Here is a 57,414-nt window from a genome sequence, read left to right on the forward strand (position 1 = left end):
GCCGCTGAAGCTCGACGCGTTGAGGCGCGCGGAGACGTCGGACGGGAGGTACAGGTGCACGTCGCCGCTCATCGTCTCGACGTCGACGCGCGCGCCGGCGTCCGGCTTGCCGCGCAGGTTCACGTCGCCCGAGACGGTGCCCGCGTTGATCTCGCGGTAGCCGCCGTTTTCGGCATCGATGTCGCCTGAGACGGTGTCGAACTTCACCTGGCCGCCGAGGCCGCGTGCGCGGATGTTGCCGGACACGGTTTCGACGTGCGCGCGATCCGCGCTGCCGGTGACGTCGATGTCGCCGCTGACGCTGTCGAGCTCGACTTCCTTGGCGCCGCTGTCGAGGCGCAGCTTGCCGCTGACGCCGTCGACGCGCAGGCTGCGGCCGGCGACGCCGCTGAGGCTCACGTCGGCGCTCACCACTTCGATCTTCATCTCCGCGTTCTTCGGCACGCGGATGTCGAGCACGCTGTCGCCCATGCGCGTGTCCGCGCCCCAGCTGAACCAGCCTTGCTTGTCGGGCGGCTCGACCTTGATGCGCAGGTGGTCGGCGCTGCCTTCGACCGAGAGCTTCTTCGCGCCGTCGCCGAGCGTGCCGGTGATCGCCACTTCCGGCTTGTCCCAGCCGCTGACGGTGACCGTGCCCTTCACGTTCGAGACTTCGATCTGCGCGGTCGGGCTCGCGTCGCGATGTTCGTTGATCGGCGAGTCGGCGCGCGCGTCGCCGAGGGCGAAGGCGACGGCCAGTGCGAGCGTGCTGCAGGCGGCGGCTTTCATGATGGGACTCCTTCGTCAGCCGGCGCGTGCGCCGAAGTGTTCGAGTTTCATGCGGCGTGCGTTGGTGCGGTTGAGCAGGCTGACCAGGAACACCGCGTCCGGGCGTTGTTCGAGGGCCTGTTCGAGTTCGGCGTGGGCGGCATCGAGCACCACCGCGGCGCCGAGCAGGCGCGGATCGCCGCCGGGCGCGCGCGACAGGTCGCGTGCGTCGCGCGGCGACACGCGCACCGGCAGCGGGCTGTCGGTGCCGGCGATGAAGTCGGCCGCGACCTGCTGCTCGTGCAGCGTGTACGCCGTGAATCCGGCGGCGGCCGCGAGCAGCACGCTCGCGGCGGCGGCGAACGGCAACCAGCGACGACGGCGTGCCGCTGCGGGCACCGCGGCCGCGTCGGCGGCGGCGATGCGCGCCGCGATGCCGGGCCACAGGTCCGCCTGCGGCATCCGCGGCGTGTTCATCTGGCGCAGTCCGCGCTGGATCTCGAAATCGTTCATGGGGTATCTCCGAGCATCCCGCGCAACAACCCGCGCGCGCGATGCAATTGCGCCTTCGACGAGCCGACCGCCATGCCGAGTTCGCGGCCGATCTCCTCGTGCTTCCAGCCTTCCACATCATGCAGCACCAATACCGCACGTGCGCGCGGCGGCAGTTTCGCGACCGCCTGTTCGAGGTCGGACCGCTCGCCCGCGCAGAACGGCAGGACCGGTTCGGTCGCGGCCTCGAGCACGTCGCTGTCGACCGCGTCCTCGGGCTCGCGTCCGCGCAGGTCCATCAACGCGACGTTGACCGCGAGCCGGTGCAGCCAGGTCGAGAACGCGCTTTCGTGGCGGAAGCTGGCGAGCTTCTGCCAGGCGCGCACGAACGCTTCCTGGGTGAGTTCCTCCGCGCGCGCCTCGTTCATGCCGCTCAGGCGCCACACGGCACCGTGCACGCGACCCGCGTGGCGGCGGTAGAGCGCCTCGAACGCGCGCATGTCCCCGGCCGCGGCGCGGCGCACCAGCTCGGTATCGGCCGATTCGGTGACCGCTTCGGCTCGGGGCGCATCGCTCATCGACAGGGGCATGGCAAGGCAAGCGTTCATCTTGCCAGCTTGGATGCCGCGGCGGGGCCTAGGGTTTAAGGATTGGCCCGCGAGCGGGGCAATGCGGTGGCCGGGGGCTTCGACCTTGGTCGCGACCGCCATCCACGCGCCGCGGCGCCGGGTATGCTCGCCGGCATGTCGACCGGCCGCAGCCGCGAGGGGTGGCACTGCGACCGGCCGGCGCAGGCGCGCCGCTGTCCATCCGCATCCCCGTGATTCCAGCCAGGAGAGTCTCATGAGTGATCGTGCGTTCGCGCGGCGCGTCGTCGCCGCGATGTCGCTTTGCGCGATGCTGCTGCTCGCGTTCGCCGCGGCGCTGGCGTTCGCCGCGGTCAAGCCCTATCCGGCGTCCATCACCGGCAAGGACATGCCCGTCAGCGGCGGCACGCAGTACGTGCGCACCGGCGGCAAGGGCCCGGCCGTGTTGCTGCTGCACGGCTTCGGCGACACCGGCGACATGTGGCAGCCGCTCGCCGAGGTGCTGCTCAAGGATCATCGCGTGATCATCCCCGACCTGCGTGGCATGGGCCTGTCCTCGCACCCGGAAGGCGGCTACGAGAAGGCCGCGCAGGCGCGCGACCTCGCCGCGATCCTCGACGCGTTGCACGTCGACTCGGTGCAGCTCGTCACGCACGACATCGGCAACATGGTCGGCTACGCGCTCGCCGCGCAGTATCCGCAACGCGTGAGCCGCTGGGTCGTCATGGATGCGCCGCTGCCCGGCCTCGGCACGTGGGAGAAGCAGCTCACCAATCCGAAGGTGTGGCACTTCAACTTCCGCGGCCCCGACGTCGAGCGACTTGTCGCCGGGCGCGAGCGCATCCTGCTCGATCGCTTCTACAACGAACTGTCGGCGAATCCCGCCGGCATCGACGAGCCGACGCGCGTCCACTATGCCCAGCTGTACGCACGCCCCGGCGCGATCCACAACGCACTCGGCGGCCAGTTCGCCGCGTTCGCGACCGACGCCGAAGAGAACAAGGCGTTGTTCGCCAAAGGCGGCAAGCTGCCGATGCCCGTGCTCGCGATCGGTGGCGACCACTCCTACGGCGCGGCGATGAAGCCCGAACTGGAATCCGTGGCCGACCACGTCGACGGCGCGGTCATCGCGAACTCCGGCCACTGGATCATGGAAGAGCAGCCAGCGGAGGCGGTGCCGGTGATCGTCGCGTTCCTCGCGAAGGGCGTGCACGCCGATTGACGACGTGCGAGCGGGCGGTTGGACTCGTCGCTGCGCGGCTGCGTCCCGTCCGCCGACATGAGCATCGCGATGATGCACACGCGCACTCGTGCGCGGCTCGACGATGCGGTGCGTAGGGTGGGACGCAGCGGCGCGGAAGCATCGATCTGTGCGAGGCGCACGACCGCGAGTCCCACCGGATGGGACGGAGCGGGGCGGGTGAGGCGAGGGCGGGATGCACCGCTGCGCGGCTGCGTCCCGGGTCGTGTGTCGAGATCTCGAGTCAGAAGGACTTGCGGAAACCGACCTGGAACCCGCCCGGCAGCCATCCGACGATCAGCGCGTGTTCGCGCTGGCTGGCGTAGTAACCGAAAGCAGCTCCGACGGCGGCGCCCACCAGAACATCGCTTTGCCAATGACCATGCGTCTTCACGCGCGCCACTGCGTCATACACCGGCAGCAACGCGAGCGCGTATACCCCCGGATGATCGCGCCCGTAGGTCAACATGATCGGAGTGACAGCCGCCGTGATCTGCGCCACTTCCCCACTGGGAAAGCTCTGGTGGCCGTGCCCGGTGAAGAACCGGTTCGGATCGTTCGTTTGCGAAGGACGCTCGCGGGAGAACGCGAGTTTCATGGCTTCGGTGGTTGCGACACTCAGCGCCATCGCGTCGACGGATCGCCATAAGGTGTCTCCCAAAGGATCCTCGTCACCGATCCACGAAGCACCACCCAGCACGAGAACGGCCGTGCCGACGGCGAGATCCTGCTGATACGACCGCTTCCATAGACCTGAATCGTCGTATGCGACGACGTGATCGATGCCGAAAGGGGCCGCCGGCACGTGCGAAGGCAGGGACGGTCAACGCGATAGCCACCAGCAACAGCTGCAGACCCATCCATAGTGGCTTGGCGCGCGAGGTGCCCATGCGCGCGCCTTCATCGCTCACCCCATGAAGGGTGAGGGGTGCTCCATTTCGCTGCCGTACCATGGGCGTCCTCCGGTCAGGTATGACGGCAACATGCGTCGTCGCGAGATGACCTGCCTCGACGATGCGGCATCGCGACCGCAACGCGTTTGATCGAAATCAATTGGGCAGGGGAGGACTGGACTGAGGTATGCGAGAACGCAGGACTTCACGACGCACAGAGCGTTCGCTTCGCCATCCCACACCCGCCGTGCTGCGCACGTCGCCCTTCGCCGCATGCGGGAGCGCCGACACCGATTGTCCGCATCCCACCTGACGCAGCAGGTCGCTCTCCGTTCTGCTTGCAACGAGAGATGCTGTTCCTCTCCTACGTGCGCGAGAGAGCTGGGATCAGGGGAAGGTGGAACGCGGAGTGGCGTTCTTGCGCGTCGCGCTTCGCTACCCGCTCATCCGCGTCAGCGGCGCGACCTCTCCCCGCATAGGGGGAGAGGCGACGGACGTGGAACCTCAGCCAGCAGCGACCTTGCGCGCCGGCGCGCCCGCATTCGCGAGCGCGGCGGCCACGCGCCGCTGTTCGGCCTTGAGCTTCTCCGGCGTGCGTGTGCCGAACGACTCGAGGTAGTGGCCGATGTCGGCGACTTCCGAGGCCCAGCCCATCGGGTCGACCGCGAGCAGGGTGTCGAGTGCGCGCTCGTCGATCGCGAGGCCTTCCACGTGCAGGTCGCCTTCGCGCGGCACGTAGCCGATCGGCGTTTCGTGCGCGCCGACCGCGCCCTTGCAGCGGTCGATGATCCACTCGAGCACGCGCAGGTTCTCGCCGTAACCGGGCCAGAGGAACTTGCCGTCGTCGCCCTTGCGGAACCAGTTCACGTGGAAGATCTTCGGCAGCTTCGCGTCCGGCTTGTCGAACGACAGCCAGTGCGCGAAGTAGTCGCCGTAGTTGTAGCCGCAGAACGGCTTCATCGCCATCGAGTCGCGGCGCAACACGCCGACCGCGCCGGTCGCGGCGGCGGTGGTTTCCGAACCCATCGCGGCGCCGATCAGCACGCCGTGCGTCCAGTCGTGCGCCTCGAACACGAGCGGCACGAGCGACGGCCGGCGGCCGCCGAACACGATCGCGGAGATCGGCACGCCGTGCTTGTCCTCCGCGTGCGGCGACCAGCTCGGGCACTGCTTCGCGGAGACGGTGAAGCGCGAGTTCGGATGCGCGGCGGGGCCGTTCTTCGCATCGAACGGGCGACCCTGCCAGTCGGTCGCCGGCGCGCCGTGCGGCAGGCCTTCCCACCACGGCTGGTTGTCGGCGGTGACGGCGACGTTGGTGAAGATCGTGTCGCGCGCGATCGTCTCCATCGCGGTCGGATTGGTCGAGCGGCTCGTGCCCGGCGCGACGCCGAAGTAGCCCGCTTCCGGATTGATCGCGTAGAGGCGTCCGTCCTTGCCCGGGCGCATCCAGCAGATGTCGTCGCCGACCGTCCACACCTTCCAGCCGGCCTTGCGATAGCCTTCCGGCGGAATCAGCATCGCGAGATTGGTCTTGCCGCACGCGGACGGGAACGCCGCGGCGATGTAGTGCGTCTCGCCCTGCGGGTTCTCGATGCCGACGATGAGCATGTGCTCGGCGAGCCAGCCTTCCTGGCGCGCCTGCCATGAACCGATGCGCAGCGCATGGCACTTCTTGCCGAGCAGCGCGTTGCCGCCGTAGCCGGAGCCGTACGACTTGATCGTGAGCTCCTCGGGGAAATGCATGATGTAGCGACGCTCGGGGTCGAGCTCGCCGATCGAGTGCAGGCCTTTGACGAACGTGCCTTCGCGCTCGATGCGTGCGAGCGCCGGCGCGCCCATGCGCGTCATGATGCGCATGTTCGCGACCACGTACGGCGAATCGGTGATCTCGACGCCGCAGCGCGAGATCGGCGAATCGATCGGACCCATGCAGTACGGGATCACGTACATCGTGCGACCCTGCATGCACCCTTCGAACAGCGCGTCGATCTTCGCGTGCGCCGCGGCCGGGTCCATCCAGTGGTTGTTCGGGCCGGCATCGTCCTCGTTCTTCGAGCAGACGAGCGTGAGGTGCTCCACGCGCGCGACGTCGGACGGATGCGAACGGTGCAGGGTGCACCCCGGGTGGGTGTCCTGGTTGAGTTCCATCAGGGTGCCGTCGGCGAGCATCTCGGCGCGCAGCGCGGCCGCCTCGGCATCGGAACCGTCGCACCAGCGGATGCTGTCGGGTCGGGTCAATCGGGCGACGTCGTCGACCCAGTCGTTCAGGGCTTTGAGCTTGCTGGCCATGGTCTCCGGGCGCACGCGCCCGCGTATAAAAGTGTGGAAGGGTCGACGGTAGCCCCGCCCCGGCGCGCATGCAAGGCAGTCCGCCGCATCGCAGCGGACAGCGCAAGTCGCGGAATTGACTCGCAAAGCCTCGCGAGGGTCGCGACGCGTCCACGTGTAAACGTTTCCAGCGTGTCGCGCGGGGCGGGTGGGACAGGGATCGGTCACATGGGGTGGCGGCGTGGTCGCCGCGGTGGGGTGAAGCGCTGCGACAATCGGTCGCAGCGGGGTAGGCATCTTCTCCTCGTGCTTCTCCCATATGCGATCCATGTTTCCCCTCTCCCGCCTGCGGGAGAGGGTAGGGTGAGGGGCTCCTGCCGCGCGCTCCGTTCTTCTTTTCTTCTTGAAGAGCTGCGCGTTGAAGAGCCAGTACGGCTTCTTTCGCGAAGACCGACCCGCGTCCATGCGTGTTCGTCCCGCATCCCTGCGGGCCGGTCACTTTCTCTTGCTTGCCCAAGAGAAAGTAACCAAAGAGAAGGGCACCCCGACAGCGGCGCCCTCCAGGCATCCTGCCTTCCGGGTGCGTGAACGCCGGCCGGGGTTCGCCGACGGCGCTCCTGCGCCGACGGCGAACGCACGCGCATCCATGCGCGTGCCCCTGCGGGCTGATCCGCCCGCCGTTCACCGCCGCTGAAGGGGCCCGGAAGAGCAGCGCGCTCCTGCGCGCAGAAGCAGAAGCCGAAGCCGAAGCCGAAGCCCCCTTCGGTGCGAATACGTTCTCCCGTCGTTATCGATCGAGAGCATCGCGACTTCCGTCGCTCCCACAACAGCGGGCTCGTGCGTGGCCCTTGGGGGTGGCGTTGATTTCTGTGGGAGCGGCGGAAGCCGCGATGCTCTCCGTGATGCTGCAGTGTCCTGCCGCTTTTGCTTCTGCGCGCAGGAGCGCGCTGCTCCTTGCTCCTAACCGGGTCCCCGTGCGGCCCGGCGAGCGGGCGGAGGATAGGCCCGCAGGGGGGCGCGCACGATGCGCGCGCGTTCGTTGCCGGTACACGGACGTACCATCAACGAACCCCGCAGCCCGCTCGCGCAGTCGACGGGCAGGACGCCCGGCGACCGGGTCGCTTGGGGTGCCCTTCTCTTTGGTTACTTTCTCTTGGGCAAGCAAGAGAAAGTAACCGGCCCGCAGGGATGCGGGACGAACACGCAGGGACGCGGGTCGGTCATTGCGGAAGAAGCCATTCCTGCTTCTCAAGGCACAATAAACAACACGACGATGCGCGCTGCGCGCACGAAGCCGACCAACGAAAAGCGAAGCGCCGACTTGCCAGCTACTCGCGCCGCGCCTGCGCCACAGGCGTCGCTTTGCCGGCACCCACGTACCCCGCGAGATGCTCACCCGTCACCGTCGACCGCGCCGCGACGAGTTGCGCCGGCGTGCCTTCGAACACGACGCGGCCACCGTCGTGGCCTGCGCCCGGGCCGAGGTCGATGATCCAGTCGGCGTGCGCCATCACGGCCTGGTGGTGTTCGATCACGAGCACCGACTTGCCCGCGTCGACGAGGCGGTCGAGCAGGCCGAGCAGCTGTTCGACATCGGCGAGGTGCAGGCCGCTGGTTGGTTCGTCGAGCACGTAGATGCCGCCTTTCTCGCCCATGTGCGTGGCGAGCTTGAGGCGCTGCCGTTCACCGCCGGACAAGGTCGTGAGCGGCTGGCCGAGGCTGAGGTAGCCGAGGCCGACGTCGGCGAGGCGTTCGAGGATCGCGTGCGCCGCGGGAAGCTGCGCCTTGCCGGCGCCGAAGAATGCCACCGCTTCGCCCACCGGCATCGCGAGCACTTCGCTGATGTCCTTGCCGCCGAGCTTGTACTTCAGCACCTCGGCCTGGAAACGCTTGCCGTTGCATTCCTCGCAGACGCTCGCGACGCCGGCCATCATCGCCAGGTCGGTGTAGACGACGCCCGCGCCGTTGCAGGTCGGGCACGCGCCTTCGGAGTTCGCGCTGAACAGCGCAGGCTTCACGCCGTTCGTCTTCGCGAACGCGTTGCGGATCGGATCGAGCAGGCCCGTGTACGTCGCCGGGTTGCTGCGGCGCGAGCCGCCGATCGAACCCTGGTCGATCGTGACGACGCCGTCGCGACCGGCGACCGAACCCTGGATCAGCGAGCTCTTGCCCGAGCCTGCGACGCCGGTGACGACGACGAGCACGCCGAGCGGGATGTCGACGTTCACCTTCTTGAGGTTGTGCGTGCTCGCGCCGCGCACCGCGAGCTTGCCGGTCGGTTTGCGCACCGCGGCCTTCAAGGTCGCGCGATCGTCGAGATGGCGACCAGTCACCGTGCCGCTCGCGCGCAGCGCGTCGACGCCGCCTTCGAAGCAGATCGTGCCGCCGCCGGAACCCGCGCCCGGGCCAAGGTCGACGACGTGGTCGGCGATCGCGATGACTTCGGGCTTGTGCTCGACCACGAGCACGGTGTTGCCCTTGTCGCGCAACTGCAGCAGCAGCGCGTTCATGCGCGCGATGTCGTGCGGGTGCAGGCCGATCGTCGGTTCGTCGAACACGTAGGTGACGTCGGTGAGCGAGGAGCCGAGGTGGCGGATCATCTTCACGCGCTGCGCCTCGCCGCCCGACAGCGTGCCCGACGGCCGCTCCAGCGCGAGGTAGCCGAGGCCGATGTCGACGAACGAATCGAGCGTGTGCACGAGCGCGCCGAGCAGCGGCGCGACCGACGGTTCCTTCAGCGTGCGCACCCACGCGGCGAGATCGCTCACCTGCATCGCGCACGCGTCGGCGATGCCGATCTTGCCGATCTTCGAGCTGCGCGCATGCTCGGCGAGGCGCGTGCCCGCGCATTCCGGGCAGGTCTGGAACGTGACCGCGCGCTCGACGAACGCGCGCACGTGCGGCTGCATCGACTCGACGTCCTTGGACAGCATCGACTTCTGGATCTTCGGGATCAGCCCTTCGTAGGTGAGGTTGATGCCGTCGACCTTGATCTTGGTCGGCTCCTTGTAGAGCAGGTCGTGCAGTTCCTTCTTGCTGTACTTTTTGATCGGCTTGGCCGGGTCGAAATAGCCGCAGCCGGTGAAGATGCGGCCGAACCAGCCGTCCATGCTGTAGCCGGGCACGATCAGCGCGCCTTCGGCGAGCGACTTGTCCGCGTCGTAGAGCTGGGCGAGGTCGATGTCGCTGACCGCGCCGCGCCCTTCGCAGCGCGGGCACATGCCGCCGAGGCGGTTGAAGGTTTCCTTCACCGTCTTCGTGCGGTGGCCGCGCTCGACCGTGATCGCGCCCGCGGCGCGCACCGACGGCACGTTGAACGCGAACGCGCTCGGCGGGCCGACGTGCGGCTTGCCGAGGCGACTGAACATGATGCGCAGCATCGCGTTCGCGTCGGTCGCGGTGCCGACGGTCGAACGCGGGTCGCCGCCCATGCGCTCCTGGTCGACCACGATCGCGGGGGTGAGGCCGTCGAGCACGTCGACGTCGGGGCGCGCGAGCGTCGGCATGAAGCCCTGCACGAACGCGCTGTAGGTCTCGTTGATGAGCCGCTGCGACTCGGCCGCGATCGTGCCGAACACGAGCGAACTCTTGCCCGAGCCCGACACGCCCGTGAACACGGTCAGCCGCCGCTTCGGGATCGCGACGCTGACGTCCTTGAGGTTGTTCACGCGCGCGCCGTGCACGCGGATGAGGTCGTGGCGATCCGCGGCGTTCGTCGTGTTCGATGCGGCGGATGCCGGTGTGCGCGTGGATTTGCTCATCGTGGGCTCGGTCCGTGGTCCAGGGGGATCGGGATTTCGTAGGGTGGGACGCAGCGGCACGACGACGCACGTATGCGCGAGCCGCGCCACTGCGAGTCCCACCGGGAGCAACAGCGTGCGTCCGTAATGGCGTCCTAGGAAACGCGGTGGGACTCGCGGTCGGACGTCGGTGCACTCGCGCGCCGTGTCGAGCCGCTGCGTCCCACCCTACATCCGACCTCTCCCGCGAGCGGGAGAGGGGGAACCCGTCACGCGAGCTGCTGGATACGGATCATGTTGCCCGCAGGATCGCGCACCGCGCAGTCGCGCACGCCGTACGGCTGGTCGGTCGGTTCCTGCACGACCTCGACGTCCTTGCCCTGCAACTGCTCGAAGTCGCCGTCGAGGTCCCTGGTCGCGAACAGCACGATGCCGAACGTGCCCTTCGCCATCATCTCGGCGATCGTGCGGCGCTCGTCGTCGGTGACGCCGGGGCTCGCGTCGGGCGGGTACAGCACGATCGAGGTCGCGGGCTGGCCCTTCGGGCCGACCGTGATCCAGCGCTTGCCGCCGTAGCCGACGTCGTTGCGCACCTCGAAGCCGAGCTTGTCGCGGTAGAACGCGAGCGCCGCGTCCGGGTCGTTGTGGGGGAGGAAGCTCGCGTGGATCTGGATGTTCATGGCAGGGCACTCATCGGTGGTGGAGGCCGTGATGCTAGGCGGCTCAGGACACCGGCGCTTCTCGATTCCTGATCGGTCGCGTCACCTGCTTCTCGACGCAGGACGGGATCCCCGGCGCCGCACCCTCGACCTGCTGCGCGCGGTACGCGCTCGGCGGCATGCCGACCAGCTCGGCGAAGCGCGTGCTGAACGTGCCGAGCGAGGCGCAGCCGACCGCGAAGCACGCGTCGGTCACGCTCGCGCCGCCGCGCAGCAGCGCCATCGCGCGCTCGATGCGCCGGGTCATGAGGTAGGAATAGGGCGACTCGCCGTAGGCGAGCTTGAACTGCCGGCTCAGGTGACCCGCCGACATGTGCGCGCCGTGCGCGAGTGCTTCGACGTCGAGCGGCTGCGCGTAGTCGCGATCGATGCGATCGCGCACGCGGCGCAAGCGCGCGAGATCGCGCAGCTGTGTCTCCGGGGCGGTGCGGTGGGTCATCGATGCGAGCGTGCCATGCGCGCGCGGGGTGCTCAAGCGCGGGGAGTGCGCGTTCGCTCCCATGCTTGTGCAGTTCGTAGGGTGGGACGCAGCCGCGCAGCGGCGAGTCCCACCGTCAGCGCGAACGGCACCGGTGGGACTCGCGATGCGGCTTATCGCCACCATCGGGAACGTCGCGCGCTGCGTCCCACCCTACGCGGCTGTTGGCGTTCGTCCGCGAGCGGTCGCTCGGGCGCGAGTGACGTTCCCCTCTCCCGCTTGCGGGAGAGGGCTGGGTGAGGGCAATCGGAGCCTGGCGTCTCGATGGGATTCAGCCGCGAGCATGCACGGTGTCGAGTGGCTCGCGATCGATACGGCTCGCTTCGTTTCCCCTCACCCGCGCCTGCGGCGCGACCTCTCCCGCGCGCGGGAGAGGTGAACCGCCTGCGCGGTCGCTAAAGAACCTGACAGCGCCCCCGACCCCTTCGATGGTCCACTGCACCCGTCGGCACACCGCCGTCGACGCCTCGCGATGACACCGTGCACCGCGCCGCGCTGAATCCATCCATCGAGGACTTGCCATGAACGCCACGCGCACCTCCACGCAGTACGCACAGACCCCGTCCGGCCGCATCGCCTACGTCGAACAGGGCGAAGGCCCGGTCGCGCTGTTCGTGCACGGCGTGCTGCTCAACGGACATCTGTGGCGCCACCAGCTCGCCGGGCTCGCCGACGTGCGTCGCTGCATCGCGCCGGACCTGCTCGCGCACGGCGCGACCGAGATCGACGCCGCGCAGGACGTCTCCGTCACCGCGAACGCGCGCATGCTGCGCGAGTTCCTCGACGCGCTCGGCATCGACACCGTCGACCTCGTCGGCAACGACAGCGGCGGCGGCATCGCGCAGATCTTCGCCGCGACGTATCCCGAGCGCGTGCGCAGCCTCGTGCTCACCGACTGCGACACGCACGACAACTGGCCGCCCGAAGCGTTCAAGCCGTTCCTCGCGATGGCCGCGAGCGGCGGCTTGCGCGGCGCGCTCGACGCGATGCTGGGCGACAAGGCGATCTACCGTGCCGAGTCGGCGCTCGGGCCCGCCTACGAGGACGCGAGCGCGGTCAGCGACGCGACGATCGAAACGTACCTGCGCCCGCACGTGCGCAGCGAGCAACGCACGCGCGACCTCGAGCGCTTCCTCGCCGCGTTCGATCCCGTGCATACCCTGCGCGTCGAACCCGGCCTGCGCACCTTGCGCGCACCGACCTTGATCGCGTGGGGCACCGACGACATCTACTTCGACGTCGCCTGGTCGAAATGGCTCGCCGACACCATCCCCGGCACGCGCCAGCGCATCGAATTCGACGGCGCGCGCATCTTCTTCCCGGAAGAGCGCCCGCAGGCGTTCAACGAGGCGGTGCGTGCGCATTGGCAGGCCGCCTGAACGAAACCCCCGTCACGCATCGCGGCACCGCCTCTCCTGTGGGAGCGGCGGAAGCCGCGATGCTCTTCGACACCCCAGCCTACGCATCGCGGCTGAAGCCGCTCCTACAATGCCCATCATCCTGAAGGAATTCCGATGACCCTCGCATCCACCCCTCGCTCCACCGCCGCCGCCAAGGCGGACACGTTCCACGCACTGCACGTACGCGGCCGCCCGTTCGTCCTGCTCAACGCCTGGGACGCCGGCAGCGCCGCTGCGGTCGCCGCCGGCGGCGCGCCCGCGGTCGCGACCGGCAGCTGGTCGGTCGCCGCCGCGCACGGCGTCGCCGACGGCGAACAGTTGCCGCTCGACCTCGTCATCGACAATGCGCGCCGCATCGCCAGCGCGGTCACCGTGCCGGTCAGCATCGACCTCGAAAGCGGCTACGGCGCCGACCCCGCCGGCGTCGCCGCGACGATCACGCGCGTGATCGCCGCCGGCGCGATCGGCTGCAACCTCGAGGACAGCGAACCCGTCGACGGCTCGCTGCGCGACATCGCCGTGCAGGTCGCGCGCATCCGCGCCGCGCGCGCGGCCGCCGCCGCCGCGCTGCCGCGCTTCTTCATCAACCTGCGCACCGACGTGTTCTTCCGCAAGGGCGTCGCGCACGACGTGGCCGCGGTCGAGCTCGCGCTCGAACGCGCACGCGCGTACGCCGACGCCGGCGTCGACGGCCTGTTCGTTCCCGGCCTCGCCGATCCCGCGCTGATCGAACGCCTCGCGACCGCCTCGCCGCTGCCGCTCAACATCATGGCGACCTCCGCCACCCCGCCGCTCGACGTGCTTGCGCGCTGCGGCGTCGCCCGCGTGAGCCACGGCCCCGGCCCGTACGCGCAGGTGATGCAGGCGCTGCAGGCGCAGGCGCGCGAGGTGTATGCGGCGACGTCCGCGTAGGGCGGGCTCAAGCCCACTGTGCGCAGCGTCGAGGGTTGGAGAACGGTGGGCCAAGGCCCACCCTAGCGTCACGACCGCCCGCCATCGGATATGGAGATGCGCGCGGCATGGCCGCTCTGATAGGGTCCGCACACTCCATGTCCTGCAGGCGGCGATCGCGATGGCGACGGCTCCCGGTGTAGTGACGTATCGCTCCGCGTTCGGCGTGGCGGCCACGCTCGACCGCCTTGCCGATCTCGCGCAGGCGAAGGGCCTCGCGGTGTTCGCGCGCATCGATTTCGCACGCGACGCACGCGCGTCCGGCCTCGAGCTGCGCGAGGAGCAACTGCTGCTCTTCGGCAACCCGAAGGCAGGTACGCCGCTGCTGCAGGTGTCACCCGGCGTCGGCCTCGACCTGCCGCTGAAGGCGCTCGCCTACCAGGACGCGGAGGGCGCGACGTGGATCGCGATCAACGCGCCCTCGTACATCGTCGCGCGTCACCGCGTGCCGGCCGACCTCGAGGCGAACATCGCCGGCGCGATCGCGCTGGTCGAAGCGGCGGCCGGCATCGATCGTGCGCGGAGTACGTCGTGAGCGACCGTTCGCGCATGTGTGCGTCGTTCGCCGGTGGCATCGCCGGCCCCGGCAAGGATGGGCGCGCCGTTGCCGCGTCGCGAAGGATGCCAGCGATCATCGCGAACGCCGGTCTCGTCCGCACTCGGCATGCGCACGCGCGCGGTCGGGCGACGGTTGCGATCGAAGGCACCGATCGCGAGCACTGAATAAGGAGAACCCCATGTCGATGTGGCGACGCTCATCGATGTTCGCCGTGGCGCTGGCCGTCGGTGTCGCCGGCGGACGCTTCGCCGGCGCGGGCGACGACGAGAAGGCGTTCCTCGACGCCAACGCGGCAGCGATGGACGCGATGATGGCCGGCATGGCGATCCAGCCGAGCGGCGACGTCGACGCGGACTTCGCCGCGATGATGATCCCGCACCACGAAGGCGCGATCGCGATGGCGAAGGCGGAATTGCAGTACGGCACGAACGAACGGCTCCGGCGCATCGCGCAGGAAATCATCGTGGAGCAGCAGCAGGAAATCGCCGCGATGCGCCTCGCGCTCGCATCGGCGCCGGCGAAGACCGCGGCCGCCACCCCGCCAGGAGGAACGCCATGATCCGCACGTGCATCACCACGATCGTCGCCTTGTCGTGCGCAGGCTCGGCCTGGGCCGGCCAGGCGCCGCTGGCATCGTCGGCGAAGGATGTCACCGTCAGTGCGCACGACCGCGTCTACGCGGCCGAGCAGTTCTCCAACACGGTGTCGGTCATCGACCCGAGCACGAACCGGACGCTCGGCGCGATCCGGCTCGGCGATCCCGCGCCGGGCAACCTGAGTCCGTTGTATCGCGGTCAGCTGCTCGTGCACGGGATGGGCTTCTCGCCCGACGCGAAGACGCTCGCGGTCGTCTCGATCGGCAGCAATTCGGTGACCTTCATCGACACCGCCAGCAACGCCGTCAAGCACACCACCTACGTCGGCCGCTCGCCGCACGAAGTGTTCTTCACGCCGGACGGTACGGAAGCGTGGGTCACGGTGCGCGGCGAGGACTACATCAGCGTGATCGATCCGGCGACATTCGAGGAGCGCCGGCGCATCACGGTACCGAACGGTCCCGGCATGCAGATCTTCTCGCCCGACGGCAAGTACGGCTACGTGTGCTCGTCGTTCACGCCCGAAACGGTCGTCGTCGAGGTGAAGTCGCACGCGATCGTCGGTCGCGTGAAGCAGGAGAGTCCGTTCTGCCCCGATCTCGCGGCGACGCCCGACGGCAAGCAGGTGTGGTTCACGCTCAAGGACGTCGGCAAGGTGCAGGTGTTCGACGCACGACCGCCGTTCGCGCCGCTCCGCACGATCGACACCGGGCCGATCACCAACCACGTCAACTTCGCCGTGACGCCGAAAGGTTCGTTCGCGTACGTGACCATCGGCGGCCTGAACCAGATCAAGGTGTTCAGGACCGACGACTTCTCGCAGGTCGCGACGATCGCGGTCGGTGCATTGCCGCACGGTATCTGGCCGTCCGGCGACGGCACGCGCATGTACGTCGGCCTCGAGAACGCGGACGCGGTCGCCGCGATCGACACCGCGACCCAGGCCGTCGTCGCGACGATTCCCGCGGGCCAGGCGGCCCAGGCGCTCGTCTACGTGCCGAACGCGGTGCCGGACGGCGACGGCCTGCAGAACCTCGTGCCGCCGAAGAGCATCGCGTCGGGTGTACACATCGCGCTGTCCGCGCCGGGCGAAAAGACCGCGACGACCTCGGTCGCGCTGTTCGACCAGGGCCTGATCCAGGTGCTGCAGGCCGCGGTCACGGGGCTCAAGCCGAAGCAGCCGTACACGCTCGCGCTCAGCACGCAGCGCGAACGCGCCGACGCCCTGCAACCGCTCGCGCACTTCACGACCAACCCCGCGGGTGCGGCCGTCGTCAACATGCTCGGCCCGATCCGCCAGGTCGTGAAGGCGGACGCGGCGCCGTCGCGCCGTTACCTCGTGATCGTCGCGGGCGACGCGGCGAGTGCGGGCGAGCTCGTGCAGATCCAGCAGGCCGATCGCTGACGCCAGTTGCACCGATCGCGGCGCGGTGTGTCGAAGGTGGAGCGGCGGCACGCGCCTTGCGCGTACCTGTGAAGCCGAAGAGCATCGCGGCTTCCGCCGCTCCCACAGAAAGCGTGCACGCGCATGCGGCTGTCGTGGGAGCGGCGGGAGCCGCGATGCTCTCCCTCCCCATCGATGCAACCATGCGATGTGAGAGCATGCACCGATGAGTGCCTTCCGCATCGACCCGCTCCTGCGCACCGACACCGTCGTCGTCTGGGACACCGTCTGCGACGGCAGCGGCGACCATGCGAGCGACGCGCCGTGGCGCGCGGCGCCGCACCTCGTGTTTCCGTACCGCGGCCTGTGGGTGCGCCACGACGGCGACGAACTCGCGGTCGCCGAAGCAGGGCAGGTGCTGCTGTCGAACGCGCACGTCGACTACCGCACGCACCATCCCGTGCAGGGCGGCGACGCGAGCCTCGTCGTGCAGGTCGAGGAAACGATGCTGCGCGAACTCGCGCCGCTCGCGCTGATGCGCGATGCCGAGGCGTTCGCGTTCGCCGAGCAGCGCCTGCGCCTCGACGCGCGCGCGTCCGCGCTCGTCGCGATGCTGCGCCACTCGTTGCGCGAGGCGATCGCCGAACCGCTCGAAGCGGAAAGCCTCGCGCTCACCCTCGTCACGCGCTCGCTCGGGCCGCGCACCGCGCACGTCGCCGGCTCCACCGCCGGCCGCCAGCGCCTCGCCGACCGCACCAAGCTCGTGCTCGCGAGCGACCTGTCGCGGCGCTGGACGCTCGCCGAGATCGCCGCGGAGATCGGCGTCTCGCCCGTGTACCTCACGCAGGTGTTCCAGCAGGTCGAAGGCCTGCCGCTGTACCGCTACCAGCTGCGCCTGCGCCTCGCGCGCGCCCTCGATCGCATCGGCGACGTCGACGACCTCGCGCGCCTCGGCCTCGAACTCGGCTTCTCCAGCCACAGCCATTTCAGCGCCGCGTTCCAGCAGGCCTATGGGCGATCACCGTCGGAATTCCGCGAAGCGGTGATCGCGCGCAGGCAGCGCAAGGACTGATCCGCGACGTAGGGGGCCTGGCCCACCGCAGTGCATTTCCGCACGTTGCGCAGGGCGAGTTGCTGCGCATTCACCTCTCCCGCGAGCGGGAGAGGTCGCGCCGCAGGCGCGGGTGAGGGGAATCGGAGCGAGGCTTCGACGCGCGTGCAATGCTGCGCTCCGCATTCCCTCACCCCAACCCTCTCCCGCAAGCGGGAGAGGGGGAATACGCGGGCGGGTTTGCGCCCGGCGTCACGCGCGAACTGCGTAGGGAGGACCCTGGCCCACCGCTGTGCATTCCGCACGCCGTGCATTTGCGCACGTTGCGCAGGGCGGGCTGCTGCGCATTCACCTCTCCCGCGAGCGGGAGAGGTCGCGCCGCAGGCGCGGGTGAGGGGAATCGGAGCGAGGGCTTCGACGCGCGTGCAATGCTGCGCTCCGCATTCCCTCACCCCAACCCTCTCCCGCACGCGGGAGAGGGGAAATGCCCGGCGCGGGTCGCGCCCGGCGTTGCGCGCGAACTACGTAGGGAGGGCCCTGGCCCACCGCTGTGCATTTGCGCACGCCGTGCATTTGCGCACGTTGCGCAGGGCGGGCTGCTGCGCATTCACCTCTCCCGCGAGCGGGAGAGGTCGCGCCGTAGGCGCGGGTGAGGGGAAACGGAGCGAGGGCATCGACGCGCGTGCAATGCCGCGCTCCGCATTCCCTCACCCCGACCCTCTCCCGCAAGCGGGAAAGGGGACCACCTGGCGCGCGCAGGTTTGCGCAAGACGCGATCACCTTTTCGCTCGCGGGGCAACGCGCTGCGGGCGCCCGGTCGCTAAAGATTCCGACAGCACCCCGCCGCGGATCGGCGCACACTTCACCCCTCATCCACACCACCATCGGAGCCTGCCATGACCCAGAAGACCTGCGCCGCCTGCGACTGCCCGCTCGACGACACCGCGATCAACGTGAAGCTCGGCGGGCGCACCGTCGAGGTGTGCTGCGAGGAGTGCGCGACCAAGCTCAAGGAAGCCTACGTCTCGGCGTCGACGAAGGAGTGAGTTCGGCGGAATCCGTAGCCTCGTCGCGCGATCGCATCGGGATCGCGCGATGGGCTCGCGGCTCCGTGTCGAACACGGTTCGCCGATGCGCGCATTCGTCCCGTGCGGCGTGGCGTGTTCGCCGAGCCTCCGCGCTCAGCGCGCGGCGGCCGGCGGGGGCTCCTCGAGCATCGTCGCCGACGGTACGAAGAACAGCGTCCCCGTGACCGCTGTGCTGAAGTCGAGCAGGCGATCGTAGTTGCCGGGCGGGCGGCCGACGAACATGTTGACGAGCATCTGCTCGATGCGTGCGGGCGAGCGCGCGTAGCCGCAGAAGTAGGTGCCGTGCTCGCGCTTCGCCGCGTCGCCGAACGGCATGTTGTCGCGCACGATCTTCAGCTCCTCGCCGTCCTCCTCGATCGTGGTCAGCGCGCTGTGCGCGTAGCTCGGCTTGGTCGCGTCGTCCATCTCGATGTCGGACAGCTTGCTGCGGCCGATGAAGCCCTCCTGCTGCTCGACCGGCACGCGGTTCCAGCGCTCGACGTCGTGCAGGTACTTCTGCACGATCACGTAGCTGCCTCCGGCGAACGCGGCGTCCTCGTCGCCGATGAGCGTCGCGTCGAGCGCTTCCTGCGCGACCGGGTTCTCGGTGCCGTCGACGAAACCGAGCAGGTCGCGGCTGTCGTAGTAGCGGAAGCCGTGCACCTCGTCGGCCGCGGCGACCGCGTCGCCGAGGCGCTGCATGAGCTGCGTCGCGAGTTCGAAGCACGCGTCCATCGCCGACGCGCGGATGTGGAACAGGAGGTCGCCCGGGGTCGACGGCGCGTGGTGCTGGCCGCGCACTTCGCGGAACGGATGCAGACCCGCGGGCCGCGGACCGGCGAACAGGCGATCCCACACCTCCGAACCGACGCCGACCACGCACGACAACGCACCTTCGGGGTTGCGGAAACCGACCGCGCGCACGAGCCCGGCGACGTCGCCGAAGAGTTCGCGCACGCGATCGAGGTGCGCGGGCGCGCGATCGAGCGTGACGACGAGGAAGATCGCCGAGCGGGTCAGCGGCGCGACGACCGCTTGCGGGACGGGTGCGGACACGGGAGCTCCTGGGATGGGGTATCGCTCACTACGCGCTGGGCGCTGCGGGGGTCTTCGCGATGCGCAGCACCGCGCTGTTCATCATCACGTTGTTCGGCACGACGAGGTCATTGCCGTCGGCGTCGACGAGCACGGTGAACGCGAGCGAGATGAGCTTCACCTTCGCCGGGATCACGCCGACCGGGCTGTACAGGCGCACCTCGTCGCCGACGCGCAGCGCGTGCGACATGACCAGCGACAGGCCCGCGATGAGGTTGCCGAGCGTGTCCTGCGCGGCGAGCCCGACCACGATCGACAGCACGCTCGCGCCCGCGAGCAGCGCGGTGCCGACCGCGCGCAGCGCCGGGATCATGTGCGCGAACAGCACGAGGCCGAACAGGTAGACGAGCCATTGCACGAGCGTGCTCGCGAAGCGCAGCGCGGTGACATCGGTGAGGCGCTCGCCGATGCGGCGCGTCGCACGCCGCACGAGCACGTTGACGAGCGCGGCGAGCGCGAACACGAGCACGCCGAGCGCCGCCGCACCGGCGATCGAATCGCGCTCCAGCAGCCGCGTGGCGGCGATGAGGTGATCCATGGCGCGTCGGTTCCGTCGCGGGAAAGGCGGCGTCGTGCCGGTTGTCGTGGCGGCATCATAGCGACGGGTATTCGCGCACGGTAGGCGTGCGGCAGGAGCGCAGCGCGTGCGCGACCCCGCACCCCCTCTCCCGCTTGCGGGAGAGGGTTGGGGTGAGGGCGATCGGAGCGAGGCATGCCGTGCAGAAGCGCTCCACCGCGATCGTGGTCGCGACATGCGGCTCGCGTGGCGCACCGGAGAGGTGAAATTGCCGCTCGCGGCGCGCATACGCGAGCGCCGAGATGTCCCCCTCTCCCGCAAGCGAAAGATGTTCCCCCTCTCCCGCTTGCGGGAGAGGGCTGGGGTGAGGGCCATCGGAGCGAGGCATGGCGCCTGAAAGCGTCCTCCGTCGCGATCGTCGTCGCGCCGCCTGACTCGTGCGATGCATCGCTTCGGGTCCCGCCGTGCGATGCATCGCTCCGGGTTTCCCTCACCCGCGCCTGCGGCGCGACCTCTCCCGCAGGCGGGAGAGGTGAAATCAGGCGGTGACGCGCGTACGCGAACGCGAGATGTCCCCCTCTACCGCAAACGAAAGATGTTCCCCCTCTCCCGCTTGCGGGAGAGGGCCGGGGGGAGGGCCATCGGAGCGAAGCACCGCGCGCAAACGACGCATGCGGCCATCGGTCGCATGGCGTGGACGCGCCGCCGCCGTCGCGCTATACCGGCAACGCTGGATCGCGAAGGAGACCGCACCGGTGGCCAACCCCTACACCGTCCTCGGCGTCGAGCCGGGCGCGAGCGCGGCAGACATCACCAAGGCCTACCGCCGCCTCGCGCGCAAGCTGCATCCGGACCTTAACCCCGGCGACAAGGCCGCCGAGGAGCGGTTCAAGGATGTCGCCAACGCGTATCGCCTGCTCAACGACGCGGACAAGCGCCGCCGCTTCGACGCCGGCGAGATCGACGAGAGCGGCGCCGAGCGGCCGCAGCAGCGCTACTACCGCGACTACGCGGGCTCGCAGCAGGCCGACGGCTACGGCAACGACGACGGTTACGCGGATTTCGCCGAAGGTGACGACGTCTTCGCGGACCTGCTGCGTCGCGCGCGCCAGGCGCGCGCGAGCCAGCCCGGTCACGACCTCCGCTACCGCCTGCCGGTTTCCCTCGCCGATGCGATCAGCGGCGCGAAGCGTCGCCTCGAACTGCCGTCCGGCGACACGCTCGACGTGACGATCCCGCCCGGCATCGTCGACGGCCAGATCCTGCGCCTCAAGGGCAAGGGCGAACCCGGCGGCAGCGCGAAAGCGCCCGCGGGCGACGCACTGATCGAACTCGAGGTACTCGACGACCCGCGCTTCACGCGCGAAGGCGACGACCTCACCTACGAGCTGCCCGTGTCCCTGCGCGAAGCCGTGCTCGGCGAACGCGTGCGCGTGCCGACGCCGACCGGCGAAGTGACGATGACCGTGCCGCCCGATTCCAACAGCGGCACGAAGCTGCGCCTCAAGGGCCACGGCGCACCGCGTCGCGGCGGCGGGCGCGGCGACCAGTTCGTGCGACTCAAAATCGTGTTCCCGCGCGGCGACGCCGCGCTGCGCGAATTCGTCTCGACCTGGGATGCCGGCAAGGCGTTCAACCCGCGCGAGGAGTCCGCCCGATGATGATCGACCTCGAACAATTCCTCGCCGAGTCCGGCATCGACGGCGTCGTGCTCGAGCGCTGGTATGCGCGAGAATGGATCGTCGCGGGACGCGGCGTGCTCGCGCCGGGGGACGCGTCGGCGCGGAGCACGGCGTCAGCGAGCGGCGCCGCGTCGGCAAGTGGCGCCGCGCGTGTCGCATCGGGAAGCGGCGTCACGCGTGCCGCATCGGCAAGCGGCGCCTCGCGTGCGGCATCAGGAAGCAACGACGCGCATGCCGCGGATGATGCCGCGGCACGCATCGGCGAACCGCGCAGCGAAATCTCCGACATCGACGCGGCCCGCGCCGTGTTCATCCGCGACCTGCAAGGCGACTTCGGCGTCAACGACGAAGGCATCGACCTCGTGCTCCACCTCGTCGACCAGGTGCACGGTCTGCGTCGCGCGCTCGCGGTGTTGCGCGACGAGTTCGGCGCGTCGCGCGGTTGAGTGACCCTTGCGGCGTGACGCGCAAGCGCGCCGACTTCGTGCGAGCCCTGTAGGAGCGGCGGAAGCCGCGATGCTTCCCGCCGATCACCTCTCCCGCTCGCGGGAGAGGTCGCGCCGCAGGCGCGGGTGAGGGAAACCCGGAGCGCAGCGCTCCGACGAAAAACGCCCACGTGCCAGAGGAACCCACGCGCCTTCGTGCGCATACCAGCGGGAGCGGGTTCAGCCGCGAAGCACGCTCCTGGCGCCCTCAGCCGCGATGCGCTTCACCGTCACCTCTCCCGCTCGCGGGAGAGGTCGCGCCGCAGGCGCGGGTGAGGGAAACCCGGAGCGCCGCGCCCGACGACGTATGCAACATTCCTACCGCCGCCGCGATGCGCCTCCCAGCCCCATCCATGCGCCTCCAACCCGCACCGATCCCGCTCCAAGTCGCACGCATGCGCCTCCCGATGCGCACTCTTGCGACTCCGAGCGCCATCGTTGCGACTTCGCGCGGCACCGGAGCGACTCGGAACGGCATCGCTGCGACTTCGACCCGCACCGTTGCGACCCCAAACCGCACGCGTGCCGCTTCAACCCGCACCTCTGCGACTCCCGACCCGCAACGTTGCCGCTCCAACCCGCACCGGTCCCCCTCGAAGTCGCACGCATGCCGCCCGAACCCGCATCGCTGCCGCTCGAACCCGCACCGCTGCGCCTCCAAACGGCACCGCAGGCGCGCCGACCCCCACGCACGCCGCCGCAACCCGCATCACCGCACCCACGCGTGCGGCACATTCCCCAAATCCCGGGCATGAAAAAAGCCGCATCGCTGCGGCTTCAGTTTCCACACCGGTAACGCCCCGCGCTACGCGGCTTGCGCCTCCGTCGATCGCGCCTTCTTGGCGAAGCGCGACCCGAGCGACGCACGCAGACCCTCCAGGCTCTGGTTGCGACCCGACACCTTGAGCAGAGCATACCCCTGCAGCGCCGTCGACATGATGTCGCTACCCAGCGCCACCTCCGTATCCGAAGCCCGCGCCGACAACCGCGCCAGGCGCTGCAGGCGCGGACGCAGCGCATCCAAGGTCGCAAGATCCAGCTCCGCCTCCGGCAAGCCGAGACCCGGATTCACCACCTGCGGGTTCTGCCCCAGCAGCGACAACGTCTGCCGGCAAAACGCCTCGGACTTGTCGCCCATCCGCGGCACCGTGCGACGCTGCTGCGGACTCAGCGACACCATCCCCGCGAGGTTGCTTTCCAGCGCCGCCAGCGCCGCATCCACGGCGGCGATCTGGTCGGAGGTGAGGTTCATCGAAACGAGGTTCTGCGTCATAGCTACTCTCTCCCAGTTCCAAGGGTGATCCCGTCCAGGCCCCGATGGCTCGGGCGGGGTGCCTTGCGGCACGGGAGGGATTGGAACAGGGGGTGATCTCAAATCCTGCGACGTAACGCGAACATGGTCAGCCGAGGTCCGAATCTTCCTTGACCGTGGGGTCCTGCAGCCATCGATCGATCAGCTGCCAAGATATCCCCGCGCGATCGTTCAGAACGGAAATCGTGTCCGTCATTGTCAGCTTTTCCCAATCCTTGGGGTTCGTGACCAGATCGGCGTAGTGGCCCAGTACTTCGATCTTCCGAAAATGCCGGAACCAGGCGCCAATCGCCGCTTCGGGCTCCCTGACGTAATTATACTCGCCCACAACCCGCACGAGCGCGGTCGGATGGTGATGGGCAATGATCAGAACGATGTCGCCGATGGCCATCTCGTGCGCAAAGTCCCAGTAGTCCCTTTGGTCCTGCGGGATGCTCTCGCGGCTGACGTCCGTGAGGTCGCCCGGTGGATTCTCGAAGTCGAGCCCGATGTAACCCAGCCCGAGGGACAACATCGCATGTTTCACCGATCGAGCACTGTCCGCTGGGTGAAGCTGCATTCGCCAATATCTCATCGCTCCCTCCCGCTCATTGGCCGTGTGTGCCTACTTCGACGAACTGGTTCAGTCTGTCGGCGACTCGCTTGCGACGCTCGCGAAGAAACTCTCTGTATGAGGAGATCCTCAGCAGATCATGGTCGGTCGGGATGCATTGGGCGTCGAATGCGCTCTGCCCTGCGTTCTGCACGAAGGCTTGCAAGTATTGATCGGGTGACTTGTCGCTGATCTGTCGGTTCGTCTTTCCGGAGATGAACGACAGATTGGCGATGTCATCCGCGTCACGCGCACTGTAGTCCGCTGCCTTGAGCACGGCTTTCGGAAATATGTGATGGAACTGCAGTCGATGGCTGGTCCCCCAATGATCCAGCGAGATGCGGAGATTCGATCGCCAGTCCTTGGCTCCAGCATCGTTGAAGGCGAGGAACATCGTCTTGAAGATGGCGCTGCGTTGATTGCGACCTTCCAGTTCCTCGGGCGTCACATCGAGGCGGCCGACCTGAAGACGCAGTCGCTCGATCATCTCGGACACGCCGCCCTTCTGGCGAAGCGAAGCGAGATCCTGATCCAGCAGTGTTTCGCTGGAGCCGCGCGAGAAACGGCCCTTCAGATTCGACACTAACGTCCAGAAGCGGAGCTTGGCTGCTTCTTCGGGCGTGAGGTTGTAGTCCCGCTTGGCGCCGAAGAAGGCGAGGGCGATGAGGATGAAGGGCGACGACAACAGCGCTGGGCTGGTGATACCCACATTGCTGCGAATGAAGTTCAATGCGAACTCCATACCTCGGACGCTGTCGATCCACGCGGCCTGCAGGGTCGCTAGTGACAGCCCCGCTACGGTCTGGAATCGCGACTGACCTGTGGCGAATGCCACGAGATTCTTCAGGTGGATGCCAAGGTCGAGATCGAAGCCTTTGTCGGCACACGCCTTCTGAAAGGCAAGGAACGTCGCCAAAGAGTTGCGCCACTTGGCAGTAATCTGTGCCAAGGCCAAGTCCGAGCTTCTCAGCTTCGCTCCGAGAGAATTGACACGAACGAATATCTCGGTGACCTCGTCATAGCCGAGCGTCCGCTCGAGCACGTCCATTCGATAGACATACCGACGTACGCCACGAAGGCGGGCCAAGCGAGCGCTGTACTTCTCAAGCCTCGGGTCATCCATGCTGCTGACGCCGGCGGCCTTGAGCAGCGCCGTATCGCCTTGGCTCTTGAACACGTCGGAAACGCGCACCCAGTTCGGCAGAAGCTCCAGCTTCTTGGTCGCAACGACGAAAGCTCGCTTGTTCAGACGAGCCATCAGTTCATCCTCGCTGGCATCCTCCTCGCCTTGCTCGGGCGCATCGTCGTCGATGTCCGCCTCTTCGTCGACTTCCGTCACGAAGGCCAGTTCGTCCGGGTGCTCCAGATTGAAGAGAAGATCGATGGGCTTCTTGCGGTGGCGCACCTTTACGGGTTCGCCGCGAATCACGGCTGACAGGGAGGTGAGTCGTTGTTGGCCATCGAGAAGTAACCGAGTCGTCTGATATGGACTCGCTTGCTGAGAGACGCCGAATTCGCGCAATGGCACAGCTTCATCGGTTTCCCATAGCAGAATCGCGCCGGAGGGATATCCGCGATAGAGCGAGTCGATGAGATCTCGGACGCGAGTCGATTGCCACACGTATTGACGCTGCATTTCGGGCAGGCGCAACTCGCCGCGTTCGATCATTCCCACGAGCTCTTCGACCGTAGCTTCTGCTTTCGCCATTCTTCTCTCCCCTGATGCGACGTATCGGTTGCCTAAGCCGCGCGTTCGTTGATGCCGGAAAGGATGGCGACGATGGCGTCGGCATCACCATCAGCGAATGCGCCGTCCAGCCCCTCATGATGGACTGTAGTGAACGGGGGCTCGTACAGTTGGCCCGCTTCCATCGTTCCGTGCCGCGTCAGGCGCTCGATGATCATTTCGACGAACCGGATCTGGCGGCTGGTGTATCGGTTCTTGTCGAGGAACTGGCCGAAGGCTTCCTTCGCCGCTCCCCTGTCGAGACCGACCAACGATCGGATGAAGCGCGCCAGCGGCTGACCGGACCCGAAGCACTGTTCGAACCGTTCGCGGCTTTCGACCGGCTCGGATTCGTATACGAAGCGCTCCAGTTCGCGCAGGTCGGTCGGCGTCAGCGGGCGGTTGTGTCGCAGCTTGGCTATGGCGATGTGGTGCTCGTTGGCACGGATGAAGGCCTCGACCTTGCGCCGGTACTGCGCCAGGTTGATGCCCGTGCTGAAGTCGAGCAACTGCACCTCGGTGGAGGAGCCAATCTCATCCCTGAGGACGGAATAGACGGGTGCAAAGGACCTGCGCTCGATGAACTGGATCAGCCCGCGAAGCTTGCGGCGCGCCGATTCGATCATCGGCAAGGTGATGTCTTTCCAGAACGCCTCGGTCTGAAGCTCCGCGATCAGCGGAAGTTGCGCCTTGATCGCCGGGATGGTTTCGTGGGCTTCCAGGCCGGCGGCCAGTTCGATGACCTTGTCGCGGTAGGTCATGAAGTCGCGCGTGGCCTTGACCAGTGCAAGCTGCAGGTTCAGGCAAATGAGATCGAACAGCTTGGCCGTGATGTGCTCGGGATCCTGCTGACTCGGCAGCCCGGCGACATGATCCCTGAGCTCCACGAACGCCGTCTCGTCGAGTGAATTCCATTGCTTCCTGTCGGCAAAGCGGACGACGTGCTCGCGTTCGGTGCGCACGATGAAGTTGTCGAGATGCATCGCCGACACTTCCGCGTGCAGTTGCGCGATGAGGTCTCCCCGCAGGCCTTCGGCGCGGGTGTAGCCGGCGCCCTTCTCGGACGTGCCATCTTTGCGGTCGCCGCGCGACGGTCGGAGCAGGGCCAGCAGCTCCAATCGTCGCTTGAACAACCGTTTGCCCAACGGTTCGCTGAGGGGCGACACCGCGCCAGCCGGGTTCTCGTTGAAGTATTCAAAGTTGCCGCAGAAGTCGAAGATGTAGAACTCTTTCTTGTCCTCACCCGGGCCGAACAGGTCCGGGCACAGGCGCGTGCCTCGCCCGATCATCTGCAGAAACTTGACCTTCGAGCGCACGGACTTGAAGAAGACCAGGTTCACCACTTCGGGAACGTCGATGCCGGTGTCCAGCATGTCCACCGAGATCGCGATCTGCGGCAGCCTGGCCACCACGCTGAAATCGTCGATCAGGGTCTGTCCGTACTTCACCGCGTGGGTGATGACGCGGGCGAATTCGCCCTTCAGGTGCGGATAGTGATGATCGAAACGCCGGGCGATGAACTCGGCGTGCTTCTGGTTGACCGCGAAGATGATGGTCTTGCCCAGCTTGTCGCCGCCTTCGACCTTCAGCCCGTGCCCCATCAGGTGCTGGAGCATCAGGTCGACGGTGCTCTCGTTGAACAGCTGTTTGTTGACCTCGGAGGCGTGCACCTCGTCGGGCGGCTCGCCGCCCTCGTCGCGGTCGCCCCAGTCCAGCGATTCCCAGTGCTCCTGTTCTTCCGGCGGCAGGTCGTCATACCTGATGCCCTCGCGCACGAACTTGATCGGCACCGAATGCGCCCTCGGGGGCACCAGGTGACCGTCGGCCACGGCCTCGTCCAGCCCATAGGCATCGGTGGGCACGCCGGTTTCCAGGCCGAACAGGTGGTAAGTGTCGCGGTCCACCTCGTCGCGCGGGGTGGCGGTCAGCCCGACCAGGTAGCTGTCGAAGTAGCGGAAGATCGCGCCGTACTTCTGATACACGCTGCGATGCGCTTCGTCGATGATGATGAGGTCGAAGTGGCCGACACCGTTCCTGCGGCGTGCGCCCTCCATCTCCTCGATCAGGCCCATCATCGTCGGGTAGGTGGACAGGTACACGCGGCCCTGTCCGTCCTTGTCCGCAACCAGGTTGACCGGGCTGGAGTCCGGTAGATGCGCCTTGAAAGCGTTGGTCGCTTGTTTCACCAGTGCTACGCGATCGGCGAGGAACAGCACGCGCTTGACCCAGTTGGCGCGCATCAGCAGTTCGACCAGCGCGATCGACATGCGGGTCTTGCCGGTGCCGGTGGCCATGGTCAGCAGGCCGGCGCGGCGGCCCTGCGCCAATGACTCGGCCATCGCACGAATGGCGCGGTGCTGGTAGGCGCGCTCCACGATCGCATTGTTGATCTTCAGCGCGCGCGGGTCCGTCTGCAGCTGGCGGCGCTGGATCGCGAGTTCCAATTCCTCACGGCTGTAGAAGCCCTGCACCTCGCGCGGCGGCGCGCGGCGGTCGTCCCACAGCCAGGTCTTGTGGCCGTTGGTGCAGAAGATCAGCGGCCGCTGGCCCTTCATCTTTTCCAGGCAATCGGCGTAGAGCTTCGCCTGCTGCCGACCCACGTCCGGGTCGCTGAAGCTGCGCTTGGCCTCGACCACCGCCAACGGCTTGCCGTCCGCGCCCCACAGCACGTAGTCGACGAAGCCCTCGCCCGGTCCGTTGGGCATGCCGGTGACTGGCACCTCGATGGCCGCGTTCTCGCCGATGACCCAGCCGGCCTCGCGCAGCAGTACGTCGATGTAGAAACGACGGGTGTCGGCCTCGTCGTAGTCATGCGTGTCAGGCACGACGATGTTGGCGGCCTTGGCCTGCGCGAGTTCGGCGCGTAATGCCGCCAGCTGTGCGTTGACCTGCGCCAGCGCAGCCTCGCGGTCCGCCAGCGTGGCATTGGCCTCGGCGATGGACGCCTCGCGCGCCTCGATCTTGGCATGCTGCGCCTCGATCTCATGGCGGAACTTGGTTTCCTGCTTCTTCAACTCGTCGCGCGTGAAGCCGACCGCCTCATCTGCGCGCACGAGATGTGGCACGCGTTTGTCGTTCCACTCGGCGCTGAGGCTCTTGGGATCGCTGGCGCGGGTGTAGGTGCGCGCCAGCCAGAACAGCACGTGGAACAGCTCGCGCACCAGCCGCAAGGCGTCCCCGCTGCCGATGCGCTGGTTGGAATGCACCGCCTGGTTGCCCAGCTTCTGGATCAGCCGCGCCTTCTGTTGGATATGCGGCGGCAGTAGGCGCTCGAACGCGGGCTGGGTCAGGAGCACACCCAGGCCGGTGTCGTACGGCATCCGCAGGTCGCGGTCGTTCTCGTACAGCCAGTGCACCGCCTGCTCCAGCGCATGGCGGGTGCGCATGCAGCAGGCACGTGGATCGGAATGGACCAGTTGCTCCGCACCTTTCGCCGGCTCGTAGAGCGGTTTGAATTCGGATTGGAGGAACTGGAAGTTGCTCATAGTGTCGTCACTCCTTTCCACCCCAATAGACGGCACCAGAATCGAAGTTATCCCTGAGATAAGGCGTAAATCCGGTCAGCACGACAGACAACGCAATCAAATCCTTCATGCCTATCGATCTAAGTGCCCCCTTCGGACTCCCAGCATGCCTGATACCAGGGTAATCCGAAGCGAACCCGTATAGATTAGAAAGTGAGTTGCGCAAAGCACTGTGCGGCCAACTCTTAAGCTCCCCGCAAATTGCACCCAATTGCCTACTCCGAACGCCCGCACAGGTAGCACCAAACGCCTCCAATAAGTTCATTTGCTTCTGAATGATTGTTTTAATGCGCCCATCCGAGGTGTCATCGCGCAGATCGCGCAATGCCTCATCGAACTCATTGAGCAGCGAAGACAAATGATCGTCACCTTCAGATGCTTTCTGAATATCACTTGCGAGCGCGGAAAAGATCCCAGGAAGCGTGGGGCAGAGCACGCAAGGGGCACGTAACTTATAGCGAAGGCTGTACTTTTCAATAAACTTGGTCAGCAGCAGCACATAAAACTCAGCAATCGCCTCACCAGCCAAGTCACCGACAATGAAGTGTGCCTCCTCAAAGAACTCCACGAGCCGACGCTCAGACGCCAAGTCTGTTGGAGCTATCGCCTTGAAAGCCTCACGGCTCTGATCCTGATCGTCGACGATATCCGCCAACTGTTCGAGCGTAGGCGCTACTAGTAGGGCTTCAGAAAGTTGGCGGTAAAGCTCACAGAAGATGTCGACTGGAATCCCTTCGCTCGAGATTAGCGGCTCCCATATCGACGCCCACGATTCAGGCCATACAGCGATCAATTCGCCGCGCATGACTGTCCCTCGGAGATAAAGAACTTCTGCTGGAGAGATAAAAACAGTTGCTCTAGTTGGGCTTCCTGCCTAGCGGAAGCATTGCATTGCCGCGCAATTGCTGCGGCCATACGACCAAATGCTTCCTGATCGCCCTTCGCTGGAGCCATGATTGCCAGCTTCTCAAACTTTCCCTTGTTCAATATTGGAAGGGTTGTGGATGCACCTTGATGAGCGATTTCGTCACCCAAGAAACGCATTGCATGGTAGCCGTACACCGGGTCAACTTGATCGTGCCACGTGACGGAATTTATCTGCTGGTTGAATGCGCTCTCCCTCGTCACGAGCCCCATCTTTCCGATTGTTGCGCCGATGCAGCATACGAGAGTGCTTCCGGCCGCTGCGATTCGGCTCAAGAGTGCGCCATCCGAGGTCACAGTCCGCCGGGATTCCGCGACCACTCCACCAAGATCTCCAGGCGTAACAAAGGGTATCGGACCGTCGAATACGCCGGCTGCAGAAGAAGGCGGAGTTCCACCCGTCTGAACCTTTGCCAATTCGCTCAGCGGCTTTTGTGGCCATCCTTTGGGATTTCTAGCTGGGTCACCAAACATCTCGACAAATACGGATTGCAGCAACTCATCGAGTTTGGCGATGACCTCGCGGCGCTTGGCGCGCAGCGCGTCGGCACTGTCAAGAATTGCCGCAATATGGCGCTGCCCTTGCACGGGAGGCATTGGTACCTGGATCTCGCGGAAATCGTCCTTTGTCAAAACCCTTCGACGGCTGACCGCGCCGCGCATGCGCGCTTGGTATGCGCTGATCGCTTGAGGCGAACGCAAATATCGCTCTAGATAACTGATATCAACTCGATCCGGATCCAGTATGCGCCAAACATCGTATGCCGGACTTACTGCGGCCCCTGGGTACCTCCTCTGGAATCCCAGGACCCCCTCATCAATCGGAAATCCAACGACCAACTCATTGAAGGCGACGTACTTGTATCCAGATATCTCGCTACTTGCGATTCTCTTCTTGAATCGCTCCGCCTGATCTATCAATCCATCACGCATTGTGATCGACATGATTGGGATGTCGCGCGCGCCAACTTTTTCACGCCCAGAAAGCTCGATGAGCTCCCCGAGCCGTACGGTCGGGACACTCATCGCAGCATCCCCTGCAACTCCTCCACACCCTGCATGATCTCGGCTTCGAGTACCTTCAGCGCTGCCAAGATCTTCTGCGGCGGGTCGTACTGCGTCGCCACATGCACTGCCTGCTTGTAGCGGTTGATCGACAGGTCGTAGTCGTTGCCGGCAATCTCGGCCTTGGGCACCAGGAAGCTCTGCTCGGTGCGGACGCGGTCCGCTTCCTTGCCGCGATGCTGCCAGCGCTGTCGGATGTCCGGAAGGTTGTTGTGCTCGTGCTTGGTCGCGTCCAGCGGGTTGCGCTTGTCGTCTAGCGAGTAGCCGTCGGCCTGCATGTCGTAGAACCAGACCTGGTCTGTGCCGCCGGAGTTGGTCTTAGTAACAGCAGGATGGCGGTGGACACGCCGGCATAAGGGCGGAACACGCCTGAGGGCATTGAGACGATGCCGTCTAGTTTGTGCTCCTCCACCAGCATACGGCGCAGGGTTTTGTGCGCGGTGCTGGAGCCGAACAGCACGCCGTCGGGCACGATCACCGCGGCGCGGCCGCCGGGCTTGAGCAGACGCAGGAACAGGGCCAGGAACAGCAGCTCGGTCTTCCTGGTCTTGACCATCTGCTGCAGGTCCTTGGCTGTGCTCTCGTAGTCCAGCGAACCGGCGAACGGCGGATTGGCGAGAATCAGGCTGAACTGCCCTTCCACTCCGGCATGGCTCTGGCTCAGCGAGTCGCGGTTCTCAATGGCCGGGTTCTCCACGCCGTGCAGCAGCATGTTCATCGAGCCCACGCGCAGCATGGTGCTGTCGAAATCGAAGCCGTGGAAGGTGTCGTGGTTGAAGCGCTTCGCCGCCTTCTTGTCGGCGTAGATCTCCTGCTGGTGGTGCTGGTGCAGGTACTCGCTGGCGGCGACGAGGAAGCCGGCGGTGCCGCAGGCCGGATCGCAGATGGTGTCGGACGGCTTGGGCGCCATCATCTCGACCATCAGCTTGATGATGTGGCGCGGGGTGCGGAACTGGCCGTTCTGCCCGGCAGAGGCGATCTTGCCGAGCATGTACTCGTACAGGTCGCCCTTGGTGTCGCGGTCCTCCATCGGTATGGCGTCGAGCATGTCCACCACCTTGGCCAGCAGCGCCGGCGTGGGGATGGTGAAGCGCGCGTCCTTCATGTGACCGGCGTACGTGGATTCGTCCTTGCCGAGATCCTTGATGAAGGGGAAGACCTTGTTGGCCACCACGTCGTACATGGCGGCTGCGTCTCCCATCTGCTTGAAGACGTGCCAGCGCAGCTTCTGCTGCTTGCTGTTGAAGATCGGATTTTCGATGGGTTTCCCGGTGCGGGCGGCCTTCTTCTCCTCGCGAGTCTGGATCTCGTCAAGGCGCTTGATGAAAAGCAAGTAGGTCATCTGCTCGATGACTTCCATCGGGTTGGAGATGCCGCCGCTCCAGAAGGCGTTCCAGATGGCGTCGACCTGGCTCTTGATGCTGCCTGTAATCACGATTCGTCCGTCGTTCGCTGAGCGATGCATGATGATATCGGCGAGGCTCCGGCTTTGCGAAGGCGGCCCTCGCGGGCGGCGCTGCAGCGCACCAGGCGTGACGTGGCGGGTATGCGCTACGCTCGGGGAACATCTCCAGCGTGCATTCGACACATGCATGGTCGCTATGTCGTAGAAGGACCCGAAGGCGCGTTCGAGCCCGGATCTCGTGGGCGTGTGCTGGCCAATCTTCGGCGAATCGTGCGCGTGCGCGACATGCAGCGAGCCGAGTCCGATGCGCTGCTGGCCCTGATGGATGCCTTGATCGAAGAGGTCAGCGAGGCGCAGCGGTTCACGACGCCGGACCTATGCCGATGGCATCGCCAATGGTTGGCGCCGATCTATGGTTGGGCGGGAGCGTATCGCGAAGTCAACATGGCCAAGGCGGGCTTTCCGTTCGCAGCAGCGAACCGCATTTCGGATCTGATGGCCGGGTTTGAGTGGGATGTTCTTCGTGTCCACACGCCGTGCCGCGATATGGACACGGATCGACTGGTGACAGCACTCGCGATGACGCACGCGGAGTTCATCTTGATCCATCCCTTTCGAGAAGGAAATGGCCGCTTGGCGCGTGTCATGAACACGCTGATGGGGCTGCAGGCCGGTTTGCCCGCGCTGGACTATGGCGGCATTCGCGGTGTCGCGAAGCGTCGCTACATCGCCGCCATTCACGCGGCCATGGACAGAGACTACGAGCCGCTCGAGGCCGTATTCCGATCCGTGATCAAGCGGACTTTGAAGGGCGTGAGCGCTTGACCGGCTTGGAGGTCCCGACCTGTGTTCTAGCCGGGAACTTAGTGCCCTTGAAAGGCGCGCGGATGCCTTCGATCGCAGACGATGTCGAAACCGTCACGAAGACCGCGTTCTTTCGCTTCGTGGGCGTCGAGAGGTACTTGTTGCTGCGAGAAAGGCTGGTCATGGAACGATGCTAGCAGAACGCTGCAACGTATGTAGGATTGAGTGCGGACAACATCAAGATGGTTCCCGCTTGCGCTGGAATGACGGCGGGCGGGTGTTGCACGCAGTGTAGGTGCTGCGCATTTGGGTGGTGCGGAGCGCGAGGTACCGGCGATACGCGTGTCGTGCGAGTGCGCGGTGCTTCAGCGCGGCACCAGCGTCTCGATGAAATCGCGGATATACGCCTCGAACTCCTCATGACTCATCCGCGGCTGCCCAATTCTGGACAGCTGCACGAACCCCACGTACGCCGAGTACGCCAACCGCGCCCGATTCGCCGCATGCGTCGGATCAAACCCCGCATGCCGGAACGCTTCCGTCAGGAATGCAATGCGCCGCGCTGAAACACGTTCGACGACCGGCCCGATCAGCGGCTGGTCCAGCGCGCGGAACAACGCCGCGAGCACCGCATGCGAGGGGCGCTTGTGGCTGACCTGGCGCACGAGTTCGCGCAGGCGTTCGCGCGGGTCGGCGATCGCGCCGGTGGGGACGAGGACGTCCTGCTCGTCTTCGCGTTCCCAGCGGTCCAGCGCGGCCTGGATGAGGGCTTCGCGGGTGGTGAAGTGCCAGTAGAAGCTGCCCTTGGTGACGCCGAGGCGGCGAGCGAGGGGTTCGACCGCGACGGCGGCGAGGCCGCTTTCGGCGAGCGTCTCGAGGGCGGCGTGTTCCCAGTCGGCCGCGGAGAGGCGGGGCTTGGATTCGGCTTTCGCGGCGGCGTCCGTGTTCATCGGTTCAGTGTGCCTGAGGCTCGGTGCAATGAGAACCGCGTCACGGGTAGCGGCGATATGATTTCCCGGCATTTCAAGCGCGTATCCATTCCATACGCATGCGTATTGACTGGCCTCGGAGGCGACCCCATACTGGCTCGTACAGGAACCCTGAACATGTTCAGGGGCCGCGCGCCAGTACGGCGCGTTCGCAACCCCGGGCACGGCCCGTGATGCGAAGCCGCGAACGGCCCGTGCCGCGCGCGGCGAACACGCCCCGATCCGGGCGTGTCGAATCGAAGGTGGCCTCGCGCCATCGCTTCTTCGCCAGGAGTTCGTCGTGACTGCATTCCTTCCGTTCCTCGCCGCACTCGTCGTGTCGCTGTACGCGGCTTTCGCGCGCGTGCGCCTGTTGCCGTGGTCGATCGCGACCGCAGTGGCGATCGTCGGTGTCGGCGTCCTCGCCGGGTCATCGGCGCTCGCGATCGCGGTGCCGCTGGTGTTGCTCGCGCTCGTCGCGGTGCCGCTCAACCTCGTCGGCTTCCGTCGCCGCAAGCTCAGCGCGCCGGCGCTCGCGGCATTCCAGAAGGTGACGCCGCAGTTGTCGCCGACCGAGCAGATCGCGCTCGACGCGGGCACGGTCGGGTTCGAAGGCGAACTCTTCAGCGGCAAGCCGGACTGGAAGCAGCTCCTGAAGCAGCCGAAGCCGGAACTCTCGGTGGAAGAACAGGCGTTCCTCGACGGCCCGGTCGAGGAACTCTGCGCGATGGTCAACGACTGGCAGATCACGCACGAACTCGCGGACCTGCCGCCGGAGATCTGGGACTTCCTCAAGAAGAAGAAATTCTTCGGCATGATCATCCCGAAGGAATACGGCGGCCTCGACTTCTCCGCGCTCGCGCAGTCCGCGGTGCTGCAGAAGCTCATGGGCATCTCCGGCTCCTTGTCCTCGACGGTCGGCGTGCCGAACTCGCTCGGCCCGGGCGAGCTCCTCATGCACTACGGCACGCAGGAGCAGCGCGACTACTACCTGCCGCGCCTCGCCGACGGCCGCGAGATCCCGTGCTTCGCGCTCACCGGCCCGTACGCGGGTTCGGATGCGACGTCGATCCCCGACTACGGCATCGTCTGCAAGGGCGAGTGGAACGGCGCGAACGTGCTCGGCGTGCGGCTCACGTTCGACAAGCGCTACATCACGCTCGCGCCGATCGCGACCTTGTTCGGCCTCGCGTTCCGCATGCACGATCCGGATCACCTGCTCGGCGACGTCGAGGACATCGGCATCACGCTCGCGCTGCTGCCGCACGACACCAAGGGTCTCGAGTTCGGTCGTCGCCATTTCCCGCTCAACGCGGCGTTCCAGAACGGCCCGGTGCGCGGCAAGGACGTGTTCGTGCCGCTGTCGCAGCTGATCGGCGGCGAGGCGATGGCGGGGCAGGGCTGGCGCATGCTGGTCGAATGCCTGTCGATCGGCCGCGGCATCACCTTGCCGTCGAACGCGGCGGGTGCGGTGAAGGCGGGCGTGATCGCGTCCGGCGCGTACGCGCGCATCCGCAAGCAGTTCGGCATCGCGATCGGTCGCTTCGAAGGCATCGAGGAAGCGCTCGCGCGCATCGCGGGGCATTCCTACCAGATCAGCGCGCTGTCCAAGGCGAGCGCGGCCGCGGTCGATCGCGGCGAGAAGCCCGCAGTGCCGTCGGCGATCGCGAAGTACCACGCGACCGAACTCGGTCGCGAGGTCGCCAAGGACATCATGGACATCCACGGCGGCAAGGGCGTGCAGCTGGGGCCGAGCAACTACGCCGGCCGCGGCTGGCAGACCTCGCCGATCGCGATCACGGTGGAAGGCGCGAACATCATGACGCGCAGCCTCATGATCTTCGGCCAGGGCGCGATCCGCTGCCATCCGTACGTGCTGCGCGAGATGGAAGCGCTGAAGATCTCCGACTACCGCGAGAAGCTGAAGGCGTTCGACGCGGCGCTGTGGGGCCATGTCGGCTTCGCGATCTCCAACGCGGTGCGCAGCTTCGTGCTCGGCGTCACGTTCGGCAAGATCGGCCGCGTGCCGGGCGATGCGTACACGAAGCGCTACTTCCGCAAGCTCAATCGCTACGCGGCGGCGCTCGCGCTGGTCGCGGACACCTCGATGCTCGTGCTCGGCGGCAAGCTCAAGTTCAAGGAGAAGCTGTCGGCGCGCCTCGGCGACGTGCTGTCGAACCTCTACATCGCGAGCGCGATGCTCAAGCGCTACGAGGACCAGGAGCGCCCGGTCACGGACCAACCGTTGCTCGCGTGGGCGTTCCACGACTGCGTCTACCGCATGCAGGGCGCGCTCGACGGCGTGCTGCGCAACTTCCCGGTGCGGCCGGTCGCATGGGTGCTGCGCGCGCTCGTGTTCCCGTTCGGTCGCCGCGAGGAGGCGCCGTCGGACCGCCTCGGCCACCGCGTCGCGGCGATCCTCTGTGCGCCGGGCGAAGCGCGCGATCGCCTCGCCGAGTGGGTCTACCTCACGCCGAACGCGAACAACCCGGTCGGCCGCATGAACGCGCTGCTGCCCGATGTGATCGCGGCCGAGCCGGTCGAGCGCAAGTTCCTCAAGGCCGCGAAGGCGGGCGAACTCGCCGGCTACGACTGGGACAGCCAGCTCGCCGACGCGGAAGCGAAGGGCGTCATCGACGCGGCCGAACGCGCGCTGCTCGCGCGCGTGCGCGCGGCGACGTTCGAGTTCATCTCGGTCGACGACTTCGACCCGGCGGAACTCGCGGCCGGCAAGCGCACGAAGCCGTCGTCGCTGCGCTCGGTGGCCTGACAGGCTCGACACATCGCCCCTGTGGGAGCGGCGGAAGCCGCGATGCTTGTTCGAGCATTCAAGAGCATCGCGGCTTCCGCCGCTCCCACAGGGATCCATCGGGGGCGCCGGGGTGAGGCGCGAATCGCGCACTCGATGAGGAGACGCGGATGAGTTCCCAAGCGCTGAACCTGTTCCGCCGCCACGGCCGCTCCGCGTGGGGTCGCTGGCTCGTCTCGCGCGCGATCTGCTGGCGCGCGCCGTACTTCGCGTCGATCGCGCCGACGATCGAAGTGCTCGAGCCCTGGCGCTGCGTCGTGCGCATCCGTGACCGGCGCCGCGTGCACAACCACATCGGCACGGTGCATGCGATCGCGCTGTGCAACATGGCCGAACTCGCCGGCGGCCTCGCGACGGACGCGACGATCCCCGACGCGATGCGCTGGATCCCGAAGGGGATGAGCGTGCGCTACCTCAAGAAGGCGAAAGGCCCGATGACCGCGACCGCGCGCGTGCCGGCGATCGCGGCGGCGGCGAGTGGCAGCGAAGTGCACGTCACGGTCGAGGTGCAGGACGCGGGCGGCGAGGCGGTGTTCGACGCCGACATCACGATGTGGATCTCGCCGCGCAAGACGCAGTGACGCGCAGCATCGTCCGTAGGAGCGCACCCTGTGCGCGACAGGCGTCGCGACGCTGCGAGGGCGCGTTATCGCAAGCGGCTTGGGGGAGACCTTGGACGCGCGCGGTCGCGCACAGGGTGCGCTCCTACGGTTGTCACGTCGCTTCGTGACACATCGTCGCAGCGTGGGATACTTGCCGCGCGGCAATCCGCCGCGCCAGGGGCGCATTGCATGGACCCATTCCTCCAGGCCGCGATCGACGAAGCGAAGGCGGGCCTTGCCGAAGGCGGCATCCCGATCGGTTCGGTGATCGTGCACGAGGGACGCATCATCGGCCGCGGCCACAACCGCCGCGTGCAGAAGGGCAGCGCGATCCTGCACGGCGAGATGGACGCGCTCGAGAACGCGGGGCGCCATCCGGCCAAGGTGTACCGCGAGAGCGTGATCTACACGACGCTGTCGCCGTGCCCGATGTGCAGCGGCGCGATCGCGCTGTACGGCATCCCGCGCGTGGTCGTCGGCGAGAACCGCTCGTTCATGGGCGAGGAAGCGTGGCTGACGAGCCGCGGCGTCGCGATCGAGGTCGTCGACGATGCGACCTGCGTCGCGCTCATGCACGACTTCATGCGCGACAAGCCGGAGCTGTGGAACGAGGATATCGGCGTCTGATGCCGGGAGGCTGTGCGACAGCCTCGAACGAGCGTGAAGCTACCCGCGCAACGCCTGCGCATGGTGGCGCAGGTGGTCTTCGACGAAGCTCTGGATGAACCAGTAGCTGTGGTCGTAGCCGGCGCGGCGGCGCAGGTCGAGCGCCTGGCCGGTCGAGCGGCAGGCGCGTTCGAGGAATTCGGGGCGCAGTTGCACGTCCAGGAATTTGTCCGCGTCGCCCTGGTCGACGAGCAGGGTGCCGGGGAAGCGTGCGCCGTCTTCGATCAGTGCGGTCGCGTCGTACGCGCGCCACGCGTCGCGATCGTCGCCGAGGTAGCGCGGGAACGCCTTCTGTCCCCACGGCACCTGGATCGGCGCGGCGATCGGCGCGAACGCGGACACCGAGCGGTAGCGCGACGGGTTCTTCAGCGCGATCGTGAGCGCGCCGTGGCCGCCCATCGAATGGCCGAAGATCGACGCACGCGTCGTGTCGAGCGCAGGGAACCGTGCCGCGAGCAGCGCGGGGAGTTCGTCGACGACGTAGCCTTGCATGCGGAAGCGCGACGCGAACGCGGGCGTGGTCGCATCGAGGTAGAAGCCGGCGCCTTCGCCGAATTCCCAGTCGCCGGTCGCGCCGTCGATGCCGGTGTCGCGCGGGCTCGTGTCGGGCGTGACGAGTGCGATGCCGAGTTCGGCGGCGACGCGCTGCGCGCCGGCCTTGATCGCGAACGTCTCCTCGGTGCAGGTGAGTCCGGCTAGGTAGTACAGCACGGGCGCCTTCGCGCCCGGCGCGAGCGGCGGCAGGTAGACGCCGAAGCGCATCGCGCCGGCGGTCGTCGCGGAGGCGTGGCGGTAGAAGCCTTGGGTGCCGCCGAAGCAGCGTTGTTCGGACAGTGTTTCGAGGGACATGAGGCGATCGTTCGCGGGCGATCCGCCATCCTCGGCCATGTCGGCGCGCTCACGCAAGGCCGGTCGCGACGCGCCGACGCGTGCGGCTATCATTGCGCGCTTCCGCCCGAGAGCCGTGCCGCATGCCCTACACCCCGATCGTCGCGACCCTCGGCTACGTGCTCTCGCCGGATCGCCGTCGCGTGCTCATGATCCATCGCAACACGCGCCCGGGCGACCATCACCTCGGCAAGTACAACGGCCTCGGCGGCAAGCTCGATCCGCACGAGGACGTGCTCGCGGGCATGCGTCGCGAGATCCGCGAGGAAGCGGGCATCGAATGCACGGCGCTCGAGCTGCGCGGCACGATCAGCTGGCCCGGCTTCGGCAAGCACGGCGAGGACTGGCTCGGCTTCCTCTTCCTCGTCACCGCGTTCGAAGGCACGCCGCTGCCGGCGAACCCCGAGGGCACGCTCGAATGGGTCGACGTCGACCAGCTCGACACGCTGCCGATGTGGGAAGGCGACCGCCACTTCCTGCCGCTCGTGTTCGACGGCGATCCGCGCCCGTTCCACGGCGTGATGCCGTACGAGGGCGGGCGCATGCTGTCGTGGAGCTGTTCGCGCGTGTAGCGGCGACTCACGCGCGTGGCGATGCGTCCTTGCGCGCAGCCCCTGCATCGAGTAGCCGCGCGGTCTGCCAGCCGATCGAGGCCGAACTCGCCGCGGCGACGACGGTGAGCAGCGCGAGCATCGGCGAGGTCGCGCCGAGCAGGCGCAGGCCGTTGAGGCCGCCGTTGACGACGACGTCGCCGAAGCGCCAGACCGAGGTGTCGATGAAGTTCTTGGTCTTGTAGCGCGTCTCGGCGTCGACCTGCGTGTAGAGCGAGTCGGACGCGGGCTTGAAGATGCCGTACGCGCTCGCGCGCGTGACCACCGCGACGACCGCGATCCATGCGCCGCCGAACAGCGCGAACAGCGCGAGCATGATCGCCTTGACGATGCCGTCGAGCGCGAGCGCGGCGGACGGGCCGACACGCATCATCAGGATGCGCGTCGCACTGAGCTGGAACGCCGCCTGCAGCACGTTGACCCACAGGTCGATGTTCGCGGAGAAATTGATGCGCGCCTCGCGCGTCGTGTTGACGACGCCGTTGTAGTCGATGAGGAACGCGTAGATGACCGTGCCGACCGCGTCGCCGAGCAGCATGAGCAGGGCCATGCGCCGCATCAGCGGCGACTTCAGCGTTTCGATCGCGCCGCCGAGGAAGCTGCCGCCGATGATGCGTTCGTCGCGATGCTCGTCGCCGACCACCGGATGCGCCTTCGACCAGCGCGCGAGCGCGAACACGCAGCCGATCGCGAGGCCGAGCAGCAGCGAGGAGACGACGAGCAGGCCCGGCACGCCGGTGATGTCGTTGAGCACCTTGGTGAGCACGGGCCCCGCGATCGCACCGGCGGCGCCGCCGAGCGCGATGACCGGGAACAGCCGGTGCGCCTGTTCGGCGTCGAACAGGTCGGCCATGAAGCTCCAGAACACCGCGACGACGAACAGGTTGAACACGCTGACCCAGACGAAGAACACCGAGCCGAGCACGCGCGGGCCGATCGTGTCCTGCAGCTGGAACAGCGGGATGAACGCGATCATGCCGAGGATGAAGAACGCGTAGACGACCGGCACGAACACGCGCCGTGGATAGCGCGCGACGAGCGCGCCGTACAGCGGCGTCAGCGAGATCGTGCCGATGAACGTCGACAGGTAGAACAGCGGCAGCGCGGTCGAGCCGACCGCCGCGGAGAGCTGGTCGCGCACCGGGCGCAGCACGTAGTAGGCCGCGAGCACGCAGAAGAAGTAGGCGAACGCGACCGCGACGGCGAACCATTCGTGCTGCTGGATGGCGGGGCGTTTCGGCAAGCGGGATTCCTCGCGGACGCGCAAGCCTAGCACGCACGCATGGATCGCTCGTGCATCGCGCGACTCGCCGCGCTGGTGTGGAGGAGAGCATCGCGCCTTCCGGCGCTCCCACAAAAGCAGCGGCGTGATCGCGATGAGCACTCCTCAGCGCGATGAGCACTCCTCGCCACAGCACGGCGGCGCGCGCGCGACGGGCGCGCCTCCTGTGGGAGCGGCGGGAGCCGCGATGCTCTTTGCGCGGCCGCGAGGTTACGCGAGCACCTCGACCGGATCGCCGACGCGCACGACGCCGTGGCCGCGCGGGATGAGGTTCTGGCCGAAGGTGACGCCGTCGGGCGAGCGGCGATAGGTGGTGAGCGTGCGCAGCGGTTCGCCGGCGGGGTCGCGTTCGCCGCGGTCGAAATCGACGGTCGTGAACACGCAGCGCGTGCACGCCTTCGCGACCTCGAACTCGACCTCGCCGACGCGGATGCGCTTCCAGCCGTCCTCCGCGTGCGGCGCGGTGCCGGCGACGACGAGGTTCGGGCGGAAGCGCAGCATCGGCACCGGGCGTGCGAGCTTCGCGTTGAGGTGGTCGAGCGCGGCCTGCGAGATGAGCAGCAGCGGGAAGCCGTCGGCGAAGCTCACGAGGTCGTCGTCGGTGCCGTAGCGGCCCTCGTACTTCGCCTTGAGCTTGCGCGTGCAGGCGTCGTCCATGTGCACGAGGCGCAGCGGCTGGCCGAGGAATTCGCCGAGCCAGGCGTGCGCGGCGGCGTCGGCGAGCAGCGGCGTGACGTCGGCGCCCCAGACCGCGGTGGCGACGCGCTCGCCGTCGCGCGGCGCGGCGACGCGCAGGGTCGGCATGCCGGGGGCGTCGAGCCGCAGCGCATCGCCGTCGGGACGTGCCGCGACGAGCGTGAGCCGCGCGAGCTGGCGGCCGGTGACGAACACGCCGTTGGCGTCGACGACCATCCAGCGGCGATCGCCGGCGAGGCCGCGCGCTTCGACGCTCGCCGAGTCGACGCGCAGCGGCGCGCCGGATTTGAGCGGGAACAGGTGCAGGGCGGAGAGGGTCGCATCCATCGGGCCATTGTGCCTCACGGCGTCGCAAGGATCGCCTTCCCTTCTCCCGCTTGCGGGAGAAGGTGCCGAAGGCGGATGAGGGAACACCGTGCGAGGCTTTCGCAGGCCTCCCTCGCCCGCGCCTGCGGCGCGACCTCTCCCGCAAGGCGGGAGAGGTGAAATCGAGGGCCACGCGAGGATCGGGGTCCCTGCGCCGGCTTCTGGAGTAATGGCTCTAGCGCCTCCGCATACGCTCGGTCGATGACCTCGAGCTACGACTACGTGATCGTCGGCGCGGGCTCCGCTGGCTGCGTGCTCGCGAACCGCCTCAGCGCGAATCCCGCGAACCGCGTGCTGCTGCTCGAAGCCGGCGGACGCGACTGGCACCCGTTCATCCACATGCCCGCCGGCCTCGCCAAGCTCGTCGGCAAGAAGGGCGTTAACTGGGACTATGACACCGAGGCGGAGCCGAACCTCGGCGGGCGGCGCCTGTGGTGGCCGCGCGGCAAGGTGCTCGGCGGCTCGAGTTCGATCAACGCGATGTGCTACACGCGCGGCGCGCCCGGCGACTACGACGCGTGGGCGCTCGCGAGCGGCGATCCGCGCTGGGCGTGGTCGCAGGTGCTGCCGGTGTTCAAGCGCAGCGAAGGCAACGTGCGCGGCGCGGACGCGTGGCACGGCGCGGACGGCGAACTCACGGTGTCGCCGCTACGCCATCACAACGTGCTGTCGCAGGCGTTCATCGACGCCGCGGTCGACGCCGGCCACGCGCGCAACGACGACTTCAACGCGGACACCCAGGACGGTTTCGGCTACTACGCGGTGACCCAGCGCGACGGCGCGCGCTGTTCGACCGCGGTCGCGTTCCTGCGTCCGGCGCTCGCGCGCGCCAATCTCGAGGTGCGCACGCGCGCACTGGCGACGCGCGTCGTGCTCGAAGGCGGCCGCGCGGTCGGCGTCGCCTACCGCCATCGCGGCAAGGCCGAACGCGCGGAAGGCGGCTGCGTGATCCTCGCCGGCGGCGCGATCAATTCACCGCAGCTGCTCATGCTGTCGGGCATCGGCCCGGCCGACCATCTGCGCGAGCACGGCGTCGCGGTCGCGCTCGATCGCGCCGGCGTCGGCGCGAACCTGCAGGACCACCTGGACATCTGCACGCTCGTGCGCTCCACGCGCGCGGTCACCTACGACAAGACCAACGACGTCGCGGTCGCGCTGCGCTTCCTGCTCAAGCGCGACGGCATCGGCAGCTCGAACATCGCCGAGGCGGGCGGCTTCGTGCGCTCGCGCCTGGCGCCCGACTCGCGCTGCGACATCCAGTTCCACTTCGTGCCTGCACTGCTCGACGACCACGGCCGCCACCGCCTCGACGGCTACGGCTACACCGTGCACGCGTGCCACCTGCGGCCGAAGAGCCGCGGTGCGATCCGCCTGCGTTCGGCCGACCCGGCCGCGCCCGCGGCGATCCACCCGAACTACCTCGGCGACGGGGATGGTTTCGACTTGCGCATGATGGTCGAAGGCGCGCGGCTGTCGCGCGAGATCCTCGCGCAGGACGCGTTCGCCGCGTATCGCGGCGAAGAGATCTTCCCCGGCGCGGACGCGAAGAGCGACGCCGACCTCGCCGCGTTCGTGCGCCGCAAGGCCGAGACGATCTACCACCCGGTCGGTACCTGCCGCATGGGCAAGGACGACGCGTCCGTGGTCGACGCGGAACTGCGCGTGCGCGGCGTCGAGGGCTTGCGCGTGGTCGACGCCTCGATCATGCCGACGCTCGTCGGCGGCAACACGAACGCACCGACCGTGATGATCGCCGAGCGCGCGGCCGACCTGCTGCTCGTACGCTGATCGCTCCCGCCGAGTCCGCGTCGCGCGATCGGTCGAGCGCCGCCGAGGCCTCCTCGCCATCGCCCGACCGGCGTAGACTCCGCGTTTCGGGCGGATGCCCGGTTCCGCGGGAGGGCGGATGAACGCGACGGTGATCGACGACGGCGTGGGCCCGGCGCCCGCGGTGGGACAGGCTGTGCCGCGCACGACCGACCACCGCTTCGAGTTCAGCGGCGATGCGCGCGAGTACTTCCGCATCTGGATCGTCAACCTCGCGCTCGGCATCGTCACGCTCGGCATCTATTCAGCCTGGGCGAAGGTGCGCACGCAGCGCTACTTCTACGCGAACACGCGCGTCGCGGGCGCGCCGTTCGACTACCAGGCGCAGCCGCTCGCGATCCTCAAGGGCCGCCTGATCGCGCTCGTGCTGTTCGGCGGCTACGCGCTCGCGGGGCAGTTCGACGTGCGCGTGCAGCTCGCGCTCGCGCTGCTCATCGCACTGCTCGCGCCGTGGCTGGTGGTGCGCGGTGCCGCGTTCCGCGCGCGCTATTCGGCCTGGCGCGGCATCAACTTCCGCTTCGTGCCCGACTACAAGCAGGCCTACATCCGCTACCTCGCGTTGTACCTGTTCGTGCCGTTCACGCTCGGCCTGCTGTATCCGTTCGTGAAGGCGAAGCAGAAGGCGTTCCTGGTCGAGCAGCATCGCTACGGCGGCGTGCCGTTCCGCTTCACCGCGACGCCGGGCGATTTCTATCCGTCCTATCTCGCCGCGTTCGCCTGCGGCTTCATCTGGTCGATGCTGTTGTCGTTCGTGATGGTCGGCGCCATCGGCAGGCACGTGTCCGTCGACGGGACGCCGCCGCCGATGCTCGTCTACGGGTTCCCGTTGCTGATGTACGCGGGCTATTTCGTGATCTTCGCGTTCCTCAACGCGTCGATCTCCAACCTCGTCTACAACGCGGTCCGCCTCGACAACCACCGCTTGCACTCGACCCTGCGCGGTTCGAAGCTGCTGTGGATCTATGCCAGCAATACGCTCGCGATCCTCGCCAGCATCGGCATGCTGATTCCGTGGGCGATGATCCGCCTCGCGCGCTACCGCGCCGAGTGCCTGACCCTGCTGCAGGCCGGCGATCTCGACGCGTTCGTCGCCACCGCGCAGACCGACGTCGACGCGACCGGCGCCGAGATGGACAGCGTGTTCGACATCGACATCGGCCTGTGAACGCGCGCCGCGCGCTCTACTTCGACGGGCGCAGCAGCCGCGCGCACGCGGTCGAGGCCGCGATCGACGGCGGCGAACTCGCCCTGCACGGTGACGGCGTCGCGCGTCGCGAGCCGCTGTCGGCCCTGCGCATCACGGCGCGGCTCGGCCGCACGCCGCGCACGATCGCCTTCGCCGACGGCGCGCAACTCGTGCTCGACGACGCCGACGATCTCGATGCGGCGTTCGCGAGTGCCGATCGCGTGCAGTCGTGGGTCGACCGCATCGAGCGGCGCTGGCGCAGCGTCGCGCTCGCCCCGGCGATCAGCGTGGCCACGGGCGTGCTGTTGCTGCAGTTCGGCGTGCCGTGGGGGGCCGAGCGCATCGCGCGGCGCATGCCGGCCACGGTCGAAGCGGGCCTCGGCCGCAGCGTGCTCGACCAGCTCGACCGCTGGGCGTTCGAGCCGAGCACGCTGCCTCAGGCACGCCGCGACGCGCTCGCGCAGCGCTTCGCCGACCTGCTCGAACCGGGCGAGGACGCGTCGGTGCGGATCGCGTTCCGCCATGCGCCGAAGATCGGCGCGAACGCGTTCGCGTTGCCGGGAGGCACGATCGTCTTCACCGACCAGCTCGTCGCGCTGGTCGGCGACGAGCGCGAGTTCCTCGCCGTCGCCGCGCACGAACTCGGCCACGAGCGGCATCGGCACACGCTGCGCCAGGCGCTGCAGGGCTCCGCGGTCGCGGTGCTCGCCGCGTTGTTCGCGGGTGACGTGAGTTCGGCGGGTTCGGTCGTCGTCGCGGTGCCGACGTTCCTGCTCGACGGCCACTACTCGCGCGCGTTCGAGAGCGAAGCGGACGAGGCGGCGTTCGCCACGCTCGTCGCGCACGGCATCTCGCCGCGCTGGTTCGCGACGATCATGCGCAAGCTCGAGGCCGAGGCGTCGGACACGACGGAGCTTCCGTATCTGTCCTCGCATCCGCCGACGGCAGGGCGCATCGCGCGCGCGGAGCGCCTCGCCGACGGCTTCGAAGCGGCACTGCCGGCGCAGCACGCGGCGGTGCATTGACCGTGATCGCGTCCTTGATGCCGATGCGGCATTGGATCGCGCCGGATATCGTGGGAGCGGCGGAAGCCGCGATGCTTTCGAGGATCGAAGCTGAAGCATCGCGGCTTCCGCCGCTCCCACAGTGTCGTCGTCGTGCGATCAGCCGACCGCGCTGGTCAGTTCCGGCACGAGCTTGAACAGGTCGCCGACGAGGCCGTAGTCGGCGATCTCGAAGATCGGCGCCTCGGCATCCTTGTTGATCGCGACGATCGTGCCCGCGTCCTTGATGCCGGTGAGGTGCTGGATCGCGCCGGAGATGCCGATCGCGACGTACAGCTCGGGCGCGATGATCTTGCCGGTCTGGCCGACCTGCAGGTCGCTCGGCACGTAGCCGGCGTCGACCGCCGCGCGCGACGCGCCGACCGCGGCGCCGAGCTTGTCGGCGAGCGCGTAGATGATCTTGAACGCGTCGGACGAACCGAGCGCGCGGCCGCCGGAGACGACGCGCGCGGCGCTCTGCAGGTCCGGGCGATCGCTCTTGCCCTGCGCGAGGCCGACGAAGCGCGTGTGGCTCGGCAGCGCGACGTCGAGCGCGAGCGCTTCGACCGGCGCCGCATTCGCGCCGCTCGCCGCAGCCGCGTACGAAGCCGTGCGCACGGTGCCGACGAGCACGCTGCCGGCCGGTGCTTCGACCGTGACGATCGCGTTGCCGGCGTAGATCGGGCGCTTGAACGTGTGCGTGCCTTCGACCGTGGAGATGTCCGACACCTGCGCGACGCCGAGCAGCGCGGCGACGCGCGGCAGCACGTCCTTGCCGAACGTCGTCGACGGCGCGAGCACGTGCGTGTAGCCGGCCTTCGCGGCCGCGGCGACCTGCGGCGCGACGACGGCGGCGAGCGCGTGCGCGTTCTCGGCGCGCGCGACGGTGAGCACCTTGGTGACGCCGTCGAGCTTCGCCGCTTCCGCCGCGATCGCGGCGGGATCGGCGGCGAGCACGAGCACGTCGATCGCGGCGGCCTGTATGTCCTTCGCGCAGGTGACGCAACGCGCGGTGCTCGGGTTCAGCTTGCCGTCGAGGTGTTCGGCGACGATGAGGATCTTGCTCATGGCGGTTACCGTCCGATCGATCAATTTACCTCTCCCGCTTGCGGGAGAGGTCGCGCCGCAGGCGCGGGTGAGGGGAAACTTGCGAAGCGTCGCGAGGGCATCCCCTCGGCGCTCCGCGCCACCTGCTCCCGCGAGCGGGAGAAGGGAACAGCATCACACCAGGCCCTTGGCCTTCAGCGCGGACACGAGTTCCGCGACGTCCTTGACCATCACGCCCTTGCTGCGCTTCGCCGGTGGGGCGTAGTGCGTGGTCTTGAGGTGATCGCCCGATTCGACGCCGAGGCTCGCGAACTCGATCGTCTCGATCGGCTTCGCCTTCGCCTTCATGATGTCGGGCAGCTTGATGAAACGCGGCTCGTTGAGGCGCAGGTCGGTGGTGATCACGGCCGGCAGGTCGACCTCGATCGTCTCGAGGCCGGCGTCGACTTCGCGCGTCACCTTCGCCGCGTTGCCTTCGACCTCGACCTTCGAGGCGAACGTCGCCTGCGGGCGGTCCCACAGCGCGGCGAGCATCTGGCCGGTCTGGTTGCAGTCGTCGTCGATCGCCTGCTTGCCGAGCAGCACGATCTGCGGCTGCTCCTTCTCGACGAGCTTGAGCAGCGCACGCGCGGCGGTGAGCGGCTGGATCGCCTCGCCGGTGACGACGTGGATCGCGCGGTTCGCGCCCATCGCGAGGCCGTTGCGGATGTGCGCCTGCGCATCGGCCGGACCGATCGTCGCGACGATCACTTCGGTCGCGATGCCCTTCTCGCGCAGGCGCAGCGCTTCCTCGAGCGCGATGTCGTCGAACGGGTTGGCCGACAGCTTGACGCCGTCGGTGACCACGCCGGAACCGTCGGGCTTGACCTGGATGCGCACGTTGTAGTCGACGACGCGCTTGTAACCGACCAGGATCTTCATCGGGTGTCGAACCTCGCTGGGAAGCCGCGCGGCGCGAAGCCGGCGCAAAGAGGCGCGATTTTAGCGGAAAGCGGGGCGGCGCGGGCTGCGGCGGCGCGCCGCGGCGGAGAATGGCGTCGCCGGCGGGTTTTCCACAGGCGGCGTGGACAGGCCTGTGGACAACCCGTGGGCGGCACTGCGGACACGCCCGTGCCATGCGGCTGTCAAGTGGATTGGACAGATAGCGACCATGCGCGACCGTCGCGACGTGTCGTCGCGGCGCTGCCCGCGCGTCGCGTGGAGAGGCGTGCGCAGCGACGGGTTTTCCACAGCACGCGTGGATGGCCCTGTGGACAAGCTCTGGATCGAGATGCGGAAACGACGCGCTGATGCGGCTGTCAAGCAGGGGTGCGCAAACCTTGACCAGTGCGGCTCGATTCGCGCGCGCCGACCCCGCGCGACCCGCGCTCGCGTAGAGAGAGTGCCTGCCTGCCGGAGACGCGACGATGAAACGGTATTGCCTGCCCTGCGCGCTCGTGCTCGCGACGGCGTTCGCCGGATCGTTCGCGCACGCCGTCGACGTCGCCAAGGTGCCCGTGCGTGTCGACGACGGCGCGGCGCGCATCGACGCGCCACCGCGCGTCGCGCGCAAGGGCATGACCTGGGGCGTCGGCGTGCGCGTGTCGGCCGATCCGGGCATCGTGTTCGTGAGCTGCCACGGGCGACCGGCGATCGGCGGGCACGGCTGCGACGCGTACCAGGGTGACACGGCGTGCAGCGCGAAGCGTCCGGTGCTTTGCGTCGAGGTCGACGGCCGCGCGCGCCCGGATGGCATCGCGACGCCGCCATCGGGCGGCGTCATGCACGCGGGCTTCTACTCGGGCTGGGCGCACGGGCGCGTCGCGCTGACGCGCGCGGTGCGCGGCGATGCGTTCGCGCGGCGTTCGGACGCGGACGCGTACTGCGCAGCGCGACTCGGCGCGGGCTGGCGCGTCGCCGAGCACCACGACGGCGTCGACGAACAGGGTGGCCACGGCGGCTGGGGCTTCGTCGCCGAAGGACGCATCGCATCGCGCTCGCGCTTCTGGGTCGCCATCGACGACACCGGAGCGAACTGCTGGGACCCGAGGCGTTAGCGCCGCGCGCGCGCGATCACCGCAGCGGCGAAGCGAGCGGCCGAGCCGGCCGCGTGCGCGAAGAACAGCGACGGCTCGGCGAGCTCGAGTTCGAGCAGGCGGGGCGAGCCGTCGGTGTCGTGGATGAGGTCGACGCGCGCGTAGAGCAACGGCGCTTCGAACGGAATGGCCGCGAGCACGGCCGCGGCGAGTGCGCGTTCGGCATCGTCGGGCGTGCGCGCGCGGATGTCCTCGGCGGCGAACAGCGCGTCGGTCGGGCCGTCGCCGCGACGCAGCAGCGGCCCCTTGCGGATCGCGTGGCTGTAGGCGCCGTCGACATGGATGAGCGCGGTTTCGCCGTGCTCGTCGACACGCGCGAGGTAGGGCTGCAACAGCACGCTGCGGCGCGCGTCGAGCAGGCGCGCGACGTGCGCGACCGCGGCGTCGCGCCGCTCGCGCGCGTGGCGCTGCGCGTCGCGCGAGCCGGCGCCGACGCTCGGCTTGACCACGAACTCGGCCGCGTCGGTGCGCGCGAGGAACGCGTCGAGCGCAGTGGCCGCGTCCGCGCCGGGTTCGACGAACGTGCTCGGCACGATCGCGACGCCTGCACGCTCGAGATCGGCGAGGTAGTGCTTGTCGGTGTTCCAGCGCAGCACGTCGAGCGGGTTGCACAGGCGCGTGCACGCGGCGACGCGCGCGGCCCAGGCGAGGAACTCGGGCAGGCGTTCGGCGTAGTCCCAGGTCGAGCGCAGCAGGGCGAGGTCGAAACGCGCCCAGTCGACCGCGGCGTCGTCCCAGTCGACGATCGCGACGTCGGCGCCGGCCGCGCGCAGCGCCTCGCGCAGCGGCGCGAGGTCCTCGTCGAGCGGGCGCGCGGCAGCGACGGAGACGAGGGCGATCAGCGGGGCGGTCATCGGGCGGTCCGGCGGCGGCAAAGCGGCGAGCCTAGCCGATCCGCGTCGCGCTGCGCAGCGGCGTGCCGGCGGCACCGCCGCGTGCGACCATGACCGGGCGCCAGGGGGCGCTCAGGGGAGGGGCGCCGCAACGCGGCGCCGTGCGCATGCGGCTACGACTCACGTTCAACCTCATCCTCGTCGCGGTCTTCGTGATCGGCATCCTCGTCGCGGGCTGGCATTACCACGCGCAACTGCAGCGCGACGCGATGGACGAGGTGCGGCACAACTCGCAGGTGCTGATGGAAACGGCGCTGGCGATCCGCAGCTACACGACCGACCAGATCAAGCCGCACCTCGATCCGCTCAATGCCGAGCGCTTCCTGCCGCAGACGGTGCCCGCGTTCGCCGCGACCGAAACGCTGCATCGCCTCGGCGACCGCTATCCCGGCTACGTCTACAAGGAATCGGTGCTCAACCCGACCAATCCGCGCGATCGCGCGAACGAATGGGAACGTTCGCTGATCGAGCAGTTCCGCGCCGACGCCGGCCTCGGCGAGCTCAGCGGCATCCACGGCGAGGGCGTCGAGCAGTCGATGTACGTCGCGCGCCCGATCACGATCAGGCAGGCCGCGTGCCTGAAGTGCCACAGCACGCCGGACGCGGCGCCGGCGACGATGCGCGCGGTGTACGGCGACGCGAACGGCTTCGGCTGGAAGCAGGACGAGACGGTCGGCATGCAGCTCGTGCGGGTGCCGGTGCTGTATCCGCTCGAGAAGGCGCGGCGCGCGTTCAACACCTTCATGCTGTCGCTCGCCGCCGTGTTCGCGCTCATGTTCGCCGGCCTCAACCTCGCGCTCGAGCGACTCGTGATCGTGCCGATGGCGCGGGTGAACCGTCGCCTCGAGGAACTCGCGACGAAGGACTTCCTCACCGACCTCGTCAATCGCCGGCGCTTCTTCGAGCGGCTCGAGGCGGACATGGCCGAGGCGCGCATCAAGCACCTCGGCCTGTCGGTGGTCATCTTCGACCTCGACTTCTTCAAGCGCATCAACGACACGTTCGGCCACGACAGCGGCGACTCGGTGCTGCGCCACACCGCGCTGCGCGTTCGCGAGCTGCTGCGCAGTTCCGACTGCGCGGCGCGCTTCGGCGGCGAGGAGTTCATCCTCCTGCTGCGCGAGACGCGCATCGACGCGGCGATGGCGATCGCCGAGGCCGTGCGCGGCAAGATCGCGGGCGCGCCGTACGAGGTCGTCGGCGCGGTCAGCGCGAGCTTCGGCGTCGCCGAGTGGAATCATCGCGAGGACGCACGCGAGCTGATCAACCGCGCCGACAAGGCGCTCTACCAGGCCAAGCAGGACGGTCGCAATCGCGTCGTGCGCGCGCCCGAAGCGTGATCGCGGCGCGCGTCGCGCGCCTCAGTCCAAGCCGTCGGCGAAGATGAGGTCGACCACGACCTCGACCGCGCCGATGTCGCAGCCCGCGCCCTGCGGGCGCGCGAAGCCGCGCTGATCGAACGCTTGCGTGCAGTCCTGCGGCGCGATCGCGTCGATCGCTGCGCTGCCTGCGCCCGGCAGCATCGTCGGCGTCGTGCCGCCGTTGTCCTGCAGCGGGCCGAGCGCGTCGCTCGCGCTCGAGATCAGGTTGCCGCTGCCGGTCCACGCGACGCTCGCGGCGATGTCGCCGCCGGCGGGCGCCGTGTTGCCCGATACGATCGAGTGGTCGATGGTCGCGCTGGCGCCGTCGCCGCCGCCGATGCCGCCGTTGGCGATGTCGGAATGGTTGAGCGACAGCGTCGCATAGTCGAGCTGGAGCGTCGCGCCGGTCGCGAGGAAGATGCCGCCGCCGTCGCGGTAGCAGTGGTTGCCCGCGATCGTGCTGTTGGACGCGGTGAGGGTGCCGTTCAAGCGCACGCCGCCGCCCGTGTAGCGCGCGGCGTTGCCGGCGACGGTGCTGCCGGTCAGCGTGATCGTGCCGGTGGCGCCGTGGATGCCGCCGCCGTCGTAGTAGGCCTCGTTGGCGGACACGACGCTGCGCCTCACCGTGGTGATGCCGTTCGACTGGATGCCGGCGCCGAGCTTGGCGGCGTTGCCGCTGATCGTGCTGTCGACGACGTCGAGCGTGCCGTCGGCGCGGATGCCGCCGCCGCCGCCGACCGGCCAGACCGAATTGTTGCTGATCGTGCTCGCCGCGATCGTCACGTGGCCGGAATGCGAGTAGAGCCCGCCGCCGGCATAGGCGGTGTTCGCGTCGAGGGTGGCGTGCGTGAGCGTGACCGCACCGGTCGACGACGCGATGCCGCCACCGACGTTGTCCGCCTGGCTGAGACTGACCGTACCGTCGACGAGCATGAGGTCCGCCGCGACCATGCAGATGCCGCCGCCGTCGGCGCGACCGTCGCAGAGGCCGGCACGGGCGAAGCCGTTGCGGATCGTGAGCCCGTGCAAGGCGAGCGAACCGCCCGCGGGCGCGATGTCGCGAAGGATGCCGAACGTGGCGACGGCGCTGCCCGGTCGCTCAATCACGACGCCGTCGGCGAACTGGTTCGCGCCGTTGCCGCGCCATTCGCTGCCGTCGATCACCAGGTGCGCGGCGCTGACGACGAGCGTGCCGCCGACGTTGCCGCTCGCGTCCGCCGAGTCGGCCAGCATGATCGTGCCGGGCGTCGGCGCGCCGCTGATCGCCGACGCGGCGAACGTGATCGTGTCGCCACTGCCGAATGCAGCGCCCGAGTTCACGCAGTCGCCTTCGAGCGCCGCGGTGTTCATCGAGAGGATCGCCTGGCGCAGCGTGCAGGTGTTCGCGGCCGCGGGATTCGAGTCGTCCGGCGACGTGACGTCGATCGTCGCGGCGATTGCGGGCAGGGCGGTGAACCCGCCGATCAGCCCGGCGGCGACGAGCGCGCGCAGCAGGGGCGTGCGGTGTCCAAGCGCGACGACCGTCGCGGCGGCGAAATCGGATCCGTTGGGCAGCATCATGTCCTCGGCGATGGAGTCGGCGGGCAGGAGCGTGAGACCACGTGGCCGCGGCAGCAACGTCGCCCGTGTACCTCTTACGCGCTCCGGCATCGAAAACCCGAAGCATCGCCGGCGACCGCGCTACCATCGCGCGTCGTCCACGCGGAATCCGTTCATGCCCCGTCCCGCCGTCCTCGTCGTCCTCGCGGCCGTCATGCTCACGGGCACCGCGCGCGCGTTCGCGCAGAACCCCGATCCGCTCGACATCCGCGCGTGCACCGCGATCGGCAACGACGCGCAACGCCTCGCCTGCTACGACCGCGCGACGCACCGCGACGATCGCGAGGCGCAGCGCGCGGCCGACGCGCGCATGCGCGGCAGCGGCGTGTTCGCGCAGCCGGGCACGAACGCGGCGACGGATGTCGCCGCCGGGGAATCGTCGTCGCGCGCGTCGTCGCAGCTCGATCGCCGCTGGGAGCTCGACCCGGCGAGCAAGCTCGGCACGTTCAACTTGCGCAGTTACCGGCCCGTCTACGTGATGCCGTTCTTCGCCACGAGCAAGCTCAACACGCAGCCGCAAAGCCCGAACCCGGACAACAGCGTCGGCGAGCGCGCGCACCTCGACAACATCGAGGCGAAATTCCAGCTGAGCCTGAAGACGAAGGTGCTGCAGGACGTGCTCGGCAACGGCGACCTCTGGGTCGGCTACACGCAGTCGTCGCGCTGGCAGGTCTACAACAAGGACGAGTCGCGGCCGTTCCGCGAGACCGACTACGAACCCGAGGCGTTGCTCGTGTTCGGCACGAACTACCAGGCCTTCGGCTGGAACGCGCGCCTGTTCGACGTCGGCATCAACCACCAGTCGAACGGTCGCAGCGATCCGTACTCGCGCAGCTGGAACCGCATCGTCGCCGACATCGGCCTCGAGCGCGGCGACTGGACCATCGTGTTGCGGCCGTGGTGGCGCATCCCCGAATCGCGTGGCGACGACAACAACCGCGACATCGGCGACTATGTCGGGCGCGGCGAAGTGCAGCTCGTGCGCAACTGGAACAGCCAGACGTTCGGCCTCACCCTGCGCCACTCGCTGCGCGGCGGCGACGCCAACCACGGCTCGGCGCGCTTCAGCTGGAGCGTGCCGCTCGCGGGCAGCCTGCGCGGTTACGTCGAAGTATTCCACGGCTACGGCGAGAGCCTGATCGACTACAACCACGAGGCGACCTACGTCGGCGTCGGCCTCTCGCTGCTCGACTGGTACTGATCGGCGACACTTGCGCGGCGCGTGCTCCGTGCGCGCGCGAGCGACATGTAAAGAGGCTCGCGTGCGCGCTCGCAGCAACCGGAGCGAATGGGAATTGTGCCTATAATGCGGCGGTGCGACGGCGGGCCTGCGGCCCGCTGCCGTGCCACTGGGGCATGGTTTCTACAGGGGACAATCATGGATCACCGGAACACGGCTTCGAGCCGCGTGCGCCTTGTTGCGTGCGTCGCGGTGCTTTCGTTGTGGGCGACGGCAGCGACATCGGCGACCGACGGCGCCGGCGGATTCGCGATCACGCAGAGCCTCGTGTCGAACGGCGGCGGTTTCATGCACGACACCTGCTATCGCCTGCTCTCGGCGGTCGGCCAGCCCGTGCTTGGCACGCTGCGCAACAGCGAGTTCGTCCTTTCGTCCGGTTTCCTCGCCGACTCGGCGTCGACCGACGACAAACTCTTCCGCTCCGGATTCGAAAACAGCACGGGGATCTGCAAATGACCACTTTCCGATCGAATGCGCTTCGTGCCCTCGTTCCCGCGATCGCACTCGCGCTCGCACAACCGGTGTTCGCGGCGCCGCAACTGCCCGACTTCAACTACCAGGGCCGGCTCGAACAGAACGGCTATCCCGCCAACGGCAACTATGCGCTGACGTTCTCGCTGTGGGATGCGGCGACCGGCGGCAACCAGATCGGCACGACCATCAGCGAACCGTCGTGGCCGGTCGTCAACGGCGTGTTCTCGATCAACCTCGCGTTCACGGGCGCGTTCGCGGGCCAGCAGAGCTGGCTCGAAGTCAGCGTCAACGGCGCGACGCTCGGGCGCCAGCCGATCACGACGGCGCCGGTCGCGCAGTTCGCGCTGACCGGCAATGTCGGTCCCGCGGGCCCGACCGGCCCCGCGGGTGCGCAGGGCGCGACCGGCCCGGCCGGTGCGCAAGGCGCGACGGGTGCGACGGGTGCGGCAGGGCCGATCGGCGCGACGGGTCCGCAAGGCGCGACCGGCAACGCCGGACCGACCGGCGCGCAAGGTGCGACCGGTGCGCAAGGTGCGACCGGTCCGGAAGGCCCGGTCGGTGCGACCGGCAGCACGGGACCGATTGGCCCGATCGGCATTCCGGGCCCGCCGGGACCGGTGGGTGCGACGGGAGCGCAAGGCGCGACGGGTGACATCGGTGCGACGGGTCCGCAGGGCGCGACCGGTGCGACCGGTGCGCAAGGCATCGCGGGTCCCGCGGGACCGACCGGTCCGCAGGGCGTGCAAGGCATCGTCGGTCCGCCGGGCGCGCAGGGCGTCGCGGGTCCGACCGGCGCGCAGGGCGCGACCGGTCCGCAAGGCGCAACGGGCAATGCGGGCGCGACAGGTTCCACGGGTGCGACGGGTGCCACCGGGGCACCCGGCGCGACGGGTCCCGCGGGTCCCGCGGGACCGACCGGACCGGCGGGCAGCGGCAAGTACGCGGTCCGCATCAACGGCACATTGAGCACCGGGCTCGCACGGCCGTTGTATCCGGTCAACCTCGCCGGCTACAGCGGCGCGGTCGCGCTGATCTCGCCGCAGGGCTACATCGTGCAGATCGACGCCGGCGGCACGATCGGCGGATCGGGCACCGCCACCTACGCGAGTACCGATTGCAGCGGCCCGGCCCTTGTCGTCAACAGCACGGTCAGTCCGGGCGGCGTGGTTTCGCTCGGGCAGTTGAACAAGCTCTACTACGTGCCGCGCACGGGTGCGACGGTATTGACCGACCCCACGCCAGGAAGCCGCTCGAACACGGCGAACACCTGCGCGTCGTACACGACGCAGATCATCGGCACCGTCTATTCGGCGCCGCTCAACGTACCGGCCACGACCGGCATCGATCCCGTGGTCGAACCGGTCACGGTGACGATCGACTACGTGCCCTGAGCCACGCGGTCCGCGGCGCCGTTGCGCGCCGCGGACGCGGCAGTGAACCCACGCGGCGACGCTGGCGACGTCGCCGCGCCGTCGAAGCCGTTCGCGAAGATCGCGTCGGCATCGCCGATTTCGACCGCACCCGCGTCGCAGGCGGCACCGCCGTCGCCGTCGCCATCCTGTGGACGCGCGACGCCGCGCTGGTCGCTCGCGCTGCACGCGGCCGCGCCGTGGTCGATCGCGTTCGCGCCGGGCCGGTGGGTGCGCGTGAATCCGCCGTTGTCGGCGAGCGCGCCGAGGCCGGGATCGACGTCGAGCTGATCGTCCGGCTGCGCGTCGAAATGACAGCGCGTGCTGTCGCCGATGATGTTGCCGCCGCCGATCGAACGCGCGCTCGCGCAGTCGTCGGCGATCCAGCCGGGGCCGTTGCCGGACAGGATCGTGTTCGTGAGCTCGGTCAGGCCGAAGCCGCCGTGCACGTCGTGGATGCCGCCGACGTTGGCGATCGAGCCGGATGCGTGGTTGCCGGTGATCGTCGAGTCGACGATCACGAGGCGCGTGCCGCCGTCGTTGAGGATCGCGCCCGGATCGCCCGCGTTGCCGCTGATCGTGACGTTCTCGAGCCGCACCACGTCGCCCTGGTTGAGGTGCAGCGCGCCGGAGAAGCGCGCAGCGTTGTTCGCGACGAGCGTGCGGCGCAGGGTCACCGGTGCGAAGCCGTCGACGGTGAGCGCGCCGCCGTAGTCGGCGCGGTTGTCGCTGATCTCGCTGTCCTCGAGCACGAGGCAGCTGTCGGCACCGTCGGTCGCGATGCCGCCCGCGAACGCCGAGCCCGAACCGATCGGCGCGGGATCGGTATTGCCGATGACGCGCACGTGATGGCCGACGAGGCAGCCCGTGTTGTCGATGCCGGCGGCGCCGAAGAACGCCGTGAGGTGGTTGTCGCGCACGTCGACGTGCGCGAGCTCGACGTTCGCGCCGGTGCCGACGCGCAATCCGGCGCCGTGCTTCGTCGCCGGCGGCTGCGAGCCTGGGCCAAGCGCGCCGTTGCGCAGGGTGAGTCCTTCGACGCGCACGTGGCGGGCGCTCGCGGCGGGGC

Annotated in this window: 48 protein-coding genes and 1 pseudogene (2 of these 49 only partly in view); 23 read left to right on the plus strand and 26 right to left on the minus strand. The window is 68.2% G+C overall.

The genetic code is table 11. The annotated features are described in order from the left end of the window. The 3 genes in view from FHW12_RS19975 to FHW12_RS19985 are tightly spaced (at most 15 nt apart) and all read right to left on the minus strand, a layout consistent with a single transcriptional unit that may run on beyond the window. A protein-coding gene (locus tag FHW12_RS19975; protein ID WP_182532831.1) for a DUF4097 family beta strand repeat-containing protein crosses the window boundary here: on the minus strand, positions 1-768 show its 5' portion. Its footprint begins 138 nt before the window's first position; 768 of the gene's 906 nt are visible here — the first part of the coding sequence; it begins with the start codon at positions 766-768; its stop codon lies beyond the left edge, outside the window. 15 nt (positions 769-783) lie between these two features. Beyond that, complete coding sequence (locus FHW12_RS19980) at positions 784-1,260, minus strand: hypothetical protein (RefSeq protein ID WP_182532832.1); 477 nt, start codon at positions 1,258-1,260, stop codon at positions 784-786. Continuing rightward, positions 1,257-1,817 (minus strand): RNA polymerase sigma factor, encoded by a 561-nt coding sequence (locus tag FHW12_RS19985; protein ID WP_182532959.1) that lies wholly within the window; start codon positions 1,815-1,817, stop codon positions 1,257-1,259. The genes FHW12_RS19980 and FHW12_RS19985 overlap by 4 nt, the downstream gene beginning before the upstream one ends. Positions 1,818-2,082: 265 nt before the next feature. On the opposite strand from FHW12_RS19985, the gene FHW12_RS19990 reads away from it, so the two are divergent. Next, entirely contained in the window at positions 2,083-3,048 is a 966-nt protein-coding gene (locus FHW12_RS19990; protein ID WP_182532833.1) for an alpha/beta fold hydrolase, read from the plus strand. Between the two features lie 262 nt (positions 3,049-3,310). On the opposite strand, the gene FHW12_RS21700 is transcribed toward FHW12_RS19990, so the two are convergent. From FHW12_RS21700 to FHW12_RS20015, 5 genes are all read right to left on the minus strand, one after another. Beyond that, positions 3,311-3,871 carry a phosphatase PAP2 family protein gene (locus FHW12_RS21700; protein ID WP_310735305.1) on the minus strand — a complete coding sequence of 187 codons (561 nt, stop codon included), beginning with the start codon at positions 3,869-3,871 and terminating at the stop codon, positions 3,311-3,313. Between the two features lie 592 nt (positions 3,872-4,463). After that, a complete protein-coding gene (locus tag FHW12_RS20000; protein ID WP_182532834.1) occupies positions 4,464-6,248 on the minus strand; it encodes a phosphoenolpyruvate carboxykinase (GTP) in 1,785 nt (594 codons plus the stop codon). A gap of 1,307 nt (positions 6,249-7,555) precedes the next feature. Further along, on the minus strand, positions 7,556-9,988 hold the full coding sequence (locus tag FHW12_RS20005) for an ATP-binding cassette domain-containing protein (protein WP_182532835.1): 2,433 nt from the start codon (positions 9,986-9,988) through the stop codon (positions 7,556-7,558). Positions 9,989-10,236: 248 nt separating this feature from the next. Continuing rightward, complete coding sequence (locus tag FHW12_RS20010; protein WP_182532836.1) at positions 10,237-10,647, minus strand: VOC family protein; 411 nt, start codon at positions 10,645-10,647, stop codon at positions 10,237-10,239. Positions 10,648-10,690: 43 nt separating this feature from the next. Beyond that, on the minus strand, positions 10,691-11,125 hold the full coding sequence (locus FHW12_RS20015; RefSeq protein ID WP_182532837.1) for a helix-turn-helix transcriptional regulator: 435 nt from the start codon (positions 11,123-11,125) through the stop codon (positions 10,691-10,693). Between the two features lie 560 nt (positions 11,126-11,685). Here FHW12_RS20015 and FHW12_RS20020 point away from each other — a divergent pair. The 7 genes from FHW12_RS20020 (at position 11,686) to FHW12_RS20050 (ending at position 18,151) form a co-directional block, all read left to right on the plus strand. Next, a complete protein-coding gene (locus FHW12_RS20020) occupies positions 11,686-12,543 on the plus strand; it encodes an alpha/beta fold hydrolase (RefSeq protein WP_182532838.1) in 858 nt (285 codons plus the stop codon). Positions 12,544-12,678: 135 nt separating this feature from the next. After that, positions 12,679-13,476, plus strand: a complete 798-nt coding sequence (locus tag FHW12_RS20025; protein ID WP_182532839.1) for an isocitrate lyase/PEP mutase family protein — start codon at positions 12,679-12,681, stop codon at positions 13,474-13,476. A gap of 181 nt (positions 13,477-13,657) precedes the next feature. After that, positions 13,658-14,050 (plus strand): DUF302 domain-containing protein, encoded by a 393-nt coding sequence (locus tag FHW12_RS20030; RefSeq protein ID WP_310735306.1) that lies wholly within the window; start codon positions 13,658-13,660, stop codon positions 14,048-14,050. 202 nt (positions 14,051-14,252) lie between these two features. Further along, complete coding sequence (locus tag FHW12_RS20035) at positions 14,253-14,633, plus strand: DUF305 domain-containing protein (RefSeq protein ID WP_259393170.1); 381 nt, start codon at positions 14,253-14,255, stop codon at positions 14,631-14,633. Then, positions 14,630-16,075, plus strand: coding sequence for a beta-propeller fold lactonase family protein (locus FHW12_RS20040; protein ID WP_182532841.1), 1,446 nt, complete (start codon positions 14,630-14,632; stop codon positions 16,073-16,075). The genes FHW12_RS20035 and FHW12_RS20040 overlap by 4 nt, the downstream gene beginning before the upstream one ends. Positions 16,076-16,280: 205 nt before the next feature. Then, a complete protein-coding gene (locus FHW12_RS20045; RefSeq protein ID WP_182532842.1) occupies positions 16,281-17,126 on the plus strand; it encodes a helix-turn-helix transcriptional regulator in 846 nt (281 codons plus the stop codon). 875 nt (positions 17,127-18,001) lie between these two features. After that, positions 18,002-18,151: a hypothetical protein gene (locus tag FHW12_RS20050; RefSeq protein ID WP_182532843.1), complete on the plus strand. Its 150-nt coding sequence runs from the start codon at positions 18,002-18,004 to the stop codon at positions 18,149-18,151. A gap of 135 nt (positions 18,152-18,286) precedes the next feature. Here FHW12_RS20050 and FHW12_RS20055 read toward each other — a convergent pair whose 3' ends face one another. Together FHW12_RS20055 and FHW12_RS20060 are read right to left on the minus strand one after the other, a co-directional pair. Next, positions 18,287-19,228: a Dyp-type peroxidase gene (locus tag FHW12_RS20055; protein WP_182532844.1), complete on the minus strand. Its 942-nt coding sequence runs from the start codon at positions 19,226-19,228 to the stop codon at positions 18,287-18,289. Between the two features lie 28 nt (positions 19,229-19,256). Beyond that, positions 19,257-19,805: a mechanosensitive ion channel domain-containing protein gene (locus FHW12_RS20060; RefSeq protein WP_182532845.1), complete on the minus strand. Its 549-nt coding sequence runs from the start codon at positions 19,803-19,805 to the stop codon at positions 19,257-19,259. A 734-nt stretch (positions 19,806-20,539) separates the two neighbouring features. Here FHW12_RS20060 and FHW12_RS20065 point away from each other — a divergent pair. Both FHW12_RS20065 and FHW12_RS20070 read left to right on the plus strand, forming a co-directional pair. Then, positions 20,540-21,445: a DnaJ C-terminal domain-containing protein gene (locus tag FHW12_RS20065; protein WP_182532846.1), complete on the plus strand. Its 906-nt coding sequence runs from the start codon at positions 20,540-20,542 to the stop codon at positions 21,443-21,445. Next, the gene (locus FHW12_RS20070) at positions 21,442-21,912 is read left to right on the plus strand and encodes a chaperone modulator CbpM (protein ID WP_182532971.1); all 471 of its coding nucleotides are present in this window, start codon (positions 21,442-21,444) and stop codon (positions 21,910-21,912) included. Before FHW12_RS20065 ends, FHW12_RS20070 begins: the two co-directional genes overlap by 4 nt. Before the next feature lie 844 nt (positions 21,913-22,756). On the opposite strand, the gene FHW12_RS20075 is transcribed toward FHW12_RS20070, so the two are convergent. The 7 genes and pseudogenes from FHW12_RS20075 to FHW12_RS20105 all read right to left on the minus strand — a co-directional run bounded on the left by FHW12_RS20075 (position 22,757) and on the right by FHW12_RS20105 (position 32,688). Continuing rightward, entirely contained in the window at positions 22,757-23,224 is a 468-nt protein-coding gene (locus FHW12_RS20075) for a hypothetical protein (protein ID WP_182532847.1), read from the minus strand. Positions 23,225-23,351: 127 nt separating this feature from the next. Beyond that, positions 23,352-23,777, minus strand: a complete 426-nt coding sequence (locus FHW12_RS20080; RefSeq protein ID WP_220484577.1) for a hypothetical protein — start codon at positions 23,775-23,777, stop codon at positions 23,352-23,354. A gap of 73 nt (positions 23,778-23,850) precedes the next feature. Next, on the minus strand, positions 23,851-25,563 hold the full coding sequence (locus FHW12_RS20085; protein ID WP_182532849.1) for a GmrSD restriction endonuclease domain-containing protein: 1,713 nt from the start codon (positions 25,561-25,563) through the stop codon (positions 23,851-23,853). 32 nt (positions 25,564-25,595) lie between these two features. Next, positions 25,596-29,066 (minus strand): DEAD/DEAH box helicase family protein, encoded by a 3,471-nt coding sequence (locus FHW12_RS20090; RefSeq protein ID WP_182532850.1) that lies wholly within the window; start codon positions 29,064-29,066, stop codon positions 25,596-25,598. Between the two features lie 7 nt (positions 29,067-29,073). Further along, positions 29,074-29,910, minus strand: coding sequence for a hypothetical protein (locus FHW12_RS20095; protein WP_182532851.1), 837 nt, complete (start codon positions 29,908-29,910; stop codon positions 29,074-29,076). Beyond that, positions 29,895-31,055 (minus strand): restriction endonuclease subunit S, encoded by a 1,161-nt coding sequence (locus tag FHW12_RS20100; RefSeq protein WP_182532852.1) that lies wholly within the window; start codon positions 31,053-31,055, stop codon positions 29,895-29,897. The genes FHW12_RS20095 and FHW12_RS20100 overlap by 16 nt, the downstream gene beginning before the upstream one ends. Continuing rightward, positions 31,052-32,688, minus strand: a pseudogene (locus FHW12_RS20105) (type I restriction-modification system subunit M). Before FHW12_RS20105 ends, FHW12_RS20100 begins: the two are co-directional and overlap by 4 nt. On the opposite strand from FHW12_RS20105, the gene FHW12_RS20110 reads away from it, so the two are divergent. Continuing rightward, entirely contained in the window at positions 32,683-33,324 is a 642-nt protein-coding gene (locus FHW12_RS20110; protein WP_182532853.1) for a Fic/DOC family protein, read from the plus strand. The pseudogene FHW12_RS20105 and the gene FHW12_RS20110 overlap by 6 nt on opposite strands. Before the next feature lie 344 nt (positions 33,325-33,668). Here the strand turns inward: FHW12_RS20110 and FHW12_RS20115 are convergent, their stop codons facing one another. Beyond that, entirely contained in the window at positions 33,669-34,253 is a 585-nt protein-coding gene (locus tag FHW12_RS20115) for a TetR/AcrR family transcriptional regulator (RefSeq protein WP_182532854.1), read from the minus strand. A 319-nt stretch (positions 34,254-34,572) separates the two neighbouring features. Here FHW12_RS20115 and FHW12_RS20120 point away from each other — a divergent pair, with 319 nt between their 5' ends. The 3 genes from FHW12_RS20120 to FHW12_RS20130 all read left to right on the plus strand — a co-directional run bounded on the left by FHW12_RS20120 (position 34,573) and on the right by FHW12_RS20130 (position 38,309). Beyond that, on the plus strand, positions 34,573-37,041 hold the full coding sequence (locus FHW12_RS20120; RefSeq protein WP_182532855.1) for an acyl-CoA dehydrogenase: 2,469 nt from the start codon (positions 34,573-34,575) through the stop codon (positions 37,039-37,041). 149 nt (positions 37,042-37,190) lie between these two features. Continuing rightward, positions 37,191-37,661, plus strand: a complete 471-nt coding sequence (locus FHW12_RS20125) for a hotdog fold domain-containing protein (RefSeq protein ID WP_182532856.1) — start codon at positions 37,191-37,193, stop codon at positions 37,659-37,661. A gap of 210 nt (positions 37,662-37,871) precedes the next feature. Beyond that, entirely contained in the window at positions 37,872-38,309 is a 438-nt protein-coding gene (locus tag FHW12_RS20130; RefSeq protein WP_182532857.1) for a nucleoside deaminase, read from the plus strand. A 39-nt stretch (positions 38,310-38,348) separates the two neighbouring features. Here FHW12_RS20130 and fghA read toward each other — a convergent pair whose 3' ends face one another. Next, on the minus strand, positions 38,349-39,197 hold the full coding sequence (fghA, locus tag FHW12_RS20135) for an S-formylglutathione hydrolase (RefSeq protein WP_182532858.1): 849 nt from the start codon (positions 39,195-39,197) through the stop codon (positions 38,349-38,351). Positions 39,198-39,319: 122 nt separating this feature from the next. Here fghA and FHW12_RS20140 point away from each other — a divergent pair, with 122 nt between their 5' ends. Further along, entirely contained in the window at positions 39,320-39,808 is a 489-nt protein-coding gene (locus FHW12_RS20140) for an NUDIX hydrolase (RefSeq protein WP_182532859.1), read from the plus strand. Between the two features lie 7 nt (positions 39,809-39,815). Here the strand turns inward: FHW12_RS20140 and FHW12_RS20145 are convergent, their stop codons facing one another. Continuing rightward, positions 39,816-41,090, minus strand: a complete 1,275-nt coding sequence (locus tag FHW12_RS20145) for an NTP/NDP exchange transporter (RefSeq protein WP_259393174.1) — start codon at positions 41,088-41,090, stop codon at positions 39,816-39,818. 249 nt (positions 41,091-41,339) lie between these two features. Further along, the gene (locus tag FHW12_RS20150) at positions 41,340-42,152 is read right to left on the minus strand and encodes an MOSC domain-containing protein (protein WP_182532860.1); all 813 of its coding nucleotides are present in this window, start codon (positions 42,150-42,152) and stop codon (positions 41,340-41,342) included. 240 nt (positions 42,153-42,392) lie between these two features. On the opposite strand from FHW12_RS20150, the gene FHW12_RS20155 reads away from it, so the two are divergent. The 3 genes from FHW12_RS20155 to FHW12_RS21705 all read left to right on the plus strand — a co-directional run bounded on the left by FHW12_RS20155 (position 42,393) and on the right by FHW12_RS21705 (position 46,229). Next, the gene (locus tag FHW12_RS20155; RefSeq protein WP_182532861.1) at positions 42,393-43,979 is read left to right on the plus strand and encodes a GMC family oxidoreductase; all 1,587 of its coding nucleotides are present in this window, start codon (positions 42,393-42,395) and stop codon (positions 43,977-43,979) included. A 118-nt stretch (positions 43,980-44,097) separates the two neighbouring features. Then, positions 44,098-45,183: a YjgN family protein gene (locus FHW12_RS20160; protein ID WP_182532862.1), complete on the plus strand. Its 1,086-nt coding sequence runs from the start codon at positions 44,098-44,100 to the stop codon at positions 45,181-45,183. Then, on the plus strand, positions 45,180-46,229 hold the full coding sequence (locus tag FHW12_RS21705; protein WP_182532863.1) for a M48 family metallopeptidase: 1,050 nt from the start codon (positions 45,180-45,182) through the stop codon (positions 46,227-46,229). The genes FHW12_RS20160 and FHW12_RS21705 overlap by 4 nt, the downstream gene beginning before the upstream one ends. 138 nt (positions 46,230-46,367) lie before the next feature. Here FHW12_RS21705 and FHW12_RS20170 read toward each other — a convergent pair whose 3' ends face one another. After that, the gene (locus FHW12_RS20170) at positions 46,368-47,315 is read right to left on the minus strand and encodes an electron transfer flavoprotein subunit alpha/FixB family protein (RefSeq protein WP_182532864.1); all 948 of its coding nucleotides are present in this window, start codon (positions 47,313-47,315) and stop codon (positions 46,368-46,370) included. A 153-nt stretch (positions 47,316-47,468) separates the two neighbouring features. Continuing rightward, positions 47,469-48,215, minus strand: a complete 747-nt coding sequence (locus FHW12_RS20175; protein ID WP_182532865.1) for an electron transfer flavoprotein subunit beta/FixA family protein — start codon at positions 48,213-48,215, stop codon at positions 47,469-47,471. A gap of 485 nt (positions 48,216-48,700) precedes the next feature. Here FHW12_RS20175 and FHW12_RS20180 point away from each other — a divergent pair, with 485 nt between their 5' ends. Beyond that, positions 48,701-49,330, plus strand: a complete 630-nt coding sequence (locus FHW12_RS20180) for a hypothetical protein (protein ID WP_182532866.1) — start codon at positions 48,701-48,703, stop codon at positions 49,328-49,330. On the opposite strand, the gene FHW12_RS20185 is transcribed toward FHW12_RS20180, so the two are convergent. Next, positions 49,327-50,223 carry an ATP-grasp domain-containing protein gene (locus tag FHW12_RS20185; protein ID WP_182532867.1) on the minus strand — a complete coding sequence of 299 codons (897 nt, stop codon included), beginning with the start codon at positions 50,221-50,223 and terminating at the stop codon, positions 49,327-49,329. The genes FHW12_RS20180 and FHW12_RS20185 overlap by 4 nt on opposite strands. A 146-nt stretch (positions 50,224-50,369) precedes the next feature. Between FHW12_RS20185 and FHW12_RS20190 the strand changes: the two genes are divergently transcribed. Then, positions 50,370-51,602, plus strand: a complete 1,233-nt coding sequence (locus FHW12_RS20190) for a diguanylate cyclase (protein WP_182532868.1) — start codon at positions 50,370-50,372, stop codon at positions 51,600-51,602. Between the two features lie 21 nt (positions 51,603-51,623). Here the strand turns inward: FHW12_RS20190 and FHW12_RS20195 are convergent, their stop codons facing one another. Beyond that, positions 51,624-53,183, minus strand: coding sequence for a choice-of-anchor Q domain-containing protein (locus FHW12_RS20195; RefSeq protein WP_182532869.1), 1,560 nt, complete (start codon positions 53,181-53,183; stop codon positions 51,624-51,626). A gap of 154 nt (positions 53,184-53,337) precedes the next feature. Here FHW12_RS20195 and FHW12_RS20200 point away from each other — a divergent pair, with 154 nt between their 5' ends. The 3 genes from FHW12_RS20200 (at position 53,338) to FHW12_RS21710 (ending at position 56,327) form a co-directional block, all read left to right on the plus strand. Next, positions 53,338-54,423, plus strand: coding sequence for a phospholipase A (locus FHW12_RS20200; protein WP_182532870.1), 1,086 nt, complete (start codon positions 53,338-53,340; stop codon positions 54,421-54,423). 177 nt (positions 54,424-54,600) lie between these two features. Beyond that, entirely contained in the window at positions 54,601-54,918 is a 318-nt protein-coding gene (locus FHW12_RS20205; RefSeq protein WP_182532871.1) for a hypothetical protein, read from the plus strand. Next, positions 54,915-56,327, plus strand: a complete 1,413-nt coding sequence (locus FHW12_RS21710) for a collagen-like protein (RefSeq protein WP_182532872.1) — start codon at positions 54,915-54,917, stop codon at positions 56,325-56,327. Before FHW12_RS20205 ends, FHW12_RS21710 begins: the two co-directional genes overlap by 4 nt. Here FHW12_RS21710 and FHW12_RS20215 read toward each other — a convergent pair. Next, positions 56,315-57,414 carry the 3' portion of a choice-of-anchor Q domain-containing protein gene (locus FHW12_RS20215; RefSeq protein ID WP_182532873.1) on the minus strand. Its footprint extends 364 nt past the window's final position, so the window shows 1,100 of its 1,464 coding nt (coding positions 365-1,464); the start codon falls outside the window, past its right edge; it ends in the stop codon at positions 56,315-56,317. The two genes, FHW12_RS21710 and FHW12_RS20215, sit on opposite strands and share 13 nt — an antisense overlap.

This window comes from Dokdonella fugitiva (assembly GCF_014138265.1).
Classification (GTDB): domain Bacteria; phylum Pseudomonadota; class Gammaproteobacteria; order Xanthomonadales; family Rhodanobacteraceae; genus Dokdonella_A; species Dokdonella_A fugitiva_A.

Excerpts from the sequence above, each read along its gene's own strand:
- FHW12_RS20195 (WP_182532869.1), bottom strand. The coding sequence starts at position 53,183 with ATGATGCTGCCCAACGGATCCGATTTCGCCGCCGCGACGGTCGTCGCG.
- FHW12_RS20140 (WP_182532859.1), top strand. The coding sequence starts at position 39,320 with ATGCCCTACACCCCGATCGTCGCGACCCTCGGCTACGTGCTCTCGCCG.
- FHW12_RS20125 (WP_182532856.1), top strand. The coding sequence starts at position 37,191 with ATGAGTTCCCAAGCGCTGAACCTGTTCCGCCGCCACGGCCGCTCCGCG.
- FHW12_RS20115 (WP_182532854.1), bottom strand. The coding sequence starts at position 34,253 with ATGAACACGGACGCCGCCGCGAAAGCCGAATCCAAGCCCCGCCTCTCC.
- FHW12_RS19985 (WP_182532959.1), bottom strand. The coding sequence starts at position 1,817 with ATGAGCGATGCGCCCCGAGCCGAAGCGGTCACCGAATCGGCCGATACC.
- FHW12_RS20205 (WP_182532871.1), top strand. The coding sequence starts at position 54,601 with ATGGATCACCGGAACACGGCTTCGAGCCGCGTGCGCCTTGTTGCGTGC.
- FHW12_RS20110 (WP_182532853.1), top strand. The coding sequence starts at position 32,683 with ATGCATGGTCGCTATGTCGTAGAAGGACCCGAAGGCGCGTTCGAGCCC.
- FHW12_RS20035 (WP_259393170.1), top strand. The coding sequence starts at position 14,253 with ATGTCGATGTGGCGACGCTCATCGATGTTCGCCGTGGCGCTGGCCGTC.
- FHW12_RS20005 (WP_182532835.1), bottom strand. The coding sequence starts at position 9,988 with ATGAGCAAATCCACGCGCACACCGGCATCCGCCGCATCGAACACGACG.
- FHW12_RS20060 (WP_182532845.1), bottom strand. The coding sequence starts at position 19,805 with ATGGATCACCTCATCGCCGCCACGCGGCTGCTGGAGCGCGATTCGATC.
- FHW12_RS20015 (WP_182532837.1), bottom strand. The coding sequence starts at position 11,125 with ATGACCCACCGCACCGCCCCGGAGACACAGCTGCGCGATCTCGCGCGC.
- FHW12_RS20175 (WP_182532865.1), bottom strand. The coding sequence starts at position 48,215 with ATGAAGATCCTGGTCGGTTACAAGCGCGTCGTCGACTACAACGTGCGC.
- FHW12_RS19980 (WP_182532832.1), bottom strand. The coding sequence starts at position 1,260 with ATGAACGATTTCGAGATCCAGCGCGGACTGCGCCAGATGAACACGCCG.
- FHW12_RS20010 (WP_182532836.1), bottom strand. The coding sequence starts at position 10,647 with ATGAACATCCAGATCCACGCGAGCTTCCTCCCCCACAACGACCCGGAC.
- FHW12_RS20180 (WP_182532866.1), top strand. The coding sequence starts at position 48,701 with ATGAAACGGTATTGCCTGCCCTGCGCGCTCGTGCTCGCGACGGCGTTC.
- FHW12_RS20130 (WP_182532857.1), top strand. The coding sequence starts at position 37,872 with ATGGACCCATTCCTCCAGGCCGCGATCGACGAAGCGAAGGCGGGCCTT.
- FHW12_RS20200 (WP_182532870.1), top strand. The coding sequence starts at position 53,338 with ATGCCCCGTCCCGCCGTCCTCGTCGTCCTCGCGGCCGTCATGCTCACG.
- FHW12_RS21710 (WP_182532872.1), top strand. The coding sequence starts at position 54,915 with ATGACCACTTTCCGATCGAATGCGCTTCGTGCCCTCGTTCCCGCGATC.
- FHW12_RS20070 (WP_182532971.1), top strand. The coding sequence starts at position 21,442 with ATGATGATCGACCTCGAACAATTCCTCGCCGAGTCCGGCATCGACGGC.
- FHW12_RS20150 (WP_182532860.1), bottom strand. The coding sequence starts at position 42,152 with ATGGATGCGACCCTCTCCGCCCTGCACCTGTTCCCGCTCAAATCCGGC.
- FHW12_RS20095 (WP_182532851.1), bottom strand. The coding sequence starts at position 29,910 with ATGCGCGGCGAATTGATCGCTGTATGGCCTGAATCGTGGGCGTCGATA.
- FHW12_RS20075 (WP_182532847.1), bottom strand. The coding sequence starts at position 23,224 with ATGACGCAGAACCTCGTTTCGATGAACCTCACCTCCGACCAGATCGCC.
- FHW12_RS20000 (WP_182532834.1), bottom strand. The coding sequence starts at position 6,248 with ATGGCCAGCAAGCTCAAAGCCCTGAACGACTGGGTCGACGACGTCGCC.
- FHW12_RS20080 (WP_220484577.1), bottom strand. The coding sequence starts at position 23,777 with ATGTTGTCCCTCGGGCTGGGTTACATCGGGCTCGACTTCGAGAATCCA.
- FHW12_RS20160 (WP_182532862.1), top strand. The coding sequence starts at position 44,098 with ATGAACGCGACGGTGATCGACGACGGCGTGGGCCCGGCGCCCGCGGTG.
- FHW12_RS20025 (WP_182532839.1), top strand. The coding sequence starts at position 12,679 with ATGACCCTCGCATCCACCCCTCGCTCCACCGCCGCCGCCAAGGCGGAC.
- FHW12_RS20170 (WP_182532864.1), bottom strand. The coding sequence starts at position 47,315 with ATGAGCAAGATCCTCATCGTCGCCGAACACCTCGACGGCAAGCTGAAC.
- FHW12_RS20020 (WP_182532838.1), top strand. The coding sequence starts at position 11,686 with ATGAACGCCACGCGCACCTCCACGCAGTACGCACAGACCCCGTCCGGC.
- FHW12_RS19990 (WP_182532833.1), top strand. The coding sequence starts at position 2,083 with ATGAGTGATCGTGCGTTCGCGCGGCGCGTCGTCGCCGCGATGTCGCTT.
- FHW12_RS20100 (WP_182532852.1), bottom strand. The coding sequence starts at position 31,055 with ATGAGTGTCCCGACCGTACGGCTCGGGGAGCTCATCGAGCTTTCTGGG.
- FHW12_RS20185 (WP_182532867.1), bottom strand. The coding sequence starts at position 50,223 with ATGACCGCCCCGCTGATCGCCCTCGTCTCCGTCGCTGCCGCGCGCCCG.
- fghA (WP_182532858.1), bottom strand. The coding sequence starts at position 39,197 with ATGTCCCTCGAAACACTGTCCGAACAACGCTGCTTCGGCGGCACCCAA.
- FHW12_RS20090 (WP_182532850.1), bottom strand. The coding sequence starts at position 29,066 with ATGAGCAACTTCCAGTTCCTCCAATCCGAATTCAAACCGCTCTACGAG.
- FHW12_RS20045 (WP_182532842.1), top strand. The coding sequence starts at position 16,281 with ATGAGTGCCTTCCGCATCGACCCGCTCCTGCGCACCGACACCGTCGTC.
- FHW12_RS20050 (WP_182532843.1), top strand. The coding sequence starts at position 18,002 with ATGACCCAGAAGACCTGCGCCGCCTGCGACTGCCCGCTCGACGACACC.
- FHW12_RS20040 (WP_182532841.1), top strand. The coding sequence starts at position 14,630 with ATGATCCGCACGTGCATCACCACGATCGTCGCCTTGTCGTGCGCAGGC.
- FHW12_RS20190 (WP_182532868.1), top strand. The coding sequence starts at position 50,370 with ATGCGGCTACGACTCACGTTCAACCTCATCCTCGTCGCGGTCTTCGTG.
- FHW12_RS20085 (WP_182532849.1), bottom strand. The coding sequence starts at position 25,563 with ATGGCGAAAGCAGAAGCTACGGTCGAAGAGCTCGTGGGAATGATCGAA.
- FHW12_RS20155 (WP_182532861.1), top strand. The coding sequence starts at position 42,393 with ATGACCTCGAGCTACGACTACGTGATCGTCGGCGCGGGCTCCGCTGGC.